46 protein-coding genes (1 of these 46 running past the window's edge) are annotated in these 57671 nt (G+C 48.7%); 25 read left to right on the top strand and 21 right to left on the bottom strand.

Annotated elements, in window-relative coordinates; all coding sequences use genetic code 11:
• The 5 genes from Q4A89_RS02105 to Q4A89_RS02085 all read left to right on the top strand — a co-directional run.
• A protein-coding gene (locus Q4A89_RS02105) for a hypothetical protein (RefSeq protein WP_303183381.1) crosses the window boundary here: on the top strand, positions 1 to 629 show its 3' portion. 574 nt of this gene lie to the left of the window's left edge; only the last 629 of its 1203 coding nucleotides appear in the window; its start codon lies beyond the left edge, outside the window; its stop codon occupies positions 627 to 629.
• Positions 577 to 1434, top strand: a complete 858-nt coding sequence (locus Q4A89_RS02100) for a glycosyltransferase family 2 protein (RefSeq protein ID WP_368389489.1) — start codon at positions 577 to 579, stop codon at positions 1432 to 1434. Before Q4A89_RS02105 ends, Q4A89_RS02100 begins: the two co-directional genes overlap by 53 nt.
• An 80-nt stretch (positions 1435 to 1514) precedes the next feature.
• Positions 1515 to 2711, top strand: a complete 1197-nt coding sequence (locus Q4A89_RS02095; protein WP_303183379.1) for a glycosyltransferase — start codon at positions 1515 to 1517, stop codon at positions 2709 to 2711.
• Positions 2712 to 3188 carry an acyltransferase gene (locus tag Q4A89_RS02090; RefSeq protein WP_368389488.1) on the top strand — a complete coding sequence of 159 codons (477 nt, stop codon included), beginning with the start codon at positions 2712 to 2714 and terminating at the stop codon, positions 3186 to 3188.
• Complete coding sequence (locus Q4A89_RS02085) at positions 3164 to 4507, top strand: glycosyltransferase (protein ID WP_303183378.1); 1344 nt, start codon at positions 3164 to 3166, stop codon at positions 4505 to 4507. The genes Q4A89_RS02090 and Q4A89_RS02085 overlap by 25 nt, the downstream gene beginning before the upstream one ends.
• Here Q4A89_RS02085 and Q4A89_RS02080 read toward each other — a convergent pair.
• Complete coding sequence (locus tag Q4A89_RS02080) at positions 4502 to 5635, bottom strand: DUF1972 domain-containing protein (protein ID WP_303183377.1); 1134 nt, start codon at positions 5633 to 5635, stop codon at positions 4502 to 4504. The genes Q4A89_RS02085 and Q4A89_RS02080 overlap by 6 nt on opposite strands.
• A gap of 16 nt (positions 5636 to 5651) precedes the next feature.
• Positions 5652 to 6125 carry a 23S rRNA (pseudouridine(1915)-N(3))-methyltransferase RlmH gene (gene rlmH / locus Q4A89_RS02075; RefSeq protein WP_303183375.1) on the bottom strand — a complete coding sequence of 158 codons (474 nt, stop codon included), beginning with the start codon at positions 6123 to 6125 and terminating at the stop codon, positions 5652 to 5654.
• A gap of 195 nt (positions 6126 to 6320) precedes the next feature.
• Here rlmH and Q4A89_RS02070 point away from each other — a divergent pair, with 195 nt between their 5' ends.
• The 3 genes from Q4A89_RS02070 to Q4A89_RS02060 are packed head-to-tail and all read left to right on the top strand — an operon-like array spanning position 6321 to position 10297.
• Positions 6321 to 6692 (top strand): DUF4783 domain-containing protein, encoded by a 372-nt coding sequence (locus tag Q4A89_RS02070; RefSeq protein WP_303183373.1) that lies wholly within the window; start codon positions 6321 to 6323, stop codon positions 6690 to 6692.
• A 39-nt stretch (positions 6693 to 6731) separates the two neighbouring features.
• A complete protein-coding gene (nadC, locus tag Q4A89_RS02065) occupies positions 6732 to 7580 on the top strand; it encodes a carboxylating nicotinate-nucleotide diphosphorylase (RefSeq protein WP_303183371.1) in 849 nt (282 codons plus the stop codon).
• A gap of 23 nt (positions 7581 to 7603) precedes the next feature.
• Complete coding sequence (locus Q4A89_RS02060; protein WP_303183369.1) at positions 7604 to 10297, top strand: DUF5686 and carboxypeptidase regulatory-like domain-containing protein; 2694 nt, start codon at positions 7604 to 7606, stop codon at positions 10295 to 10297.
• Between the two features lie 8 nt (positions 10298 to 10305).
• On the opposite strand, the gene Q4A89_RS02055 is transcribed toward Q4A89_RS02060, so the two are convergent.
• The 5 genes from Q4A89_RS02055 to Q4A89_RS02035 all read right to left on the bottom strand — a co-directional run bounded on the left by Q4A89_RS02055 (position 10306) and on the right by Q4A89_RS02035 (position 13669).
• Complete coding sequence (locus tag Q4A89_RS02055) at positions 10306 to 10878, bottom strand: acyltransferase (protein WP_303183368.1); 573 nt, start codon at positions 10876 to 10878, stop codon at positions 10306 to 10308.
• 23 nt (positions 10879 to 10901) lie between these two features.
• Positions 10902 to 11606, bottom strand: coding sequence for an SAM-dependent methyltransferase (locus Q4A89_RS02050; protein WP_303183391.1), 705 nt, complete (start codon positions 11604 to 11606; stop codon positions 10902 to 10904).
• A gap of 189 nt (positions 11607 to 11795) precedes the next feature.
• Positions 11796 to 12494, bottom strand: coding sequence for a 16S rRNA (uracil(1498)-N(3))-methyltransferase (locus Q4A89_RS02045; RefSeq protein ID WP_303183367.1), 699 nt, complete (start codon positions 12492 to 12494; stop codon positions 11796 to 11798).
• A 31-nt stretch (positions 12495 to 12525) separates the two neighbouring features.
• The gene (locus Q4A89_RS02040; protein WP_303183366.1) at positions 12526 to 13149 is read right to left on the bottom strand and encodes a bifunctional nuclease family protein; all 624 of its coding nucleotides are present in this window, start codon (positions 13147 to 13149) and stop codon (positions 12526 to 12528) included.
• The gene (locus Q4A89_RS02035) at positions 13142 to 13669 is read right to left on the bottom strand and encodes a thioredoxin family protein (RefSeq protein WP_303183365.1); all 528 of its coding nucleotides are present in this window, start codon (positions 13667 to 13669) and stop codon (positions 13142 to 13144) included. The genes Q4A89_RS02040 and Q4A89_RS02035 overlap by 8 nt, the downstream gene beginning before the upstream one ends.
• 117 nt (positions 13670 to 13786) lie before the next feature.
• Here Q4A89_RS02035 and Q4A89_RS02030 point away from each other — a divergent pair, with 117 nt between their 5' ends.
• Both Q4A89_RS02030 and Q4A89_RS02025 read left to right on the top strand, forming a co-directional pair.
• Complete coding sequence (locus tag Q4A89_RS02030) at positions 13787 to 15025, top strand: DUF1080 domain-containing protein (protein ID WP_303183389.1); 1239 nt, start codon at positions 13787 to 13789, stop codon at positions 15023 to 15025.
• Between the two features lie 29 nt (positions 15026 to 15054).
• Positions 15055 to 15915 (top strand): sugar phosphate isomerase/epimerase, encoded by an 861-nt coding sequence (locus Q4A89_RS02025; protein ID WP_303183364.1) that lies wholly within the window; start codon positions 15055 to 15057, stop codon positions 15913 to 15915.
• A gap of 186 nt (positions 15916 to 16101) precedes the next feature.
• Here Q4A89_RS02025 and Q4A89_RS02020 read toward each other — a convergent pair whose 3' ends face one another.
• The 9 genes from Q4A89_RS02020 to Q4A89_RS01980 form a co-directional block, all read right to left on the bottom strand.
• Positions 16102 to 17283, bottom strand: a complete 1182-nt coding sequence (locus Q4A89_RS02020; RefSeq protein WP_303183362.1) for a TolC family protein — start codon at positions 17281 to 17283, stop codon at positions 16102 to 16104.
• The gene (locus tag Q4A89_RS02015) at positions 17280 to 20363 is read right to left on the bottom strand and encodes an efflux RND transporter permease subunit (RefSeq protein WP_303183361.1); all 3084 of its coding nucleotides are present in this window, start codon (positions 20361 to 20363) and stop codon (positions 17280 to 17282) included. The genes Q4A89_RS02020 and Q4A89_RS02015 overlap by 4 nt, the downstream gene beginning before the upstream one ends.
• A gap of 13 nt (positions 20364 to 20376) precedes the next feature.
• A complete protein-coding gene (locus Q4A89_RS02010; protein WP_303183360.1) occupies positions 20377 to 21597 on the bottom strand; it encodes an efflux RND transporter periplasmic adaptor subunit in 1221 nt (406 codons plus the stop codon).
• 76 nt (positions 21598 to 21673) lie between these two features.
• Complete coding sequence (locus tag Q4A89_RS02005; protein WP_303183359.1) at positions 21674 to 22117, bottom strand: DUF6769 family protein; 444 nt, start codon at positions 22115 to 22117, stop codon at positions 21674 to 21676.
• A gap of 38 nt (positions 22118 to 22155) precedes the next feature.
• Entirely contained in the window at positions 22156 to 22887 is a 732-nt protein-coding gene (locus Q4A89_RS02000) for an HAD family hydrolase (RefSeq protein WP_303183357.1), read from the bottom strand.
• On the bottom strand, positions 22884 to 23804 hold the full coding sequence (locus Q4A89_RS01995; RefSeq protein ID WP_303183356.1) for a CDP-alcohol phosphatidyltransferase family protein: 921 nt from the start codon (positions 23802 to 23804) through the stop codon (positions 22884 to 22886). The genes Q4A89_RS02000 and Q4A89_RS01995 overlap by 4 nt, the downstream gene beginning before the upstream one ends.
• Positions 23804 to 24661, bottom strand: a complete 858-nt coding sequence (locus tag Q4A89_RS01990) for a hypothetical protein (protein ID WP_303183355.1) — start codon at positions 24659 to 24661, stop codon at positions 23804 to 23806. Before Q4A89_RS01990 ends, Q4A89_RS01995 begins: the two co-directional genes overlap by 1 nt.
• Positions 24662 to 24695: 34 nt before the next feature.
• Positions 24696 to 25391, bottom strand: a complete 696-nt coding sequence (locus Q4A89_RS01985) for a sugar phosphate nucleotidyltransferase (RefSeq protein WP_303183354.1) — start codon at positions 25389 to 25391, stop codon at positions 24696 to 24698.
• A 56-nt stretch (positions 25392 to 25447) separates the two neighbouring features.
• Positions 25448 to 27112 carry a putative transporter gene (locus Q4A89_RS01980; protein WP_303183352.1) on the bottom strand — a complete coding sequence of 555 codons (1665 nt, stop codon included), beginning with the start codon at positions 27110 to 27112 and terminating at the stop codon, positions 25448 to 25450.
• A gap of 237 nt (positions 27113 to 27349) precedes the next feature.
• Here Q4A89_RS01980 and Q4A89_RS01975 point away from each other — a divergent pair, with 237 nt between their 5' ends.
• From Q4A89_RS01975 to nifJ, 7 genes are all read left to right on the top strand, one after another.
• Complete coding sequence (locus tag Q4A89_RS01975) at positions 27350 to 29839, top strand: DUF5686 and carboxypeptidase-like regulatory domain-containing protein (protein ID WP_303183351.1); 2490 nt, start codon at positions 27350 to 27352, stop codon at positions 29837 to 29839.
• Positions 29840 to 29930: 91 nt separating this feature from the next.
• The gene (locus tag Q4A89_RS01970; RefSeq protein WP_303183350.1) at positions 29931 to 30512 is read left to right on the top strand and encodes a hypothetical protein; all 582 of its coding nucleotides are present in this window, start codon (positions 29931 to 29933) and stop codon (positions 30510 to 30512) included.
• A gap of 35 nt (positions 30513 to 30547) precedes the next feature.
• On the top strand, positions 30548 to 32011 hold the full coding sequence (locus Q4A89_RS01965) for a flotillin family protein (RefSeq protein WP_303183349.1): 1464 nt from the start codon (positions 30548 to 30550) through the stop codon (positions 32009 to 32011).
• Positions 32012 to 32516: 505 nt separating this feature from the next.
• Positions 32517 to 33536, top strand: coding sequence for a branched-chain amino acid aminotransferase (locus Q4A89_RS01960; protein ID WP_303183347.1), 1020 nt, complete (start codon positions 32517 to 32519; stop codon positions 33534 to 33536).
• Between the two features lie 83 nt (positions 33537 to 33619).
• Complete coding sequence (locus tag Q4A89_RS01955; RefSeq protein ID WP_303183345.1) at positions 33620 to 34123, top strand: hypothetical protein; 504 nt, start codon at positions 33620 to 33622, stop codon at positions 34121 to 34123.
• Positions 34124 to 34296: 173 nt separating this feature from the next.
• Positions 34297 to 35475, top strand: a complete 1179-nt coding sequence (locus tag Q4A89_RS01950; RefSeq protein ID WP_303183343.1) for an ATP-binding protein — start codon at positions 34297 to 34299, stop codon at positions 35473 to 35475.
• A gap of 39 nt (positions 35476 to 35514) precedes the next feature.
• The gene (nifJ, locus tag Q4A89_RS01945) at positions 35515 to 39057 is read left to right on the top strand and encodes a pyruvate:ferredoxin (flavodoxin) oxidoreductase (protein ID WP_303183340.1); all 3543 of its coding nucleotides are present in this window, start codon (positions 35515 to 35517) and stop codon (positions 39055 to 39057) included.
• A 1128-nt stretch (positions 39058 to 40185) separates the two neighbouring features.
• Here nifJ and secDF read toward each other — a convergent pair.
• Both secDF and Q4A89_RS01935 read right to left on the bottom strand, forming a co-directional pair.
• Positions 40186 to 43218: a protein translocase subunit SecDF gene (secDF, locus tag Q4A89_RS01940; protein ID WP_303183338.1), complete on the bottom strand. Its 3033-nt coding sequence runs from the start codon at positions 43216 to 43218 to the stop codon at positions 40186 to 40188.
• Between the two features lie 301 nt (positions 43219 to 43519).
• The gene (locus Q4A89_RS01935) at positions 43520 to 44395 is read right to left on the bottom strand and encodes an NAD kinase (RefSeq protein ID WP_303183336.1); all 876 of its coding nucleotides are present in this window, start codon (positions 44393 to 44395) and stop codon (positions 43520 to 43522) included.
• A gap of 112 nt (positions 44396 to 44507) precedes the next feature.
• Between Q4A89_RS01935 and Q4A89_RS01930 the strand changes: the two genes are divergently transcribed.
• From Q4A89_RS01930 to Q4A89_RS01910, 5 genes are all read left to right on the top strand, one after another.
• Complete coding sequence (locus tag Q4A89_RS01930; RefSeq protein WP_303183334.1) at positions 44508 to 45227, top strand: pyridoxine 5'-phosphate synthase; 720 nt, start codon at positions 44508 to 44510, stop codon at positions 45225 to 45227.
• Between the two features lie 95 nt (positions 45228 to 45322).
• Complete coding sequence (locus Q4A89_RS01925; RefSeq protein ID WP_303183388.1) at positions 45323 to 45979, top strand: MotA/TolQ/ExbB proton channel family protein; 657 nt, start codon at positions 45323 to 45325, stop codon at positions 45977 to 45979.
• A gap of 5 nt (positions 45980 to 45984) precedes the next feature.
• Positions 45985 to 46404 (top strand): biopolymer transporter ExbD, encoded by a 420-nt coding sequence (locus tag Q4A89_RS01920; RefSeq protein ID WP_303183332.1) that lies wholly within the window; start codon positions 45985 to 45987, stop codon positions 46402 to 46404.
• Complete coding sequence (locus tag Q4A89_RS01915) at positions 46401 to 47237, top strand: energy transducer TonB (RefSeq protein WP_303183330.1); 837 nt, start codon at positions 46401 to 46403, stop codon at positions 47235 to 47237. Before Q4A89_RS01920 ends, Q4A89_RS01915 begins: the two co-directional genes overlap by 4 nt.
• A 35-nt stretch (positions 47238 to 47272) precedes the next feature.
• Positions 47273 to 47812: a DJ-1 family glyoxalase III gene (locus tag Q4A89_RS01910; RefSeq protein ID WP_303183386.1), complete on the top strand. Its 540-nt coding sequence runs from the start codon at positions 47273 to 47275 to the stop codon at positions 47810 to 47812.
• Between the two features lie 45 nt (positions 47813 to 47857).
• On the opposite strand, the gene Q4A89_RS01905 is transcribed toward Q4A89_RS01910, so the two are convergent.
• A complete protein-coding gene (locus Q4A89_RS01905; protein ID WP_303183328.1) occupies positions 47858 to 49081 on the bottom strand; it encodes a serpin family protein in 1224 nt (407 codons plus the stop codon).
• Positions 49082 to 49173: 92 nt separating this feature from the next.
• Here Q4A89_RS01905 and Q4A89_RS01900 point away from each other — a divergent pair, with 92 nt between their 5' ends.
• Both Q4A89_RS01900 and Q4A89_RS01895 read left to right on the top strand, forming a co-directional pair.
• Positions 49174 to 49332, top strand: a complete 159-nt coding sequence (locus Q4A89_RS01900; RefSeq protein ID WP_303183326.1) for a hypothetical protein — start codon at positions 49174 to 49176, stop codon at positions 49330 to 49332.
• Between the two features lie 13 nt (positions 49333 to 49345).
• Positions 49346 to 51766, top strand: coding sequence for an alpha-L-arabinofuranosidase C-terminal domain-containing protein (locus Q4A89_RS01895; protein ID WP_303183323.1), 2421 nt, complete (start codon positions 49346 to 49348; stop codon positions 51764 to 51766).
• A gap of 134 nt (positions 51767 to 51900) precedes the next feature.
• Here the strand turns inward: Q4A89_RS01895 and Q4A89_RS01890 are convergent, their stop codons facing one another.
• Positions 51901 to 53352, bottom strand: coding sequence for a RagB/SusD family nutrient uptake outer membrane protein (locus tag Q4A89_RS01890; RefSeq protein WP_303183321.1), 1452 nt, complete (start codon positions 53350 to 53352; stop codon positions 51901 to 51903).
• 20 nt (positions 53353 to 53372) lie between these two features.
• Complete coding sequence (locus Q4A89_RS01885; protein WP_303183320.1) at positions 53373 to 56414, bottom strand: TonB-dependent receptor; 3042 nt, start codon at positions 56412 to 56414, stop codon at positions 53373 to 53375.
• A 477-nt stretch (positions 56415 to 56891) separates the two neighbouring features.
• On the opposite strand from Q4A89_RS01885, the gene Q4A89_RS01880 reads away from it, so the two are divergent.
• Positions 56892 to 57626: a DUF4469 domain-containing protein gene (locus Q4A89_RS01880; RefSeq protein ID WP_303183318.1), complete on the top strand. Its 735-nt coding sequence runs from the start codon at positions 56892 to 56894 to the stop codon at positions 57624 to 57626.
• The last annotated feature ends 45 nt before the right edge of the window (positions 57627 to 57671 follow it).

The raw sequence follows: 57671 nt of genomic DNA, 5'->3' as shown, positions 1-57671 counted from the left end.
ATCGGAAACATTATATTTTACTTTATCTCTCATTTTTCGGATTTATCTTATCGGTCTTCTTTTTATCGAATCCCCAAAGTCGTTTTGCCGAGGCTTTATTGAAGGCACCCGAAGAGATAACAATCCAGCCGGCAGAAAATGTAATTGAAATCAATGAAAACTACAGGGGGCATGAAGCTTACATGACGATGAGAACAATCAGAAAAGGATGTTTCGAAGAGAGACTGGTAGGACAAGGCTTTGGGGCCACGGTGGATATGGGCTCCTATACCCCGCTGAATATACGCCATATACCCATTATGCACAACGGTTATCCGTATATTCTTCTAAAAACCGGATGGATAGGTATGGTTGTCTATATTCTTTTCGGCTTGTTACTTCTTCGTTTATCTCTGAAAGGAAAAGGTAGATATTTATCACAAGATGACGGCACGTTCTCTTTCTGGAAATCATTTCCGATCATTTCTGCTTTAGGTTTATACCTTACGAACATTTCGATTACGGGTATATTTAATCCTGAAAGCGTCATTTTGTGGATTTCCTGCGGACTATCTCTGCAGTATAAATTAGATTTTGATGGACGTATCCGTAATCATCGTAAATTACAACACGAGACAGATGACGTGTGACTGTCTGAATTCCATACGGATGCAGACAAAAGACGTCAACTATGAAGTGATCGTGGTAGATAATGCGTCGACTGATGATAGTGTATCTTATATAAAATCTTATTTTGAGTGGGTTAGAGTAATCGTTTCCGATCAAAATCTGGGTTTCGGGAAGGCCAATAACAGGGGAGCATTGGAAGCTCGGGGAAAATATCTCTTTTTCCTTAATTCAGATACTCTTCTGTTAAATAACGCAATTCATTCCTTTTTTAGTTATATGGAACGCGATAAGGAGGCCGGAGCGATTGGGGGAATATTGTTGAATGAACAAGGGCAAGTTTCTTTCTCATACAATCGATTTCCATCTCCTCAAACAGAACTGAAATATGTATTAAATAAAATGTTCCGCCGTCCGACTATTCCTCTTCCTTCGTCTCAACCTGTTTCAGTCGATTTTATTTCCGGAGCTGATTTGTTTCTTTCCAGAGCCACATTTGAACGATTGAACGGATTTGATCCGGTATTTTTTATGTACTACGAAGAGGTTGATTTGCAGAAACGAATGGATTCGTTTGGATGGAAACGAATTATATTGCCCGAGGTGCGCATTATTCATTTGGAAGGAGGAAGTTTTGCCTCAAAAAAGCTTACTTTTAGTCGCTTTCTGATCGCTCAAAAAAGTTTTAACCATTACATTACCAAGCATTACAGAGGAGGAGCTAAACTCGGCTTCAGAATTGTGATGGGGGGACTTCGGCTCACGCTCTTTTTCAATCGTTGGACCTGGAAAGAGAAATGTGTTGCATATTTACACGTCTGGAAATGAGACATGTTTTAGTTTTAGCTTATGCCATCTCGCCGATAAGAGGGTCTGAATATTCAGTGGCGTGGAATTATATAACACATATGAGCCAATATCATCAACTCACGGTGCTGTATGGTACTTCCGGAGATCATCTTGGAGATAGAGGGGAGTTAGAGACCTATATACAGGAAAACCCTTTGCCCAATACTCGGTTTATCTTTGTCGAAGCCACAAAATCGACAAACCGGATCAATTATCTCAATAAAAAAGGGATTTTCGTATACACCTTTTATTTTGCATATAGACAATGGCATAAATCTGTATATAAGAAGGCGCAAGAAATATTAAAAGAAGGACGGATCGATCTCATTCATTATGTAAGCCCTATTGGTTATCGGGAACCCGGTTATTTATGGAAGATAAAGCTCCCTTATATTTGGGGGCCTATCGGAGGAACCAATGATATACCTTTGCGGTTATGGGGAAGCGTAAGTTCTATTTCAGGAAAAACCAAGCTTCTGTTTCGTACTTTGGCCAATCAGTTGCAATTGCATTTCTCGCCACGCGTTAAAAAGGCTTTGAAACGATGCGATGTACTCTTGACGGCCACGATGGCCAATCAACAAAGGATAGGGAAGGTTCATCACGTAGAAAGTTACTGGCTGCCTGAAAATGGAATTGTGGGAAAAATTCATCACGCTAATCCTACCAAATTCAACAGTGCCAAATTGCACGTTATCTGGATTGGTCGGATTGATGCCAATAAAGCATTAATTCTCTTGTTAAAAGCCTTGATTCGCCTGCCTTCCGACAGTCCTCTGATGGTACATATCGTAGGCGACGGTTGCTTGAAAAAGAAGATGGAAAAATTTGCCTCAAAAAAGCAGATTCAGCATGTTCTAAAATGGCACGGACAGATTGATCGGGAGAAAGTCTTTGATTTGTTTAATATGTCACACTTACATGTTATTACCAGCTTGTCGGAAGGAAATCCTACGACAATATGGGAGGCTATGTCGTACGGTGTTCCTACGATGTCATTAGACCATTGCGGAATGCATGATGTTATTTGTGAAAAGTGTGGCATTCGAATCCCCACAAACTCTTCCAAACAGATTGTTTCGGATATCAGCCGGTATATGATGTTTTTCATGGAGCATCCTGAACAGCTCAAGGCATTGGCTGAAGGAGTGACCCGGTGTGCGCAAAATTTCAGATGGGATAAGCGGATTCAAACATTCAATACGTTATATGATGATATGATGCTTACGTATGAATATATTAAGCATTCTAAATAAATGAGGCTTTCTTATGATGGCTGTCTTTTATATTTAGTCCAATATGTACTTTTCTTTATGGACGATTTCTGTTCTTGTTCAGAAAGAGTAATTGTTATCTATCACTCGAGCAAAATCAAATGCAGAAAGCGTTTTTTCTTTGGCGTAAACATGAGGATTAACATTAACAGGAATTGTTACATCGATGTCTTATTCAGGAATTATGTTGGCTTGCACGCAGAGAACCATGTATTTTCAGATAGAGAAGTTCCTATCAGAACGCAAGGAGTAACGCATCCGGGAATTTCTATCGGTCGGAATTGTTGGATTGGCGTGAAAGTCGCTATATTATACGGTGTTTCTATCGGGGATGGGTGTGTAATTGCTGCCGGGGCAGTCGTTACAGCCCAATTTCCGGCGAATTGTATCATTGGAGTTGTACCTGCTAAAATCATAAAATATAGAGAGCCTACATGCGTATCCTGCACTACACCTTAGGCTTATTTCCTTATCGCACTGGAGGGTTGACTCGCTACACCACCGATCTGATGCAAGCCCAGAGCGAAAACCCGAAAGATCAGATTTGCTTACTGTATCCGGGCGATATCAGCCTTATCCACACGAAAAGGCACATCGTAAGGCGCCGTTCTTATGGTAAGGTCAAGGTCTATGAAATCAAGAATCCTTCGATTGTTCCTTTGTTACATGGGGTTAAATCGCCGGCAAGCATTACCCAAAATACCAATACATTGTCTGATGAAAAATTAGCATGGTTTTACGCACAAACACAACCTGAGATTTTTCATCTTCACACGTTGATGGGGTTACCTTATGAGTTACTTCTTTTTCTGAAAAGAAAAGGGGTTAAAATCGTATTATCAACACACGATTATTTCGGCTTATGTCCGAAAGTAAATTTCGTAGATCATTCCGGCAAGGTGTGTACCCGTCATTCTCCTTCTCTTTGCGCGACGTGCAACCAGGATGCTCCGAGCAATCTCTTCTTGCGTATCCGAAATCTGAAAGGGCTAGCCTATATTAAAAAATATCTTTCTTACAGTCAAATCACAGCAATAAAAAGAGAAGCTTCCGTACGCACACAAAGGGGTATGCTTAAAACGGAAGATTATTCTGAAATGTTTGATTATTATCAATATATATATGAATTGATTGATTTGTTTCATTTCAATAGCACGGTTTCTCAAAACGTTTATCATTCTTATCTGCCCGAAATTCGAAACTTTGCCATCGTTCCAATCTCTCATGCTACAATCATTGACCGGAAAGTAATCAAATCTTTTAGTCGTTCCCTCATTCGATTGGGCTTTATTGGGAATTTGTCCCCTTACAAAGGCTTTCCCCTACTGAAAGAGGTATGTACGGCATTACAGAAAAAAAATATCCATAATTGGAGATTAAGTGCTTGGGGAAGCCGTATAGGTATCGATACCGATTGTGAGCGTATTGTCTATTGCGGGGCATACAAGCAAGAACAATTGGCAGAGATTTTCTCCGAGATGGATATGTTGATCGTACCGTCTTTATGTTATGAAACGTTTGGATTAGTCGTATTGGAAGCTCTCTCATTCGGTGTTCCGGTGATGGTTTCGGCAACCGTGGGTGCGAAAGATATCGTTAAGGTATATGACGAAAGGTTCATTTTTCACACTCCCGATGAATTAAGCTGTAAACTCAAATGGATTTTAAGCGATGAGTCGATTCTGTCAGCGTATAATAAAACAATCGTATCTAAGGAAAACAATCTCTCTTTAGATGAGCATATCCATAGAATGAGAGCCTTATACCGTTCTTTATAAGCCGTTTTCTGATAGTAGCTGTAAGAAGTAAGCTTCGTAATCGTTGACCAATTTCTCCCACGAATAGCCATTTTGAGCCACCTGAAAGTTGTTGGCGATAATCGTACCCTTTGTCGCAGGGTTTAATGTTGACATACCGTTCAAAATTCGAGTAACATCTCGCTCGTGATGAAAAAAGAGCGCGTTTTCTTCCAGCGTCGAGCGATTAAATGCATTGTCATGTGCTGCGATTAAACATCTCGAAGCCATAGCCTCCAATAACGACGGATTCGTTCCGCCAACACTATGTCCATGAAAATAAACATAAGAGAATCGCCGTAATGCACATAGTTTCTCAAAATCATATATGCCGTTTACAAAACGGATCCCTTCTGTTTGACGATACTTATTGAACAGATACTTGCCGTGAGACGTCTTGATCCTGCCCACAATGATTAACGGCTTATTTCTCATTTCACTGTCAAGATACCCTTTGATCACCATCTCAATATTGTTTTCCGGCTCCATACGCGCGATAACCAGAAAATAATTCCCTGCGGTCAAATTGAATTCATGAAGGAATTCTTCGCGAGGTTTCGTGTGAACACACGCGCCATACGCTAGAAATTTACTTTCTTTCCCGTATTTCGCTAAATGGTAGTTGTGGATGGCTTTGTTATCTGTAACAATATGAGGGCTATATCGGACAGCCATTTTCTCTTCCCAGCGTAAGAAACAACGCACCCATCGATTAAATTTCGGCCGTAGGTATTCCAAACCATCCATGTTCGTAATAAGGATGGGAGATTTTATTTTTTTTACATTGAACCAGATATAAGAAGGGACAACGCTTGTGTACCCAAGCTCGTATAAGATATCAAACTTATCTTTGCCTTTCAAGACATCTTTCAAACAGACATAATCGTAGAAGAAGCTTCCGAAAGAACTGCCTATTACGTGTTCGGGGCTATATAGATGCTTTATCCGCACGCCTTTATAAACAGACTCCTTATAATCATGAAAGTGCGGAGAATATACTGTCACCTCATGACCTTTTTCTACCAATCCCACAGATAAATATTCGGCGAACTGTTCGAACCCTCCATAGTTATTCGGGATTCCACGAGTTCCTAAAATTGCAATTTTCATTTTTTTCTACCGTTCTCTACGGATGATGATACGGCTCACCGCGGAGAATCGTCATTGCTCGATAAAGTTGTTCAACAAATATCGGACGAATCATTTGATGCGAGAATGTCATCTTACTGAGCGATAAACGCTCGGATGCCCTTTCATACACCTCGTCACTGAAACCATACGGTCCACCGATGACAAAAACAAGACGCCTCGATACGATTTGTATTTTCTTTTCTAAGTAAGCTGCAAACTGCATCGATGTGTATTCTTTCCCTTGTTCGTCCAACAACACGCACCAGTCACCTGCTTGCAATGCTTTCCGTATTAAAACACCTTCCTGCATTTTTTGTTCAGACTTCGTCAGATTTTTTGTGTTTTTTATGTCCGGGATCACTTGCATTTCAAATGGGATATAATGTTGCAAGCGCCGCTGATACTCTGCCAAAGCATCTTTCCAATAGGTCGCATCCGTTTTACCGACTGTTAGAAGTACAATATTCATATGTTTCTAATTTGACAGAGTAAAGATAAGATATATTTTTTTTGTAGAGCGATAAAAAAAAACAATTGGTTGAAACCTCCTGATAAAAAGCAGTCTAAATTTCTTTTGGGGGCGTTTTTTTTATTTTTAACGCCTGACTTTGAAAATACTACATATCTTTGTCATTAAGATTATTAAAGTAAGGAGGAAACAGCAATGAGAAAATTGATTTTTATATTCGTGTGGGCTCTCTCTGTTTTGAGTATGCAAGCTGTCGACATTACGCTGGTATCTAATGCGTTTAAGAATGGTGATGCCATAATGTTAGCGAATAATATGAACTCGGAAGTAGATATTGCGGTCCCTAATGTTTCGCAAAAAGGTAGCGGGGCTGATGCGACGGCTGTTCTTACTCAGTTTTTTCAATCCAATAAACCGTCCGGATTTACCGTGGCGCATCATGCCGATAAAAGCGATTGCGGCTTTATTGTCGGGAAGTTGCAGACATCGACGAAAGAATTTCGTGTAAATATTACGTATATAGTGAAAGAGGGTAAACTGCTCATTCAATCGATACGTATCGAATGAGTGCGGAAGATGGTATCCCTTCATGACAGAATCATTCAAATGAAAAGTGTAGACCAATTGATTGACGAACTGATTACGCTCGCCTTCGCCGAAGACATCGGCGATGGCGACCATACGACCTTGTGTTGCATCCCATCGACTGAGATGGGTAAGAGCCAGTTAATTATCAAAGAAGCCGGTGTGCTGGCCGGTGTAGGCATGGCGCAACGTATCTTCAGGCATTTCGATCCCGATATGCGAATAGATATTTCTATTCGCGATGGTGCCGAGGTGAACAAAGGAGATATTGTGTTTACAGTCGAAGGCAAGGTGCAGTCTCTTCTGCAAACGGAACGACTGGTGTTGAACGTAATGCAACGCATGAGCGGCATCGCAACGACGACGCGCCGTTACGTGAAAGCCCTCGAAGGCACGAAGACGAGGGTGCTGGATACACGTAAAACGACTCCGGGCATGCGTATGCTTGAGAAAGAGGCTGTACGCATCGGCGGGGGAGTCAATCATCGCATCGGGCTGTTCGATATGATTCTGCTGAAAGATAATCATGTCGATTTCGCCGGAGGGATCGAGCAGGCCATTACACGGGCACAGAACTATCTGAAAGAAAAAGGAAAACAACTCAAGATCGAGATCGAAGTCCGAAACTTCAAAGAACTGGACGAAGTGATGAAAGTCGGGGGAGTAGATCGTATCATGCTCGATAACTTCAGTCCGTCGGATACCCGCGAGGCCGTACAGCGTATTGACGGGCGTTATGAGACGGAATCATCGGGTGGAATTACATTCGATACGCTACGCGATTATGCCGAATGCGGAGTAGACTATATCTCGGTAGGAGCTCTGACTCATTCGATCAAAAGTCTTGACATGAGTCTTAAGGCCGTGTAAAGAACGAATGGCCGGCATGTGATATGCGAAAATATCTGCTTCTCTTGTTCTGCTGGGGACTATGTCTTTCGGCGGTTCTTTCACAAGCACAAAGCTTAAAGGGAACGATTACCGATGGTGAAGGGCGACCTGTCTCGTACGCAACGGTTTATATCCGTGAGGTTGCATTAGGCATTGTTGCCAATGAGCAAGGCGAATTTGTGTCGCATCTCGAGCAAGGGCATTATGTCGGGGAATTTTCGGCTCTCGGATACGAAAAACAAGTTCTTCCGTTTACGATTTCCGACACCGAAACGACCCTGCGAATAACGTTGCAGCAGAAAGCGTATTCGTTGGGGGAAGTGGTTGTCGATGGGAGAGGAGAGGATCCGGCATACGCGATTATGCGTAAGGCAATTGCACATGCTCCTTTTTATCGTTTTCAGGTTAAAGCCTATCAGGCGGATGTTTATATCAAAGGAACCCTCAAAACGGGCAAACTGCCGTCATTGGGTTCTGTCCTTATCGGAGATCAGAAGACGAAAATAAAGAACCTTTCGAACAAGCTCTTTCTGATGGAGTCGCAGAATGAGGTAAAGTTCAAAGCGCCGAGTACCTACGACCAGAAGGTCGTCGCATTGTCTTCGTCTATTCCTGCCGAGTTCGACGATGAGAAAATGGCGATGAATGTCGTGACCAGCAACGTGTACGATCCTGAACTGTTCGGCGTAACTTCGCCATTAGCTCCCGGAGCTTTCACGTACTACAAATTCGTGTTGGAGGGCGTCACGACCGAAGGGAGCCGGGTGATCAACAAGATCAGGGTTTTACCGAAGAAGAACAATACACAGCTGGTGAACGGATGGCTTTATATTCTGGACGGTACCTGGAATCTGCAACATATCGATTTCACCGTTAGTCGGATGGGGGTGAGTTTTCGTAATCATGTGTCGTTTCATGAAGTCAAACCCGATGTGTGGTTGCCCACAGCCTATGATATGAGCATGAAGATCAGTATGCTCGGCATAAAGGTCGAAGGGAAATATTATTCTTCGGTTCAATACCGGCAGGTCGATGTGAACGAGAAACAAGCGCAGGCTGCCCGGGCAATGCTCCCGGTACAGTCGGTATTGCCCGTAGAGAAGCAAGCGACGAAGAAACAGCTGAAAGCCCGTAAAAAACTCGAAGAGTTGGCCGCCAAGGAAGAATTGACGACCCGCGACGCTTACCGGATGGCGCAATTGATGCAGGACGCTGCCGAAACACCCGAAATCAAAGAAAAAAGAAAAAGTCTGCAACTACAATCGTGGGATTCAACGGTTCGCATTACACGCGATTCGCTGATCTTGCTACGCGACACCAATTATTGGAAGAAAATACGTACGCAGCCGTTGCAGACAGACGAAATCCTCAGCTACCGATGGAAGGACAGCCTGAAAAACGAAATCCGGAAAGAGAGCCAAAGCGATTCGCTGAAAGGACGAACGTTCGGGAAATGGATGTCGGGATTGTTGATGGGTGAAAAAATCAAGTTGGGCAAGCAGGCAAGAATGGGATACGGAGGTTTGCTGCGGGCAGTACCGGAATACAATTTTGTCGACGGCTTTTGGATCGGACAGCGCCTTGCTCTCGAGGTAGACTTTACGCGAAAAAAGCCGAAGGGCGCTCCGGGCGAAGTCGTCATCTCTTCTTCTTCAAATGATCTCCCTCTCCATAGATCAATCACCTTCTCACCGGAGATTTATTATACAACCGCTCGTAAAGCGCTTGTTTGGCAAGTGAACACGGCGTTCCGTTACGATCCCATACGGCATGGAGAACTTGAACTCTCGGGCGGAGATATCACAGAGGATTATGCGGGTAAAAACGGTACGAACCGATTGATTAACTCCTTTGCGTCGTTGTTGTTCGCCGCCAATACGGCGAAGCTGTATCGCATGCGGTTTGCGGGCGTTACGCATCGTATCGATGTGGCGAACGGATTGCAGTTGTCGGCAACCATGCATTACGAACGGCGATCGACCTTCGAGAACCATACATCCTATCATATCTTCGGAAAGACTCCGAACTCCAATTTCCCTCACGGATATGTTTCCGTTCCGATGCCCGATCATACGGCATGGATTGCCGGTATCCAGTTGCGGTATACGCCGCGCTATTATTATCGGATTCAGGAGGGCCGGAAAATCTACGCGTACTCCAACTATCCGACTTTTACTGTCCACTATCGGCAAGGTATCCCGTTCGGAGGCACACAGAATGCCTCGTTTACGATGCTTTCGGCCGGTGTGATGCAGACCGTCAAACTGAATCTCTTTAATCGATTCTTCTATGGAGTCGAGGCCGGTATGTTTCCGTCAGCAAAGAGACTCTATTTACCCGATTTTAAGCATTTCATCACCCGTGAGCTGTATGTTATCGATCGTCCGATGCAAACGGCTTTCAACTTGATTGATCACTATCGTTATGCGGCCAACGACAAATGGTTGCAGGGGCATCTCATGTACTCTTCCGATTATTTGCTGCTTAAGCATATACGCTTTATGCAAAACTATCTTTTTGATGAAGCGTTACACGTGCATTCACTCTGGATTCCGGGACGAAATTACAGCGAAGCAGGGTATTCCGTCGGCTTTTCGGGGCTTGGGCGGATCGGGATTTTTGCCGGATTTAATAACGGACGTTACGATGCCGTAGGCTTTACCGTCAGCCTCCCTCTGCTGCAATGGGTGAAGTAGGACGGGGGTTAAGCTTCTCGCCTAACGTTTCCGTCGGTTAACCGATAAGTCTGATGACTTTCGGGACAGACGGCCAGCCCCTCGGCATCGAAGTGAAGACGATGACCGTATTCGCTCACCCAGCCCGTCTGACGTGCCGGATTACCTACCACCAGCGCATACGGCGGTACATCTTTCGTCACCACCGCGCCTGCCCCGATCAGCGCATACGCGCCGATGACACATCCGCATATGACGGTCGCATTCGCCCCGATGGACGCTCCTTTTTCTACCCGTGTCGGCCGGAATTCATGCTTGCGCGAGACAGCACTACGCGGATTAACGACATTCGTAAACACACAGCTCGGCCCCAGAAAAACGTCGTCTTCACACGTCACGCCGGTATAGACCGAGACGTTGTTCTGCACCTTGACCCCATTGCCCAGACATACTCCCGGCGAGATGACGACGTTTTGCCCGATCGTGCAATCACGTCCGATCGTGCAACCGGTCATAATGTGCGAAAAATGCCAGATCTTCGTTCCCTGTCCGATGCTGCATCCCGCATCGATAACGGTTGTTTCATGTGCCTGATATTCCATGTTTTGAGAGTGAGAAAAGTTGCTTACTTATAGAGCGCAAAAACGGTCGGTTTTTTGTTCAGGTCGGGCGTGTTTTTGCCCCATTCTTTTACGGGCTTCGTGCGTATCATTTCGTCTTCGCACGAGAGGTTCGAGGCCACGCACAGTCGGGTCGACGGCCTGCATGTGCGCACCAACTCATCCAGCAGCTTGCCGTTTCGGTAAGGCGTTTCGATAAAGAGTTGCGTCTGGTCTTCGGAATAGATGCGCGCTTCCAACGCTTTGATCCGCGCTGTGCGTTGCGCCGCATCGATGGGCAGATAGCCGTGAAAGGCGAAGCTCTGTCCGTTGAATCCGGAGCCCATGATTGTCAGCAGAATAGAAGAAGGCCCAACGAGGGGAACGACCTTATATCCTTTGCGCTGTGCGATGGCTACGATATCAGCCCCGGGATCGGCCACGGCCGGGCAGCCCGCTTCGGAGATCATCCCGACCGATTCGCCCGAGGCCAGTGGTGTCAGATACCCCGCGATCATATGGGGCGACGTGTGCTTGTTCAGCTCGTAGAAATGCAATTCGTCGATCACCAGCGACGGTTCCGTTTTCTTCAGAAACCGGCGCGCCGTGCGTATGTTCTCCACCACAAAATGGCGGATACCAAGAATCACCTCGCGATTATACGCCGGCAACACCTTGTGATGTTCCGTTTCACCCAGCGTGACGGGGATCAGATAAAGAGCCGCTTTCATGTTTCGCTCAACCATTCTTTACGAAGCACAAAAGTACATGAAAAAAACGGATTCAGGTATCGTGAACTTCCTCAAAAAGCAGGGCAGAACACAGTGAATCTTCCCAAAAGATATCTTTCGCATCTTTGTAAAACCTTGTTGCATTTAATACTTGAATTTACGGTGTTTATCGGCTCGGCAGATTACCTCTTACTGATTCAGGACATGGAGGGTATGGCAGGCGGTGAAGGCGGCTGTCTCGGTGCGCAGGCGGCTTTTTCCCAGCGAAATACCTGTGAAGCCGTGCGCTTCGGCCAGCTCGACTTCTTCCTTGCTGAAATCTCCTTCGGGGCCGATCAGTATCACCGCATCTTCGCCCGGACGGTATACCGAACGAATCAAGGGCAAATCCGGAGTGTGGCAATGTGCAATCATTTTCCGTCCTTCAAACGGGCGGGCGACGAAATCGTTGAAGTCACTCATGCCGATAAGCTGAGGCAGGCGTGCTTTCTGTGATTGCTTCATGGCCGAAATTAGGATTTTTTCCAGCCGCTCGGTCTTTACTTCTCGACGCTCCGAGAAACGGCAGTTGAGGCATGTCACGGTATCGATGCCTACTTCGGTCGCTTTTTCGAGAAACCATTCCATGCGGTCGATATTCTTCGTCGGCGCTACGGCCAGATGGATTCGGAACGGCCATAACGACGCCTGCGGTAGGTGTTCTACAACCGTTACCCGGCAATGTTTCGGATGGAGTTCGGCAATCACAGCCCGGTAAAACGATCCTTTGCCGTCGGTCAGCATCAAGGTATCGTCTACTGTCAGACGCAGTACCTTTGTGCAATGCCTCGATTCTTCTTCGGGTAAGAGCGGATTTGTTACAATGTCGGGAGCGTAGAAAAGCTGCATGCGTGAGATACCTGTATATATAAGGTGTCGTTTATTGTATATCGCCGAACTGATCGCGACGGTTCAGCTCGTCCCGGTAAATCTTGGCTGATTCGTAATTTTCTTCGCCGATAGCCTTTTGCATTCGCTCTTCGAGCTCGCCGCGTTGAAGCATATTGAGCCATTCGCGCAGTTTTTCCGGATCGTGAATCTCTTCGGGATTCAGGTCTTTCGATAATACCGGTGTTTCGTTTTCGACCGCTCCCTCATCAATCACCACACCGCATTGCTGCATGATCGATTCGAGCGTGTATATCGGGCAGTTTACCCGCAAGGCGATCGCTACGGCATCCGACGTGCGCGAGTCGATACGCACCTCGTTCGTTCCGTCCGAGAAGATAAGCTCCGAATAGAACACTCCTTCCTCGAATTTATAAATGAATACTTCCGAAAGAAAGAGTTTAAACGACTGTATCAGGCCGACGAACAAGTCGTGCGTCAGGGGGCGGGGAGGGGTTAGCTCTTCCAACGCGATCGCGATCGACTGCGCCTCCGAAACACCGACGATGACGGGCAGACGGCGCGGCCCGCTCTCCGACAAAATCAACGCATAAGCCCCTGATTGGACCTGACTGTTCGTCAGTCCCTGCACCATTAATCTGATTTTCTTATCCATTGTTCGATTCCTCCTTTATTCCTCTTACTTTACTTATTTCTTTCTCGATGGCTTCGAGTGTTGTTTCGTGCAGACGAATATATTTCTCTTTATCCAGCAAATAAAGCGCCGGTAGCGACCGGAACAGATAGTTGCTTTGGGGAATGATCGACAACTGTTCATCATATCCGTTGATCCACTGCTCCGGCAGGTGCGAAGCATGGCTTTTCCAAAGCTCCCGGTCATTGTCCGGATAGATGGCCAGCACCTGCAACTTCCTCTCGGTAAAGAGACGATTCAGGATTTCCGATCCGGCGATTTGTTCGGTGAGTAAGCGGCAATCTTCGCAGGTCGGCTCGTAAAAATAGAGCAAGATCCATTCCGATGTGAGCGCGTATAGCGAATCCTTCTGTCCTGCACCCAAGGTATAGGTGAAATTGCCTGCTTTGACCGGAGGGGCGCATGTTTGATGTTCGGCTTTCGCTCCGCAGAAAGCGGAGAAGAACAAGACGACGCTCAGCATAATCCGTTTACGATTCATTCTTTTTGATTTCACCGGACAAAGATAATCATTTTACAAAGAATGACTATCTTTGTGGAGTTTTTTGAAAATTTTAAAATTGTTTTTATGATGAAGTGCATGAACTATTTATGTGTGATGGTTTTATTCGGAGCATTCACAGCATGTTCCGAGAAACCGCAAAATGTGTTGACCGAGGAAGAAAAAGCCGCGGGATGGCAGTTGTTGTTCGACGGTCAGACGCTTGACGGCTGGCGTGATTACAACGGCCAGACCCTGACCGGTCCGTGGGAGGTGGTCGACGGGGTTATTCAGGCCGATGGCGGCGGCAGCGATGAAAACGGATACATGGTGTATGATCGTATCTACGAAAATTTCGAGTTGCAATGGGATTGGAAAATCTCGAAGGGCGGTAACAGCGGATTGCTGTATCACGTGGTGGAACGTCCGCAGTACAAGGTGCCGTATGTGACCGGTCCCGAATATCAGTTGATCGACGACAAAGGGTTTGCCGAACCGTTGGAGGACTGGCAGCGTTGCGGTGTGGATTATGCGATGTATCTGCCCGATTTCGCGACGATGAACGTACGTCCAGCCGGCGAATGGAATACCTCGAAAATCGTCTTCGACAACGGACATGTAGAGTACTATATGAACGGACAGAAAACGATCGAATTCGAAGCATGGTCGGACGATTGGTTCGAACGTAAGAACAGCGGCAAGTGGGAGAATGCGCCCGAATACGGTCTGGCACGCAAAGGGCTGATCTGCTTGCAGGATCACGGTTATCCGGCTTGGTTCCGCAACATCAAAATCCGTGAATTACCGCGCAAGACGGAGGAAGAAGAATTATTCAACGGCAAAGACCTGACGGGCTGGGATGCGTACGGAACGGAGCAATGGTATGTACAGGACAGCTTGCTCGTTTGCGAGAGCGGTCCCGATAAGCAATACGGTTATCTGGCCACACGCAAATATTATAACGATTTCGAGTTGACGGCCGACTTCAAGCAGGAAGCCGATGGCAACTCGGGTATCTTCATCCGTTCGTTCGTAGAAGAAGGAGCGAAAGTGAACGGCTGGCAGGTGGAAGTGGCTCCGAAAGGATTCGATACGGGCGGTATCTACGAATCGTACGGACGTGGATGGCTGATCCAGATTCCGGACGATCGCGAACATTTCCTCAAAGAAAGAGAGTGGAACACGATGCGTATCCGCGTGGTCGGCAATCAGGTAACCACTTGGTTGAACGGCGAACAGATGGTCGACATTCAGGACGAGAAAATCGGTGCCGGTCAAGGCCGTATCGCTCTGCAAATACATGACGGAGGAGGCATTAAGGTGCTTTGGCGTAACATCCGGGTGAAAACATTGTAATCATTCCCTTACGATTAACGATCCGGAAGATGAAAAGAACGATATGGCTGGGAGCGGTCGTTACACTTCTATGCAGCTTTTTACCGACCGTTTGTCCGGCACAGAGCAAGGCAGAGAAAAACGGTTGGCGGTTGTCTGTGCAATCGTATACGTTCCATAAGTTTACGCTCGTAGAAGCGCTCGACAAAGTAGCGGAACTGGGGGTTCACCACATCGAAGTCTTTCCCGGTCATAAACTGGGCGGACGATGGGGCGATCGGGTGTTCGGCTACGACCTCGACGCACAAACGCGCGAAGAACTGAAAGCGCTTGCCGCCTCGAAGCAGATTCGTTTCGTGGGTACGGGGGTCTACATGACCGACGATGCCTCGACATGGGAGAAGATGTTCCGACTGGCCAAGGATATGGAGATGGAATTTATCTCGTGCGAACCGGCAACGAAAGATTGGGACCTGGTAGAAGGTCTGGCCAAACAGTACGATTTGAAAGTGTCTGTCCATAATCATCCGCAGCCGTCGGACTATTGGACACCCGAAAACGTGTTGAAACAGATCTCGACGCGTGATGCGCGCATCGGTTCCTGTGCCGATGTCGGTCATTGGCGTCGCGAAGGGCTTGATCCGGTCGAGTGCTTGAAAATGTTGCAGGGACGTGTGCGGTCGCTACATTTCAAAGATGTCGCACCGAAAAAGGATGGTGTGGCCTGGCAGGATGATATGATCTGGGGCACCGGCAGTCTGGATATGAAAGGTATGCTCGAAGAGTTGAAACGTCAGCAGTTTGAAGGTGTCTTCTCGATCGAGTACGAAGCCAACTGGGAGAATTCGGTGCCGGATATCCGGAAGTGTATCGAATATTTCCATCAGACGGTCGAAGAACTGTTTCCCTGAGTTTTTTTCTTTCGGATTCACAAACAGAAGGCGATTTGTCATAACGCAATGTTTTGACAAACCGCCTTTTCTTATCCACCCGTTCGATACGTGCTTATGAGGGCGTCGCATACGTGTTTATCGATCCGGTCGATATGAATGACACTTCTTCTCCTTCTCCGAGTATTGTGCTCTACTTTGCTGTTATCAAAGCTTATAGCTGTAAATCGCGGCCAGCACTTTGTGGTATTCGTTTTGCAATTGCAGATGGTAGTCGGTGCTCTGATAGAGCGTACCGATACTGACAAAATACTCGATCATGGAGATTTGTCCCGCTTGCAAGGCTTTATTCAGCAGGGTCACGTTGTCCTGACTCTTGAGCACGGTATCGAATTCGTCCATCGAAGCGCGCAGCGCCTGCAACCGGTCATAGAGCTGCATGAGGCGATTCTCGGCTTGTACCGTAGCGCTTTCGCGTTGCAACGCTATAGCATGACTCTGACGGTGCGCTTTCTTTACCTGATGGCGGTTTGAAAAGAGCGGAATGCTCATTCCCACGACGAAGCCGTTGTATCGATCGCCGCCGGTAGCCGTGTTCAGCCGATAGCCCAGCTCCAGTCCGGGCAGCCCCTGAGCGCGGCTTACGCCGATCTGCCGCTGCGCTTCGGCCTGCCGGTATTGCAACGCCTGTAATGTGGCATCGGAGGCCAGCGCCTCGTCACGCAGCGCGTCCCACGAGAGGGGGGCGGCAGGCGAGGGGTAAACCGTATCGGTGAATGTGATGGGGCGCCCGCCGTTCAACGTGGCCAATTCGCGCAGCTTGCCTTCGCGTTCCGTCTCGTTCAGCCGTTCTTCCGTCTTTACGTTTAAGAGTTCGAGCTTGATTTTATTCGTCTCCAATATATTGGCATTACCTTTCTTCAGACGCTCGTCGTACAGTTCGGCCAGCCGCTCGGCGTCGCGTCGTCGCTCGCGAAGGAGCTGTCGCCGCCGGTTAAGCCACACTAAATCGAGGCAGACCTCTTTGGCATTGAGCAATACCTGACGACGCTCACCGGTGTATTGCGACGCAAAGAGTTGTTGGCGAACGGCCGTCAGTTTGCTGCGTTGTCGGTAAACTGTCGGGAACTCGAACGACTGCGACGCGACGAGCTCGCCCTGTACGCCCATCTCCGTACGATTGCCGTATTGATGCGAATAACTCACCGAAGGATCGGGCAGGTTGTTCTCGCTTTTCGATTCGAGCAACTGCACCTCGTAATATTGGCGGGCAGTCTGCAACTCGCGGTTATTCGTTTCTACCTGACGCAGTACGTCGTCCATCGTCGTCTGCGCCTGTGCCGCAGCTGTTAGCAGCACGGCGATTCCTGTCATCATATATTTTTTCATACGTCTTGCTTTTTATGAATTAACAGATACATAATCGGGATGATAAAGCCGTTCAACAGCGTAGAAGTCAGTAATCCGCCCAGAATCACGACGGCCATGGGGCTTTGAATTTCATTGCCCGGCAGATCGCCTCCCAAGGCCAGCGGAACGAGCGCCAGCGCCGAGGTAAGCGCCGTCATCAGAATGGGGTTGAGCCGGTCTGATGAGCCTTTTCGTACACTTTCAAGCAGTGGCAGACCGCTACGTTTCAAGTCGTTGTAACGGTCGATCAGCAACATGCCGTTACGTGTGGCAATGCCGAACAGCGAAATGAAGCCGATGATGGCGGGGATGCTGATGATTCGGTCGGCAAAGAAGATGGCAAAGATGCCGCCGATCAGCGCCAACGGAAGATTCAGCAGCACGACGGCCGACTGCTTCATGCTCCTGAACTGGTTGTAAAGCAGCAGGAAGATCACGAAAACAGACAGTATGGAGGCGATGAGTAGCGTGCGCGATGCGGCCTGCTCGCTCTCGAACTGTCCGCCGTATTCGATGTGATACCCTTCGGGAAGCACGATCTGCTCATCGATCCGCTCGCGTATCCGGTGGACGATACCCCGCAGGTCACCTCCCGACACATTGGCCGAAACGACAATTTTGCGGCTGACGTTCTCGCGGCTGATCGTATTCGGCCCGCCGGACGAAACAATGTCGGCCACGTAGCTCAGCGGTATTTTCCGCCCGTCGGCATCGATAATCAGGTCGCTGATCCGGCCGATGCCGCTCCGGCTGTCGTCATGGACTCTTACGGTCAGATCGAAGGAACGATTGCCTTCATACACCTGCGAAACGACCTCGCCACCGAGCATGACCGATACATACTCTCCGAACTCGGAAGGGGTGATACCGTATTTGGCGAGCATCTCGCGTTTCGGCTCGATTTTGATCTGGGGACGTTCGATCTGCTGTTCTACGTTCAGGTCGGCAATCCCCTCGATATCGGCGATACTCGTCTTAATCCGGTTGCCGAGCGCGAACATACGGTTCAGGTCCGTGCCGAACAGCTTGATGGCAATATTGGCTTGGGTGCCCGATAACATCGCGTCGATACGGTGCGAGATGGGTTGCCCGATCTCAATATTTACGCCCGAAAGTGTTTTCAGTTTCTCGCGCACTTCTTTAGCGACCTCTTCTTTCGACCGTCCGGAAAGCTCGAACGGCGCTTCGATTTCAGAAACATTGACCCCCAACGCATGTTCGTCCAATTCGGCGCGTCCGGTCTTACGTGCCACCGTTCGTATCTCCGGAATCGAGAGCAGTAATTCTTCCGCCCGGCGGCCTACCTTGTCCGATTCTTCGAGCGAGATGCCCGGCAGCGTGCTTACGTTAATCGTAAACGAACCTTCGTTGAACGACGGCAGAAAACTGTTTCCCAACATGAAAAAGGCGACAAGCGCCACGAGCGCGATCCCGCCCGTAATGCCGAGCGAAGCCTTCCGATGGGCCAGCGTTCGGTCTAAGGCGCGTTCGTAAGCGGCCTTGAGATGACGCACCACGAACGGCTCTCTGTTTTTCTTTGTCTGACGGTCTGCCGTGAGCAGAAAACTGCATAACACAGGCGTCAGCGTCAGCGCTACGAGCGTAGAGGCAAACAGCGCCACAATAAAGGCAACGCCCAACGGCGCCAACATCCGTCCTTCCATACCCGACAGGAAGAATAACGGCACGAAGCTGACTACAATAATAAAGGTAGAGTTCAGGATCGGCATGCGCACTTCCTGCGAGGCGTCGAAGACAACGGCAATCACTCCGCGCCGCTCGGCCTCCGGCTTCATTCGGTTCTCACGCAGACGTTTGTAAACGTTTTCGACGTCGACGATCGCATCGTCGACGAGTGAGCCGATCGCAATGGCCATCCCTCCGATGCTCATCGTGTTAATCGTCAGTCCCATCAGTCGCAGAACGACGATGGCAACGAGCAGCGACAGGGGAATGGTGACGAGCGAGATCAGCGTCGTCCGTGCGTTCATCAGGAAGATAAAGAGGATGATCACGACGAAAACAGCTCCTTCGATCAGCGACCGCTGAATGTTGCCGATCGAACTTTCGATAAACCGCGACTGCCGGAAGATGTCGGTCGCTACCTGTATATCGCGAGGCATCGTTTTTTGCAATTCGGCGATGGAGGCGTCGAGTTTCCGCGTCAGATCGAGCGTGCTCGTATGCGGCTGTTTCGTAACCGTCAGCAATACGGCCGGCTTGGCGCGGTGCGACGCTACGCCGAGTTTCGGCATCTTCGCGCCGATACGTACGTCGGCCACATCGCCCAGCAAGAGCGGCACCTCGCCCACGCGTTTCAATACGGCTTTCGACAAGGCATCGACGTCGTTGGTGGAGATCACGCCACGGATGATGTACTCGTTTCCGTATTCGTATAATACCCCGCCCGAGGCATTTTGATTCATGTCGCGAACGACCTTCATCACCTCGTCCAGCCCGATTCCGTAATGTTTCATCTTTTCGGGATTCAGCAACACCTGATATTCCCTGATGTCGCCTCCCAATACGGCCACCTGTGCTACTCCGCCCGTCGACAACAGGCGCGGACGAATCGTCCAGTCGGCGATCGTTCGCAGTTCCTCCATCGAGGTCGTATCGGCCGTCAGACCGATAATCATCATCTCGCCGAGAATAGACGATTGCGGGCCCAGCGTCGGTCTTCCGGCGTTCGAAGGCAACGATTCGCCGATCATGGCCAGCTTTTCCGATACGATCTGGCGCGCACGGTAGATATCCGTGCCCCAGTTAAACTCGACCCATACGACCGAGAAGCCGGTTGTCGATGATGAACGTACGCGGCGCACATCCGTCGCTCCGTTAACCGCCGTCTCTACAGGAAAAGTGACTAACCGCTCTACTTCTTCGGGTGCCATTCCTTTCGCTTCGGTCATCACGACTACGGTCGGCGCATTCAGGTCGGGGAAGACGTCCACATCCATGTGCATGGCCGTATACGTGCCGGCAAAGAGTAATAATACGGCCGCGGCAAGCACGATCAGCCGATTATTCAATGAAAATCGTATAATATGATTCAGCATATCCGTCCGGTTTTTAATGACTGTGACTATGACCTTCCGGAATCACGCTGGCATTGGCCGCCAGCTTCAGCTGGTAAACGCCCTGCGTCACGACACGGTCTCCCGCATGTATCCCCGAAAGAATCTGCACGCGTTCGCCATCGTTAGCTCCGAGCGTCACTTCTCTTTTCAGATAGCCCTCTTCGTCGAGTTGAACGTAAACGAAGTGAAGTCCTTGCTCCTCGGTTACAGCCTTTATCGGCAAGGTAATGACATCGGGACGCGGGGAGGAAAGCAGATACACTTCGGCGTAAGCGCCGGGCATGATATCGCCGATGTTGTCGAACTCGAAAGTGACGGGGACATAGAACGAGGCTTGTCCCGCCGATTTCCCGAACGACAGCAGCCGCCCTTTCAGTTCGCTCAGTTTGTATATCCGGTCACTGTAGGATACCTTGAAATTCGCACTGCCGATGTGCTGTAAGTCTCTGAAATATTTTTCGGGAACCTCGGCACGCAATTGTAACCGCCGGTTCTGTGAAACGGTGGCGACAGGCTGACCGACTGCCACAAACTCTCCCTGATTGACAAACCGGTTTTTGAGGTATCCGCCGATGGGCGTCGTGAGTCTTACGCCGTGTGCTCCCGCTTTGCCGGCAAACGCCTGATAGGATGTCTTCGCCGTTTCGTAACGGAGGCGGGTCTGCTCGAATTCCTGTGTCGAGATGATTTGATCTTTGACCAGCTCTTCGGCACGCCGAAACTCTTTCTCAGCGGTTTCATACGTAATCCGGGCCTGCGCCACCGGATCGCCGTTGGCAATATCTTTGGCCGAGATCGATGCGATTGCTTCGCCCGCCCGTACCGCCACACCCTCGACTACAGAGCCGGCAAAAGAAAGGATACCGTTCGATGTCGCGGCAATCGTCACCTCGTCGCCTTGTGCCGACAAGATTTGTCCGCCGGCTTTGATCACCTGACAAAACTGACTGGGCGCTACGGTGCTGACTTCCAAACCTACGGCCTTCGCCTGTTCGGCTGTGAAAATAATCTCGTTATCCACTGCTTCATGGGGCTCTTCTTCACAGTCGTGATCATGCTCGTCTCTGTCATGATCATGGTCATGTGTATGGTCATGATGTGAATGTTCATCATGAGCGTGTGGATGTTCGTCTTTTTGTGTGGATGAGCCCCCACACCCGGCCAATATGCAGGCGCAAACCGCCCACAATAAAATAAAGGTTCGATGTTTCATAATTGACTTTTTTTAATGAATGAAGAATCGCTGAGTGCAGTACGTCTGCAATCAGCCTGAAATGATTTTCGGTTCATTAAAAAAGAGGCGGAGCGCGCAGTCCCGAAGCACGTATAATCCACGTATCGTGGAGTGCTTCGATGTAATAGAAGGAAGGATGTTTTCGGGAGAAAAACAGACCGGCTTGTTCCAATTCGGCCGGATAGAGATAATTCAGTAATACGAAGATGGGAATGAGTATAGGCGTCACAGCCGTTTGGTTGTCATGATTCTGTGTCAGGGTGACGGACACGGTCGCTCCGCAATCATCGCATGTCTGTAAAGGATGGTGATGAGGAGGATCGTTCGGAGAAGTTTCGCCGCACGTATGACAACAGGCATGTTGGGCTCCATCTCCCCAAAAAGACATAAAGCAAACTTTCCCACCATCGTGATGATGATGGGGGGCCGTCGCCGAAAACAGGAAGAATACGCTGCTTATCCATACGACCCATTGCATGATATGTCGTTTATGCTTCATCCGATGGCCTTCTTCCGGAGGACAAAGGTAAACGTTTTTTAAGATGATGACAAATTAAAAACCGTTTTCAGCTCCGAAAAGTCCGAAATCACAACGTCGGCCGTCTCGTTGCCGGCATATGCTTGCCAACCGATGTTTTTGAGCCAGACCGTACGGCAATCGATGGCGGTGGCAGGAACGATATCCTTATCGTATGAGTCGCCGATCACCGCGATATGAGCAGCCGGTATGTTCAGGGCATTGACTCCCAATTGGAATATCTCCGGATCGGGTTTGCGAACACCCACTACCGCCGACTCGATAACGAGCGGGAAATACGCGTCGAGACGGAAATCTTTCAAGACCGTCCGAAGGTTCCCGTAAAAATTGGAGACCATGGCCAGCGGATAGCTGTCGGCCAGCGCCTCGATAACAGGGCGCGCCGCAGCCGTCGACTGCGCAGCGAACGTATAGCAACGCCCGGCCAGACTCCGTTTTAATTCGCGTGAGGCTTCCTTGTCCGACAAATGCCGATTCTCACGAAGCCACTCGATCTGCAAATCGGTCTTAATACGCATCATATCGGCAAACGTATGCTCCGGTTTCACCAAAGGAAGTTGCCCCATCGTCCGCTCGGCATATACGTAAGCCTGCCGGAAAACGTCTTTCGTGACGGGGACAGTTTCCGCCTGATAAGCTTGCCAGATCACTTCCGCCCAATGCAGCCCGTTACTGTCGATCGTACCGCCGTAGTCGAACACAATCCCTTGAATAGCTTTTATATTGATCATTGTTGTTGGTTCTTTAATGAGTGAGTAAAGTCGGTGCAAATACGTTCATGCTTCGTCACCATGTAAACGAGCATGACATTGAGCACCGTCAGTTCGAAGACGAAATAAAGCCATGGCTGATCGATCAAGAGGCTTACGAATAACGCGATAACACGGGTGTTGAACGAAAGCATATTCGTATATTTCATCAACGGTAGACTTTTCGTACGGAAAGCTTTGCGAAACCATTCCGGCGCTTCGCCGTGATAATCGTTCCGGATCACGTCCATCATCTCCTGAAATCGAGGTGTCCATTGTTCTTGTCCGCGTGTGTAACGCAGGTAAAACATCTCGAAGAGTTTGTAGATAAAATCGTGCTTCCATGTCATCTTCTCGAAATTAGCCTTTACAACCGGCGAGTGGGACAGCTCGCTGCCGGCTTTTCCTTTCAGAAAAAGGAGATGGATGTTCCGGTAGTAATCGGCCATGGCAGCTTGTTTGCCGTGAAAGAATCCCGTAATGATGGCTATGAGCCAGATCCATCCGCCCCAGACGGGCATGAGTCGCAAACAAATGGCGACGTAGATAACGAAGAACCAGACATCGCCGCAGAAGCCGTCGAGAATCCGTCCCAACGGTGATTTTTGTCCGGTCATGCGCGCCAGCTGACCGTCGGCGCTGTCGTACATATTGGCCCAGATAAGGAGTAACATCCCGATCACGTTGATTGTCAGTGAAGGGTAGTAAAAACAGATACCGGCGGTAATCCCGATAAAGATTCCCGCCACGGTAACGACATTCGGCGATATGCCCATCCGCTCGAACAGCAAGGCCCATCGATAACCCAGCGGACGATAAAAATGTATATCGATAAACTCTTCCGTATCCAGCGACTTAAGCGTGGATTCCAAATCCTTTTTCGGTGTGTTGCGTGCCATTATGGTTTCATGAAACGGTAAATACATTCGGCGATATGCGGAGCCGCTTCGTCACGGCAAGGCGCAAAGCTCGGCCAGTCGTTGAAGTCGATCAGCCGTACCGTGCCGTCTTCCGATACGATGCAGTCGCCGCCATAAATATGGACGTTTAGCACTTCGGCAGCCTGATTGCACAGTTTCTTCAAATATTCCCGATCAAAGGGAAAGCCTTTGGCGGCACCGTTGATTTGTTCAAGTCCGAACTTTCCGTGATGCATCTCGAACGGATAAAACCAATAGAAGAAATCGGTTCCGTACACACCGTAAAATTTGACCAGATCGCCAATCAGATGTTCGTTGATGACGGCCGACTCGATCCCTCGCACGGCAAACTCATGAAAAATACCTTTGGCCTCTTCGCCATGACGGACGTAGGTCACGTCTTCCCGATGGATGGCGTGGAAATCTCCGCGTTTGATCCAGCAATGATGAAAGCCGGCCTCCTCGAGCGCCTCCGTCGGATCGTCTTCCGTTTGAAGTATCAGGCTTTTCGGATGGGCTATCCCGGCAGAGAGTAAAAGACGCGTCATTTTTTCACGGGTACAGTTTTCGATGCCGTAGCCCGAATTGATGACGCGGCAGCCTTCGTCTTCCATACGTTGTAGTTTACGTACGGTCTGTCGTTCACGCGCCATGTTAAAAACCATATCGGCTTCGATGTCCCGAACCAGCAAGTCTGATTCGATGTATTCGTTTACTGTGCATCCCATACGACGCAGATGAAGGGCCGTCAATGAAAAAATGGCGGCGTCATTTCCTATATGATTCGGGGAAAAACGGTTCCCCCGACGAATACCGGCTACTTTATGCGTATTCATATTGATTGATCATTAATAATCTGACAGGTATGTATCAGGTTAAAAACGTTTCTGCCTTAGCCAAATCACGGATATGATCGACGTCGATAATTTTATCGAACGGATAGGCTTTCAGATGCAAGCCTTCGCTCACCAACAGGCGTTGATAGTTGCGCATCCGTGAGATTCCTTGTGTCATCGCCTGCTCCAACACCGGGAGTGCTGTTTTTTTCAGGCAATAGATACCTCCCGAAACATAACGACACGTCTCGTCTGCCGTATCGAGGAAAGCTTGGATTCTCCCGTCATCGTCTGTCTTTACGTAAAGCGGCTTCTCATCGTCCACGAAGCTTGTAACGGCCATCAAGCCGTCCAAAGTCGATGCTTGCTCGAATGCGCGAATATATCGTGTAAATTCATCTTCCTGAAAAATCGTATCGACAGTAGTCAGACAAAACCGATCGCCGGTCAAAAAGCGGCTTAACGCGTGAAAGCTATGCATCGAACTGGGTGTGGATTGTACCGACAAATGAAACGGTACCGGCAGCGAAAGAGCTTTCAGATGCGTCTGCACTTCCGTCATCTCTTCATTCACGATGATACTGATCGACGTGGCATGATGCCTCAAAAAAATATGAATCAGCCGGTCAATCAAGGGGACTCCGTGTAAACGGATCAAGGGTTTGGGCGTTTTCATTCCTTCCTGAACGAGGCGGGAACCTTCACCGGCAGCGATAATTGCATAATCCATGAGTGCGTTTATTTTTTTGATGGGCAAAGGTATCGCTTTTCCTTCAGATAACGAAACTATCCCAGTAAGCACATCAGTAGCACCTGCACAATAATGACCCGGGTGAACATACCTAACGGATAAACAGTCGCATAAGCGATCGAAGGATTATCTCCGGGTATCGTTTCATTGACGTAGCTTAATGCCATCGGATTAGCCATACTTCCGCACAACATGCCCGAAACCGTTCCGAAATCGATCTTCATGACTTTCAAAGCGATCACCCCAACAACAAGGGTGGGGATAAGGGTCAGTCCTGCTCCGATCGCGATCCACAAAAGCCCTTCGGGACGAAACACCGTTTCGAAGAAATGCGTGCCCGCATCCAGCCCCAGACATGCTAGATACATGGAAAGACCGATCGCACGAAGCATCAGATTGGCGCTGCGCGTTGTATACGTAATCATGTGTATGCGAGGTCCGAATGTGCCCAGTAAAATGCCGACAACAACCGGCCCTGCGGCTAAACCTAATTTTACTGGTGTCGCGATGCCCGGAAAAGAGAAGGGTATGGACCCTAAAGCCAATCCCAGAACAAGGCCGATAAAAATCACGACCAGGTTAGGCTCTTCCAAATCTTGGACGGCATTCCCCAATACTTGCTCTACGTTGCGGATCGCCGCAGCTTCGCCCACGACTGTTAACCGGTCTCCTAACTGAAGCACCAATTCGGGAGTGGCAAGCAATTCCACACCCGAACGAAACACACGGCTGATATTGATCCCATAATGGTTGCGTAGACGAAGAGAACCTAATTTTTTGCCGTTCAATGCCGCACGAGTCACAACAATACGTTTCGAAACCAACTCCGTATCAATGGCATTCCAGTCGATATCTTCCTTATTCCAGTCCGTATTTTCCTGTTGCCCGAACAGGAACGTTAAGGCTTGCACATCTTTTTCCGATGTGATAACCAATAACCTGTCGTTCTTTTTCAAGATCTTCTCCGATGTCGGAATACTTACATGTCCGTCTCTCCATAAACGCGAGATGATAAATTTCAGATCGCTCATCCGGACGATATCCTGAACGCTTTTTTCAAAGACTGCCGGATTATGCACCTGAAACGCGGCGACATATACTTTTTTTAAATCTTCTTTTTCGGCCTTGTTCAGTAATTCCTGACGAACGAGCACTTTCCGAATAAGTAAGACCGCGAAAATCACCCCGACCACCCCTAAAGGATAAGCTACGGCGCAGCCTAAGGCAGGGATGTTGCTATCCAGGCCGATCTGCTTCAAGGTCTGCTGTGCCGCTCCTAAGGCCGGAGTGTTTGTGGTGGCTCCGCAAAAAATACCGACCATATCCGGTAACGATACTTCGGTCAGATACGAAAGCAGAACGGTCAACCCGGTCCCGATCAGGATAAGCGCCATCGATAGCATGTTAAGTGTAATCCCTTCTTTTCGAAACGAATTGAAAAAGCCCGGCCCGACCTGTAAACCGAGAGAATAGATGAAGATGACTAATCCGAAACTTTCAGCATAAGCCAACATCTTATCATCTACGGAAAGCCCGATATGACCGGCTAAAATACCTGTAAAAAAAACGAATGTAACCCCCAAAGATATTCCGCCTATATGTACTTTGCCCAATGCTAACCCTATCGCGACGATAAGCGAAAGCACGACCACCGCTTGCAAGGCGGAGTGTTCTACAAATAAACCATTCAACCAATCCATCTTTACCGATTAAAAGAAGGCACAAAGATAAAACAGTTATGGCGAGAAAGCGGAGTCTGAGATACAAAAAATGTAGAATGAACAGAATATAGGTAAAATAGACTTTTGTTTTTAAAAGAAAAAGGCGACTTTTGCATGAATCATATCATTTAGAACGGTAAGATGAAACTAAGAAGCCTGTTATGTACCTTTTTGTTATGCTTGTTTTTGGGGGCAGGAGAAGGATTTGCGCAATATATGATCCATGTAGAAGGATATATCAAAGATTCATTAACTCATGAAGCTATGCCTGCCGTATCGGTAATGCTGAAAGGAACGACGATCGGCACGGTCACGGACAACAGAGGCCATTTTTCCTTACAGGCCACCTCTCCCGGAAATGTATTGCGTGTTTCGTTTCTGGGCTATGAGGAGGTTGAACTTCCGCTGAAAACAAGTGCTAAAAATAATGTGACGATCTGGTTGAAGCCTACATCTTACGAACTGTTCGATATTGTCGTTAAACCCGGGAAAGAGAAATATTCCAGAAAAAAGAATCCGGCGGTAGAACTTGTTGAGAAGGTGATCGATCGGCGCACAAGCAATGATCCTTGCCAACATGATTACTATCATTATAGTACGTACGATCAGAAGATATTGGCCAAAAATGACTTTAACGAAGAGGAGGCACGTAAGAAAAAACGCTACAAACAGATCGATTTTATTTTCAACTACATCGATACGTCCAGGGTATCGGGCAAACCGATTCTACCGCTTTACAACGAAGAGTTGATTGAGAAAGTATATTATCGGAAGTCACCGACTGCGGAACGTAAAGTCGTACAGGGGGTGAAACGTGCCGGACTGATCGAAATCTTTTCGGAAGACGGGGTTAAACAGTTTATTGAAGAGGTCTTTCGGGAAGTGGATATTTTTCAGGATAATATTCCGTTGTTCCTGAATCGTTTCGTCAGTCCGCTTGCTTCGTTTGGCCCGCTTTACTATAAGTATTACTTGTCCGATACGGTGCTGGTGGACGGTGAGCCGTGTGTCGATCTGGCCTTCGTGCCGTTCAATTCGGAGTCGTTCGGTTTTACGGGACACCTTTATATTACGCTCGATTCGGCTTATTTTGTAAAACGGGTAAAGCTGAATGTGCCGCGGCACATTAACCTGAACTTTGTGGATTTTATGCGGATCGAACAAGAATTTATGCGTACGGACGATGGCACACGGCTGATGACGAAAAACGATATTACCGTCGAATTTAAACTGAGCGCTAAAAGTAAAGGCACATATGCACGCCGCATTTGTCTTTACCGCGATCATTCGTTCGAGCCTCCCGAAGATATGACCGTTTTTCGGGAGAACAATCCGGTGATGGAGACGGAAAATGCCCGAAAACGTTCGGATGAATATTGGCAGGGACATCGGGAGAACGAGAAAGAGATTACGCAGACCTCGGTCGAGAAGATGATGGCGCAACTGCGCGCCGTGCCTGCTTTCTTCTGGACGGAGAAGGTCGTGGGCGCTCTGATTAACGGGTATGTGCAGCCTTGGGAAACGAACAGCCCCGTCGAATTTGGACCGGTGAACACCTTTATCAGCGGGAATGCGCTCGAAGGCGCACGATACCGCTTCGGCGGAACGACTACGACGAATCTTAGCCGACGTTTCTTTGTGGATGGTTATCTGGCTTACGGTGCCGGCGACAAAAAGTTCAAAGGGGATTTGCTGGTTGAATATTCGTTTAACAATAAACAAAGTTTTCGCAAGGAATATCCGTTTCATTATGTGCGTGCCGAATATCGCTACGATATCAATCAGATCGGGCAGCATTACCTCTATACGAACGCGGACAATGTGTTTATGATGCTTAAGCGACGCAAAAACAACCTGATCACCTATATGCAGAAGGCTGAGCTTAGCTATTATCATGAGCATTATAACGGACTCGGGTACGGCATTACGGCTCGTCACCTGACAGAGTGGGCGTCACGTTATGTCCCGTTTACTCAAATTCGTCCTGACGGCGTCACGTCTTTTCCGGTCGATCATTACCGATCGGCACAGTTGGAGGTGAAGTTGCGTTGGGCGCCGAACGAGAAATTCTATCAGTCGCGTAACTATCGCTATCCCATTACGCTCGATGCACCGATCATCACGCTCAGTCATACTTTTGCCCGAAAAGGCATCTTGGGTACCGATCATCATTATAACCGTACCGAGATCGGTGTCCGAAAGCGCTTCTGGATGTCGCCGTTCGGATATGTCGATCTTTACGCGCAAGCCGGCAAAGTGTGGGATAAAGTTCCTTATCCGTTGCTCATCATCCCGAATGCGAACTTATCGTACAGCATCGAACCGGAGACATACGCCTTGATGGACCCGATGGAGTTTATTAATGACCGTTATGCGTCGTGGGAAGTCACGTATTTTATGAACGGAGCTTTGCTGAATCGTCTGCCGCTCATCAAACGCTTGCAACTGCGTGAGGTTTTTGCTTTTCGCGGATGGTATGGCGATCTGAGCGACAAGAACAATCCATGGAAGCCGGGCAATGAAGGACTTTACGTTTTTCCGGAAAACAGCTATTTGATGGAGAAGCGTCCTTATATGGAAATCAGTTGCGGGCTTGACAATATTTTCAAGTTGATTCGGCTCGATTATGTCTGGCGACTTTCTTATCGGGATCATCCGCATACGTCCAATAGTGGGCTAAGGATGAAAATGCAATTTTCTTTCTGAATGTTTTTATTGGATTGCTTGGCGATTTTAAGATTTGTATTTACATTTGTCAGAAAAAAAGTACAAACAACCTAAAGAACACAACAGAATTATGGAAACATGGTGGGGATCGCTCGATCCATTTATGCAAACACTCTGGGGCATCGCAATTTTTGCCTCATTGGTCTTTATTATTCAAAGTGTCATGACGTTCGTCGGCATGGACTCGAATACCGATTTCGAAGCCGACTTTGAGGGGGATATGTCTGTCGATGGCGGAGGGGAATCAACCCCGTTTCAGCTTTTTACGTTTCGTAACTTGATTAACTTTCTGTTGGGATTCAGCTGGACGGCGATTGCCGTGCGTGCTTCTACGGAAAGTACGGCGACGATTTTGATCGCTTCGGTGATTGTGGGGGTATTGCTTGTGGCTGCCGTCATGTTCCTGTTTAAATGGATGAGCGGCATGCAGCAATCAGGCACGATCGATATGAGCGAAGCTGTTGGATGTAAAGGTTCCGTTTATTTGACGGTTCCGCCGCACCGGAGCGGCGAAGGAAAAGTACAAATCACCGTTCGTGGCGCCATCCGCGAATACGATGCGCTGACCGACGGCGAGCGGCTGATGAACGAAACGCCGATTCGGGTCATACAGGTGTTGAACGGCCATACGGTCTTGGTCGAAAGACTTTGAGATAGCTAAGTTATTACTCTAATCATTTATACATTATGCCAAGTTTATATTTAATTGTAGCCATCGTAGCCGTCTTGTTTGTGACGTTCGCTTCGATTCTTTCGCGTTATAAACGCTGTCCTTCGGACAAAATATTAGTTGTGTACGGAAAAACGGGTAGAAATAAGGAAGGGGGAGTCAGTTCCGCTCGCTGTATTCACGGAGGAGCCGCCTTTATATGGCCTGTGTTCCAAAACTATGCGTTTCTCGATTTGACTCCGATTTCTATCGAGTGCAACCTGACGAATGCACTGAGTAAGCAAAACATCCGTGTAGACGTGCCTTGCCGCTTTACCGTCGGTATTTCGACCGAGCCGGAAAGCATGACGAATGCGGCCGAACGTCTGCTGGGACAAAATACACACAATATCCAGAATATTGCGACCGATATTCTTTTCGGACAGCTTCGTCTGGTCATCGCCACGATGGATATCGAGGAGATCAATGCCGACCGTGACAAGTTTCTGGCCAACGTCAGTGCCAACGTCGAGGCCGAGCTTCGCAAGATTGGGTTGAAGTTGATTAACGTGAATGTGACCGATATTCGTGACGAATCAGGCTATATCGAAGCGCTCGGAAAAGAAGCTGCTGCCAAGGCAATCAACGAAGCCAAGAAAAGTGTGGCCGAGCAGAACCGTTTCGGAGAAATCGGTAAAGCCGAAGCCGACCGTGACAAAGACATCCGAATCGCAGAGACCCTGCGTGATACGCGTATCCGTACGTCCGAAGCCAATGCATTGGCCGTCGAAGGAGAGAACAACGCGAAGATTGCCATTGCGAACTCCGATGCTACGCGTCGCGAGAAAGAGGCTGAAGCCGCACGCCGAGCCGTAGCAGCCGAAAAGGTGCAGACTGCAAAAGCGTTGCAGGAAGCTTATCAGTCGGAACGCGAAGCCGAGTTGACGCGTGCCGAACGTGAAAAGGCTACGCAGACGGCGAACGTGGTTGTTCCGGCAGAGATCGAGAAAGAAAAAGCGATCATCGATGCCGAAGCTGAGGCCGAGAAGCTGCGTCGCAAAGCACGAGGTGAGGCCGATGCCATCTTTGCGAAGATGGATGCCGAAGCACGTGGTATTTACGAGGTGCTTACGAAGCAGGCCGAAGGGTACGATCGTCTTGTGCGTGCTGCCGGAAGCGATCCGGATAAGGCGGTTCTGATGCTGATCACCGACAAATTGCCCGAGCTTGTCAAAACACAGGTGGAAGCCGTCAAGAATATTAAGATTGACAAGATTACCGTTTGGGATGGCAATAATGCAGACGGCAAAGGAATGACCTCGACCGCCAACTTTATTTCCGGGCTGATGAAATCCGTTCCCCCGCTGAACGATCTGTTTAACATGGCCGGAATGAATCTTCCGTCGTATCTCAAAGGACAGGACGACAAGACGACGATTCCGCTGAAGCCTGTGGAATCCGAGCCTGCTCCCGAAAGAAAAGAACCGCCCACGAAAAGGTAAAGTGTGAGAAGAAAAAGTCTTTTATCCCCCCGCAGGGCAACCGCATCAAATTCCGAGGAACTGTCCCGACCGACATCCGGCCGGGCACCTTCGGGCAAGATGCCGGCCGAGCCGGAAAAGACCGTGCTTTCACGAACCTTAACATGCTTGAAAAGTAACCCTTGGTCATGGTGTCAAACAAAAAGGACAGCCTGTCGGTCCAAACAATGAAATCCGACAGGCATCGGTTTCCCAACCGATAGGCATAAAAAAAAATCCGATAAGCATCGGTTGCCAATCCGATAGGCATCGGATCCGGAATTTGATGCGGTTGCCCTGTATCCCCCCGAATGTTGTTTGTAGCGTTCGGAGGGATTTTTATATTTATGAGAACAAAAGACAAGGCGCACGGCCGTTAAACGCAGGTTTATGGTAAAACTTTTGTGGGTCTGCGTGGAAATTGAGAAATTATCATGTACATTTGCAGTTCAATTTTTATTTTATGTAAATTTTAAACTCTAACAAAATGGAAAATATCAATTGGTCGGAAATTCCGTTCGGATACATGAAGACGGATTATAACGTAAGATGCTGCTATCGTGATGGCAAGTGGGGCGAGATTGAAATATCTTCGTCCGAAATGATTAATATCCACATGGCCGCTACGTGTTTGCACTATGGTCAGGAAGCATTCGAAGGACTGAAGGCTTTCCGGGGTAAAGACGGTAAAATTCGTGTGTTCCGTATGGACGAGAACGCCAAACGGTTACAATCGTCAAGTCGTGCAATCCTGATGCCGGAATTGCCAGTAGAGAAATTTGAAGAGGCTGTGCGCAAGGTCGTCTTGTTGAACCAACGTTTCATACCTCCCTACGAAAGCGGATCGTCGCTCTATCTGCGTCCGCTGTTGATCGGAACCGGAGCGCAGGTGGGCGTTAAACCGGCTGTCGAATATTTGTTCCTCATTTTTGTCACACCCGTAGGTCCTTACTTTAAGAATGGCTTCCAACCGTCGAAGGTATGCATCATGCGCGGATACGATCGTGCAGCACCTCATGGCACGGGCATGGTGAAGGTCGGCGGGAATTATGCTGCCAGTCTTTTGGCCGGTGAAAAGGCGCGGAAGGGCGGATACGCGGCCGTACTTTACCTCGATCCGAAAGAGAAAAAGTACATCGACGAATGCGGACCTGCCAACTTTTTCGGCATCCGCGGCAATACGTACATCACACCTGCGTCCGAATCTATTCTTCCCTCGATTACGAACAAGAGCCTGATGCAGCTTGCCGAGCAGATGGGCATGACGGTAGAGCGTCGTCCGGTGCCTTTTGAAGAAATCGCGACATTCGACGAAGCGGCCGAATGCGGAACGGCAGCCGTAATTGCCCCGATTTCTCAGATCGACGACCTGGATGAGGAGAAGCAGTACATCATTGCAAAAGATGGAAAAGTAGGGCCTGTTTGTACCCGTTTGTATCATAAGTTGCGTGCCATTCAATACGGTGACGAACCCGACGAATACGGCTGGGTGAAGGTGATTGAATAAAAAAAGTAAAAAAATAACAGAAACATGCAACATTTCGCTCCCGTTTTGCGTCATATGTATAGAATGTTAAAAAACGGAGTACAATGAAATCGAAGAGAATGTTTCTGTATATAGGGGTATTGGCAGCCCTTGCTTTCGCATGGGGGTGTAATGAAGAAGATATGGAAAGTACGGCTGCCGGTACTTCGCTGAAGGTCTACAATATTTACAATTCGGGTTGTTTATCGAATATCAGATCGGAAGAAGCGGAGGCCGCTTTTTCCGATCTGTATGAAACGCTTCGTCTGAAAGCCGTTGAGGGGGGCCGGTTGCAGATCGCTCACGATAGCGTGATTTATAATTGTGCGGCGAAGCTGGAAGTTCGTGTCACCCAGAATGGTGATCAACTTTGGGTGAAGGAGAAAGATGTTTCGAAAAGTAGCGTGCGATGTCTCTGTCCGTATAATCTGAAATATGAAATACCGTTGAGGCACGGAACCTATACGATACGAATCAATGATGGTACCACTTACATGTTTACTCATCATGCGACTACCGATACGGTTATTTTTCTGAGTCTTTCCATGAAAAATGATTTATCTTTCTGATATATGATTTGATATAATCGAAAAAATATCGCTCTTTCTTTTGATCATATCATGTGATCTTTGACCTTCTACGAAAACTGCCAGAAGCAAATGGCAGTTTTTGTGGTTTTTTGCCAACTCGACATTACAATTTCAAATATCTTCGTATCTTTGCCTTCGATTTTTAACAAGGCATGGAGGCTTTTTACCGAACACATCAATATCTATTGGCACATCTCGGCTCGACCGTTCGGCGTGGACTGATGGATGAAATCGACTGGAGCCAACGGTTAATTGGCATCAAAGGCTCGCGTGGAATAGGGAAAACAACGTTTCTGCTGCTGTATGCCAATGAGTTTTTCGGTCCGGAAAATAAGGAATGTCTGTATATCAATCTGAATCATTTCTTTTTTACGGAGCGTACATTGATTGACTTTGCCGGCGAATTTCGTTCGCAGGGAGGAAAGGTATTGCTTATCGATCAGGTATTCAAATATCCCGAATGGTCTCGTGAGTTGAGATATTGCCACGACCATTTCACCGATTTACGGATTGTGTTTACTGGTTCGTCCGTCATGCGTCTCAAAGACGAAAACCCCGATCTGGCAGGGAAAGTTTCGTCGTATTATCTGCGAGGCTTCTCGTTTCGCGAATATCTGAATTTAATGGCCGGTACGGACTTTCCAGTCTATTCGTTCGACGAGGTAATGAAAAATCACGTAGCTATAGCTCGTGAGGTATGTACATCGATCAAGCCTCGTGCTTATTTTCACGATTATCTGCATCACGGTTTTTATCCGTTCTTTCTCGAAAAGCGCAACTATTCGGAAAATCTGCTTAAAACGATGAATATGACGCTCGAAGTCGACGTTTTATACATCAAACAGATCGAGCAGCGCTACTTGACGAAGTTGCGCAAATTGCTCTATTTGCTTTCGCTTCATATGCCTTGTACGCCGAACGTGAGCCAGTTGAGTAAGTTGATTGAGACATCACGGGCAACGGTAATGAACTATATTAAATATCTGCAGGATGCACGGATGATTAATCTGCTTTATGCACCGGGGGAGGAATATCCTAAAAAACCTGTGCGGGCGTATATGTACAATCCCAATCTGATGTACGTGATGAATCAGCAGATACCTGATGATACGGCAGTAAACGAAACCTTCTTTTGTAATCAACTGATTAAAGACAACACCCTAAGCGAGAGTAACCAAAACGCTCGTTTTTTAGTGAATGGGGATTATCATTTTCAGATTGTTCCCGACACGAAAGGAAAATTTAATCCGGATATGTACTATGCCGTCGATAAAATGGAAACAGGAGGAGAAAACCTGATCCCTTTATGGCTGTTCGGATTTTTATATTGAGATAAATAGAATTTAGATGTATATTAATTTGAGAAATTTATGGCAAGAGAAAAGAAATTTTTGACATGTGACGGAAATCAGGCCGCGGCGCATATTTCATATATGTTTTCGGAAGTGGCTGCGATTTATCCGATCACCCCTTCTTCGACCATGGCGGAATACGTAGATGAGTGGTCTGCCTCGGGACGGAAGAATATTTTCGGCGAACCGGTTCTGGTGCAGGAAATGCAATCGGAAGGCGGTGCTGCAGGTGCAGTGCACGGCTCTTTACAGGCCGGTGCTCTGACAACCACTTATACGGCTTCACAAGGTCTGTTGTTGATGATACCGAATATGTATAAGATTGCGGGCGAATTATTGCCTTGCGTATTTCATGTATCAGCACGTACCATCGCATCCCACGCGCTTTCTATTTTCGGGGATCATCAGGACGTGATGGCTGCCCGTCAGACCGGGTTTGCCATGCTGGCCGAAGGCTCCGTACAGGAAGTGATGGACTTGGCAGGCGTAGCCCATCTCGCGACGATTAAGTCGCGTGTTCCTTTCGTTAACTTCTTCGACGGCTTCCGTACGTCGCACGAAATTCAGAAGATCGAAATGCTTGAAGCGCAAGATCTGGCTCCGCTGATCGATCAGCAGGCGCTGGCCGACTTCCGTGCCCGTGCACTGAGCCCGATGAAGCCCGTGGCACGCGGTATGGCCGAAAACCCCGACCATTTCTTCCAGCATCGTGAGTCGTCTAATTCGTTCTATGATGCTGTGCCGGCGATCGTAGAGGAATACATGAACGAGATCAACAAAATTACCGGACGTCATTACGGATTGTTCAATTATTATGGTGCTGAAGATGCAGATCGCGTAATCATCGCCATGGGGTCGGTAACGGAAGCTGCGCGCGAAGCGATCGACTATCTGATGGCTAACGGCGAAAAAGTCGGTTTGGTATCCGTGCATCTGTATCGTCCGTTCTCGGCCAAGCATTTTCTGGCTGCCGTTCCTAAAACGGCCAAACGCATTGCCGTGCTCGACCGTACGAAAGAGCCGGGAGCGAACGGCGAACCGTTGTATCTCGATGTAAAGGATTGTTTCTACGGACAGGAAAATGCTCCGGTGATTGTCGGAGGACGCTACGGATTAAGTTCGAAAGATACAACTCCGGCACAGATTCTCGCTGTGTACGAAAATCTGGCGTTGCCAATGCCGAAGAATCACTTTACCATTGGTATCGTAGACGACGTGACGTTTACGTCGCTTCCGCAGAAAGAAGAAATCGCGTTGGGCGGAGACGGAATGTTCGAAGCCAAGTTTTACGGATTGGGAGCCGACGGGACCGTGGGCGCCAACAAGAACTCGATCAAAATCATCGGTGACAATACCGATAAATACTGTCAGGCGTATTTCTCGTACGACTCGAAGAAGTCGGGAGGATTCACCTGCTCACATTTGCGTTTTGGCGATCATCCCATTCGTTCGACGTATCTGGTAAATACGCCCAACTTCGTGGCTTGCCATGTTCAGGTTTATCTGAATATGTACGATGTGACGCGCGGTTTGCAGAAGAACGGTTCGTTCCTGCTGAACACCATCTGGGAAGATGATGCACTCGCAAAACATCTCCCGAACAAGGTGAAAAGATATTTTGCGAAGAATAATATTTCGGTATACTACATTAATGCTACGCAGATTGCGAGAGAAATCGGGCTGGGTAACCGTACGAATACGATCCTCCAATCGGCCTTCTTCCGTATTACGAAAGTGATTCCGGTGGAACAGGCTGTTGATGAGATGAAGAAATTCATCGTTAAGTCATACGGCCACAAGGGCGAAGATGTGGTGAACAAGAACTATGCAGCTGTCGATCGCGGAGGTGAATACCGTCAGCTTGCCGTAGACCCGGCTTGGGCTAACCTTCCTGATGATGAAAAGGAGAAAAATAACGACCCGGCATTCATCAACGAAGTTGTTCGTCCGATCAATGCGCAGGACGGCGATTTGTTGCCCGTATCTGTTTTCAAAGGACGCGAAGACGGAACATGGGATCAAGGTACGGCTTATTACGAGAAGCGCGGTGTGGCGCCTTTTGTGCCCGAGTGGAATTCGGAAAACTGTATTCAGTGTAACAAATGTGCGTATGTTTGTCCGCATGCCTCCATACGTCCGTTCGTACTCGACGAGGAAGAACAGAAAGGCGCAAATTTTGAGCAGCTGAAAGCTGTCGGTAAAATGTTTGACGGAATGACCTTCCGCATACAGGTCGATGTACTCGACTGTCTGGGTTGCGGCAACTGTGCCGATGTATGTCCGGGCAAGAAAGGCGAAAAAGCATTGACGATGAAACCCATCGAGAGCCAGTTGCCACAGGCGGAAAACTGGACGTATTGTGCGGACAAGGTAAAGAGCAAACAGCATTTGGTAGATATTAAGGCCAATGTAAAGAACTCGCAGTTTGCTACGCCTCTCTTCGAGTTTTCGGGTGCATGCGCCGGTTGCGGTGAAACACCGTATGTGAAATTGATTACGCAGCTCTTTGGCGATCGTGAGATGGTAGCTAATGCCACGGGATGTTCGTCGATTTATTCCGGTTCCGTACCGTCGACGCCTTATACGACAAATGAGAAGGGACACGGTCCTGCCTGGGCGAACTCGCTGTTCGAAGACTTCTGCGAATTCGGTTTGGGTATGGAATTGGCCAACGAACAGATGCGTGGACGTATTGTCCGGCTGTTCACTCAGGCTATTGAAAGTGATCATACGCCGGCCGATGCGAAGGGATTGATGCAGGAATGGATCGACCACATGCACGATGCCGACAAGACGAAGGAATTAGCACCGCAGTTGGAAGCCGTGATCAACGGGGGAGCCGAGTCCGGTTGTCCGGTATGTAAAGAACTGCAAGGGCTTTCAAACTATCTGATCAAGCGTAGCCAGTGGATTATCGGTGGCGACGGTGCCTCTTACGATATCGGTTACGGTGGTCTTGACCACGTGATTGCTTCAGGTAAGGACGTGAATATCCTCGTGCTCGACACGGAAGTGTATTCGAATACGGGAGGTCAGTCGTCGAAAGCTACGCCGGTAGGGGCTATTGCGAAGTTTGCCGCTTCCGGAAAGCGTGTGCGTAAGAAAGATCTCGGTCTGATGGCTACGACTTACGGCTTTGTTTATGTAGCTCAGATTGCTATGGGGGCCGATCAGGCGCAGACGCTGAAAGCGATCCGCGAAGCGGAAGCTTATCCCGGTCCTTCGCTGATCATAGCCTATGCTCCGTGTATCAGTCACGGTCTCCGTGCGGGTATGGGTAAGAGTCAGGAAGAAGAGGCGCGAGCTGTGGATTGCGGTTACTGGCACTTGTGGCGCTACAATCCGCAGTTGGAAGAAGAAGGAAAGAATCCGTTCCAGCTCGACAGTAAAGAGCCGAAATGGGAAGATTTCCAAGACTTCCTGAAAGGTGAAGTACGCTTCTCGTCCGTAGCCAAGCAGTATCCGAAAGAAGCTGCCGAGTTGTTTGCCGCAGCCGAAGAAAATGCGAAATGGCGTTATCGCAGCTATCAGCGTATGGCGTCGGAAGACTGGAGCAAGTAAGAAATTTGGTACTGAACGATAGAGAAAGAGGATGTGTCCGTAAAACGAAAAAGTTCGGGCACATCCTTCTTTTCTTTTTATATCCAGCTATAATTCTACTTCTACGGTTGCAGAGCCGTGACCTTCGTCTTTGCCGTGTAATTTCTTGTTTACCCAAATCTCGACACGCAGCAATACAGTCTTATCTTCATCGTAACGAGCATTTAACCAGACTTTTTTGCCTTTTGGATGTTTTACCGTCTACTTGGTTTCCCACTTATCTCTGACGATTAATCCTCGGATATCGTGTTCCGTTCTCGTTACGTCATTGATGATTATTGCCTAGTAAGGAGTGTTGCTGAAAACTTTTTCAACGACGACCGTATATTCATCGTCGTTGTTGGAGCATGAAACAAGTATACAACATGCTGCCATAGTCAATAAAATAAAAAAGATTTTGTCTTCATTGTTTTATATTCTTATTGTACAGATATCGCGAATTGTACGGTCCCTGTATTTTTCCGGTTCGATTTTGAAGCATGCTATTTTAGGAACTAAAACATTTAGTAATTGAACGAGATATTTCTCTTTCTCGTCTTCATTGGCTATACTTTTCAGCTCTATAACTTCCACTTTTCTTTCCGGAGACGTATTGAAATCTTTAAACATGTTCTCGGAGCAGAAACCCTGTGGAGGAGAGACAGCTCTTGCAATACATCCGACATAAGGAAATGTTCTTTTTCGGTAAAAAGGTTTTGTATTCTTGATTTAATTTTTTTATATGAGAAATTTTTATATTCTTGGTGAAAAGAAAAAGATGTTTTATTTCGATTGATCCCTAAAAATAGGAATTTCTTTCAGGTGAAGGGACGAAGGTGATATGCTTTGTTATTCAATTATTAGCATCGGATAAATAATTGGAAAGTCTGAAAAAACATCTTCGAGGTCAGTATATGCGTTGTCTGAATAGTCCATTTCCTTCGTTTCCAAATCTTTTTTGCATGGCAATAGGAGTAGTTGTCCGATAAAAATTAGGGGGGCAGTTAGAAATGAATTTACAAGGGAAAATAATTGGGGAAAAATACAAAAGAGGCAGAGCCTCATCGTTGATGATGAGAAGCTGCCTCTTTCAAGCTATGTAAAACAGAATTACGCGGTAGCTACTGCCGAAGCATGCTCTGTCGTTTTAAATTTACGTTTCTGAATTTCATATGCGATTGGCGTGGCTACGAACAGCGTCGAATAGGTTCCGACGATTACCCCCAACAGGATAGCAAATGTAAAACTCTGAATCGTAGAACCACCCAGCAGGAAGATGATCAAGACAACGATAAAGGTCGAGAGTGACGTACTGAAGGTACGTGCAAGCGTTGAGTTCAATGCATCGTTGATCACCTGATAACGGTCGCGTTTGGGATACGTTTGAATCGTTTCGCGGATACGGTCGAAGACAACCACCGTATCGTTGATCGAGTATCCGATCACGGTTAGAATGGCTGCAATAAACGTCTGGTCTACCTCCATCGAGAATGGCATGATCTTCCACAGCAACGTGTAGAGTGCTATGATACACAATGTCGTTACTGCTACGGATACGAATACGCCGACTGAGAAGGCTACGTCGCGGAACCGAACGAGGATATACAGCGCCATACAGAACATGGCAAAAATTACGGCCATGAATGCACTGTTCTTAATGTCATCAGCCATGCTCGGTCCTACCTTCTGCGAACTCTGAATATGGTCAGAGGTAAACTGTTCGAACGTCGTACCTTGCGGCAAGAACGATTGCAGACCCGCATACAGTTTGGCCGTAATATCATCGTCTACATCCGTGGCGTTGTCGTCAATTCGATAGTTTGTCGATACACGTACCTGGTTCTGTGAACCAATGGTAATGACACCGACTGACCCACCTTGCAATTGCGGTTCGAGTGCCGAACGGATTTCGTCCGTTCGCACATCTTTGTCGAAGCGAATCACATAGTTACGTCCTCCCGTAAAGTCGATACCGTTATTCAAGCCTACGGTGAACATCGAAACCGTACCGAGGATAATGATGCTCAGCGGAATCAGATAACCGATTTTACGCTTTCCGAGGAAGTTCACTTTCGGATTAGTCAGAATATTTTTTGACAGCGAAGTCGTGAAGGTCAGATTCTTGATCTTATCTTTCGCCAATAACGCTTCGTATACGAGACGGGTCAGGAAGACAGCCGTGAGGAATGATGCGATCAGACCGATAATCAAGGTCGTGGCGAATCCGCGGATTGGGCCTGTTCCGAACACGAATAATACGATACCTGTGATGACAGTTGTCAGGTTCGCATCGAAAATTGCCGAGAAAGCGTTTGAGTAACCGTCAGCAATGGCTTTAGCCAGTTGTTTGCCGCTACGCAGTTCTTCTTTTGTGCGTTCGTAAATCAACACGTTGGCATCGACGGCCATACCCAGTGTAAGCACCATACCGGCGATACCCGGCAGCGTCAATACAGCTTGGAACGATGCGAGAATACCCATGGTGAAGAAAATGTTCAGCACCAATGCACCGTTGGCAATCATACCCGGTACAAGACCGTAGATGGCGCACATGTATATCATCAAAATAATCAGAGCCAGCACGAACGAGATAACTCCCGCCTGAATAGCTTCATGACCGAGCGAAGGCCCTACGATATCTTCCTGTACGATATTCACCGAAGCAGCCATCTTACCTGATTTCAGTACGTTGGCCAAGTCTTTTCCTTCATCCTGCGTAAAGTCGCCCGTAATCTGCGATTGTCCGCCGGTAATTTCCGTCTGAACGGTCGGGGCAGAATAAACCATTCCATCCAGCACGATCGCGATGCTTCGTTTAATATTTTCTTTCGTCAGACGCGCCCATTCACGTGCTCCTTCGGCATTCATCGTCATGCTCACCTGATACTGCGAACGTCCGATCTGCTGTTGTGCGAAGTCGGCCACGGCATTCGTCACGACGTCGCCACTCATGGCCGGCGTGCCGTCGCGGTTTGTTACTTTCAGCGCATACAACTGGTAGAACTGGTCGTTCTCATCCATTGCTTTGACGCCCCAACGGAAGATAACGTTGTTCGGCAACACGGCTTTGACCTGTGACATATTCAGATATTCTGAAATCTTATCCATATCTGTTTTTCTCGCATAGCCTACTACCGGTCCGGGGATCAGGTAACGTCCGGTTGGGTCTACGTTCAGTTGCAACAAAGCAAACAGCGGATGTTGTTTGGCATATTCTTCGAGCGACATGTTGGCTTCGGGCGTTTGCTGCTCCTCACTTCCCAACTGTGCGATCAGCGAGTCGGTGGCTTGTGAGGCCGTCGTGTCGGCTGGCGCCGCCGATTCGGGAGTCGTCACGGATGCAGCAGTCGTGTCGGCTGGCGCCGCCGATACCGGTGTCAGAATGCGTGCCAGTACTTGGTCGGCTGCCATCAGTTGCTGATTGATCTCCGTCAGGTTATACGTTTCCCAGAATTCGAGGTTGGCACTTCCCTGCAAAAGTTTGCGCACACGTGCCGGCTCTTTTACACCCGGCAATTCGACCAAAATACGTCCGGCAGTTTCGAGACGCTGGATATTGGGCGAAACAACCCCAAAGCGGTCTATACGCGTACGTAATACATTAAAGGAGTTGTCGATGGCGCTTTGCAGCTCTTCTTTAAGTACGGAAACAACATGAGCGTCAGAACTTTGCGGGTTAATTTTTTCTTTCAATTCAAACGTGCTGAAAAGCGCTGACAAATGTGCACCCGGATCCAGCTTCTTATACTCTTCGGCGAACAGATCGACAAAGTTTTTCTGGCTGGTTGCCTGACGGGCATAGGCAGCTTCCAACGCTTTGTTGAAATTGGCATCCTGATTGTTGTTGGCCAGCGAACGGATGACATCCGGTACGTTGAGCTCCAATACAACGTTCATTCCACCTTTCAGGTCAAGTCCTAAGGTTACTTCCATCTCCCGGCACTGTTTCAACGTATAAGCGCCAAACCAAACTTTTTTGTTGGCTAACGAGTCTAGATAAAAACTCTCCTTCGACGAGCTTCCGTTTGCATACTCAGCCGCCTCTTTATAATATTTTCTCGTCACAAATGAGAAAGAGAGATAATAGAGGCAAACCAGCGTGAGCAATATCGCAAAAACTCTCACAAATCCTTTGTTTTGCATTTGAAATTCTTGATTTATATGTTATTTGTTCTTATTCCTCTTTTTTTAGGGTGCAAATATAGCGTTTTTTCATTAGTTAATGACAAAAACGGAATTAATTCTTGTTTTATGCGAAGGGAAACGAGGATTGAAATTGGGGGCAAAATTTAGGAACTTCTATAAAAAAGAAATGGTTGTCTCACGACAACCACAATCTTCATTGTTAACCTTAAATCTAATACCATGAAAAACACGATGCAAAGATAAGGCGTTTTATGCTATCCAACATAATTCTTCGGCAGAAAAACGCATTGTGTTAGCTTTATTTAACTCTTTTGTCGGCTCCCCACATCAATTTATCACGTAAAGTTTGATAAAAAGTCTGGTTGTACCGGTTTATAATATGTATCGAAAAATCCGCTTTGGAAACGGAAAGTCTTACATCTGTGGGGCAGCTTTGCGAACGCCCGTCGAGGGAGATCAGAAAGGAATTGGTCCGACTTTCGATGTTTAACGAAATTTTATACGATCCGGGCACCACGAGCGGGCGGACATTTAGGCTGTGCGGTGCCACAGGACTCAATACGATGTTATCGCTCTGCGGCAAAATGATGGGACCGTTGACACTCATCGAATAAGCTGTAGAGCCGGTGGGTGTTGCAATGACTAACCCGTCGGCCTGATAGGAGGTCAGGTATTCGTCGTTCAGGCTTGTGTGGATCGTGATCATCGAAGAGGTCTCACGTTTCAAAATGGCCACTTCGTTAAGGGCGCAGTTGTAGCCTTCAAACGTATGCTTGTCCATATCCAGACGGAGCAGCATCCGTTCTTCTATATTATAATGTTTATGATAAAGTTCGTCGAGTGTTTCCTCAATCTGGTCTGCCCCGATATCGGCCAGAAAACCTAATCGTCCCGTATTGATGCCTAAAATCGGGATGTTCTGCCTGTTGATCTGCTCAGCCGTGCGAAGAAATGTCCCATCGCCTCCTACACTTAATGCGATATCCAGATCGAACGGGGGGGCTTGAAGGACGCCGTTAATCGTGGGGCATACTTCGGGAAACTCGGCCAGGAATGCGTCGAAATCGTGTGAAACATAAACTCTCGCGTTCAATACGGCTAACTTTTTGAATAATCTGCGAATCAACGGCAATTTATCCGTGTGATGTCCACTACCGAATAATCCAACTTTCATTTTATAAATCTTTTACACCGAATTTCTTTAATAATTCCCCAATTCATCCTACATTTGCATGTATATTTGTCGACAAATATAAGGAAAGTGAACGAAATAAGACATATCTTGCATGGTAAATTTAAGTGTGAACATCAATAAGACGGCTACTCTGCGTAATGCGCGAGGTGGAAATATGCCCGATGTGGAACAGATCGCCAAAGACTGTGAATCATTCGGTGCTCAGGGTATCACTGTTCATCCCCGTCCCGACGGCCGGCATATCCGGTACAGCGACGTTTATGCCATTAAGCCGAATATTCGTACCGAACTGAATATCGAAGGATATCCCAGTGCGTCATTTATTGACCTGGTGTTGGATGTGAAGCCGACACAAGTTACCCTGGTACCCGATGCTCCCGATGCCTTAACCTCCAATGCGGGATGGAACGTACGGGAGCATTTCGAATTGTTGAGCGAGTTAACAGAGGTATTCAAGCGAAACCGCATCCGCACATCTATATTTGTCGAAACGGATTTGCCGAACCTCGAATGGGCAGCTCAAACGGGGGCGGACCGTATCGAATTGTATACTGAACCGTATGCACAGCGATATGACACGGACAGGGAGGCTGCCGTAGCCCCATTTGTTGAAGCAGCCAAGTATGCGCATGAGCTTGATCTCGGTATCAATGCCGGCCATGATCTGAACTTGCAGAATCTATCTTTCTTCGTGTCGCGCGTGCCGTGGCTCGAAGAAGTGTCCATCGGCCATGCTTTGATCTGTGACGCGCTCTATTACGGTTTGAAAGAAACGATCTGCCTCTATAAAAACTGCCTGAAGCAGGCATAGAAAAAAGAACAAAAACAAAACATAAAACAGAAAAACGTATGAACATCTTAGCAGTATTAGCACAAGTGACACCTACTCCGGCCGACACAGCCCCGATGGAACTGACGACGGGCACCGTCCCGACGGAAGCGCAATTGAATATTATTGATTTGGCACTGAAAGGCGGATGGGTGATGGGCGTTCTCCTCGTCCTCTCTTTAGTCGCAATTTATTTCTTTATTCAAAGAGTCTTGGTGATCCGTCAGGCGGCCAAGAGTGACGAAACGTTTATGAACCGGATTCGGGATTATGTATATGAAGGAAAAGTCGATTCGGCGCTCAACTTGTGCCGTACCACCCATACGCCGTCAGCCCGTATGATCGAAAAAGGAATTATCCGTTTGGGGCGTCCCACGAACGATGTGCTCGCGGCGATCGAGAATGCCGGAAATATCGAAATTGCCAAGTTGGAGAAAGGTTTTCCCGTGCTTGCAACGACAGCAGCCGGTGCTCCGATGATCGGTTTTTTAGGTACGGTGACCGGGATGGTACATGCTTTTTACGATATGGCCAATGCCGGGACGAATGTCGATGTATCGTTGCTCTCGGGTGGAATCTATGAAGCGCTGGTTACAACGGTAGGCGGTCTGGTGGTAGGCATCATCGCTCTCTTTGCGTACAACTATTTGGTATCACGTGTAGATAATGTCGTCAATCAGTTAGAGGCCAGTACGATGGAGTTTATGGACTTACTGAACGAACCGGCAAGCTGAGTATCATGGCGTTGAAACGAAAAACAAAAATCAATGCGGCGTTCAGTATGGCTTCGATGACGGATGTCATCTTTCTGTTACTGATCTTTTTTATGGTTACGTCGACGGTGGTAGTACCGAACGCGATCAAACTGACTTTGCCTCAAGCTCAGAAGCAGACGGCTGCGAAACCGCTTACACGGGTTACCATCGATGCGGCCGGGAAATACTATGTTGCGGCCGGGAAGCAGCGCGAGCGGATGGTCACATTCGACGAAATCACGCCTTTTCTTCAGGAGCAGTACGCTCAGGAGCCTGATATGTTTGTGGCATTATATGCCGATGAAACCGTTCCTTATAAAGAAATCGTGAAGGTGCTGGATATTGCGAACGAAAATAAATTCAAAGTCGTATTGGCCACCCGTCCTCCATCTCATAGGCCATGAAGTTTGAAAAGAACGATATCATAGCGCTGATCGGCTCGATTATCTTTCATTTGGCGCTCTTCCTTTTCCTCTATTTTACGGTACTTAAAACGATTGTTCCGGAGGAAGATGGCGGTGTTATGGTGAATTTCGGCAATATCGACCTCGCAGCTGGACGGTTTGAGCCGCGCGGTGAACCTGCTTCGTCCGATATGACAGCCGCTCCTCCACCACAACCTGCTCCTCCTACGCCAGCCGAAGAAATGATCACGCAGGACATGGAAGAATCCGTCTCACTCACCAATAAGAAGAAGGAGGAAGAACGGAAAAAGAAGGAAATGAAAGAACAGGACGAGGCTCGTAGAAAGGACGCGGAGCAGCGCAAGGCCGAAGCAGAACGCAAGAAACAGGCTGATGAACAGCGGCGTAAGGAACAGGCAATCCGTGACCGTGTAGCCGGTGCTTTCGGGTCAACCGGAGGCAGCGAGAACAGTAATCAGGGCGATGCGGCCAGCGGCAGCGGCAATCAGGGAAGCCCGTTCGGCAACTCCGACAGCGGAGCGAACGAAGGAGTGGGCGGTATCGGTTCATTCAACTTGAACGGACGTTCCATTGGTGCGGGAGGCTTGCCCAGACCGGCCTATACCATTCAGGAAGAGGGGCGGATCGTGATCAATATCACCGTCGACCCGCGGGGCAACGTGATCATGGCCGAGATCGGTAAAGGTACGAACATCGACCATGCCACAATGCGAAAGAGTGCGCTCGAAGCTGCGCGGAAGGCGAAGTTTAACAGTATTCAGGGCACGAATAATCAGAGCGGGACGATTACGTACCGCTATTCATTAAGATAAAACACATGTAATAACCATTCAAAAACTTATAAATGATGAAAAAGGCTTATGTATTTTTAGCAACCGGCTTTGAAGAAGTCGAAGCCATCGGTACGGTCGATGTACTGCGCCGTGGAGGAATGCACGTTGTAACGGTTTCGATGACCGGAAACTTGACGGTTAAGGGAGGCCATGATATCCCTGTCGTTGCCGATGCGCTATTTGAAGATCTCAGCTATGCTGATGCCGATGTGCTCGTGTTGCCCGGCGGAGGGCCGATGCTCAACGATTACGAGGCATTGAAGAAGGAAATCGTCCGTCATCACGAGGCCGGCAAGCCGTTGGCTGCTATTTGTGCAGCTCCGCTTGTTTTCGGCGGGCTGGGACTGCTTGAAGGGAAGCGTGCGACGTGTTATCCGGGGTTTGAAGAGTATCTGAAGGGAGCAACCGTAGTGAACGCGCCGACAGTCACCGATGGCTCAATCATTACGGGTCGGGGACCGGGGCTGGTTTTCGATTTCGGATTGGCTATTTTGGAGCATCTTGAAGGGCTCGAGTCGGCTGAACAAGTCGCCAAAGATTTATTATTGAAATAAAAAAGCCGCTTCACGCGGCTTTTTTATGTATGACAGGTGAGCGTTTTATTCTTTGACTTCTCCGATCTCTCCGATAAACAGAATGACGCCGGTGCTCTTTTCGCGTATGGCAAAAACAAACGGCCGATCAATATGGAAAGGAACGGGGGAAGGACCGACGGATGTATTTTTTGTCTCTACAACGGTTACGGCCGCTGCTTCCGTACCTTCTTCGTCGACTTGCACAAATGTTTTATGGATCACGCGCGAAATGAATATTGGGATATCGGTGATACCGGAAAAATCGGCGGATGTTGTAAACGGTACGTTCATTCCCATCTCCGGCAGAATCTTTTTCTCGAGCTGGTATTTACATTCCGTCTTGAAGCGCGGCATACGCAGAGATATTTGCGTTGGGTGAATGCCTTTTGTAATCACATCCCAATGCTTGTTGTCGAGCTGTTCGATCACGTCGCGCGTCGTTTTGCCTTCGTTCGGCAGCATCACGATCATGCTGAACGCCTTGTTGCCGTAGTCCATCTCAAGGTACCGGCACCGTTCGTCGGTCGTGTAGCCAAGAGTGCTTGTCTGCGCCATCATGCTGACTTCCTGTGTGGTACCGTCCGCTTTACGGAAAGAAGCACGTTGGGTATCGCTCTTTTTAAACCGGGTCATCCAGATGCCTTTGAAATAAACGGCATTGATCAGATACATAAAAGCGTTTTCCGGAATGTTGTCCAGCACCTCGGTGATTTTGTTGTTCGTTTTTTTCGCACACCAGCCGTTAATGGCCGGAAGAGTGGCGGGCGATGAAAAATCGACGGCTCTCACCTCCGCGTCGTAGTACGTGCGATTAGCCTGAATAAACGGCTCTTTAACCGATGCTTCCTGTTTGTACCAGATCGAATTGGCCATCCCGATCGTGGTCGAAGGGTCTACTTTGAGGAGTGCTTCCCGTAGCGAACGACTGTATTCGTTGATGTCCTCCATCGTATAACCGGTTTCGCGCAGTGCGGTTTTCATCTCATCGGCCGTGGTGCCGGCGGCGCCGTTCAGCGTCATGTTCAGCGCCATGCTTACGCTCAGCGGCGAGATAAAAACATTCGCTTCGGTCGTGTGCTTGCGCGTCGTTCGTAGCAGATCGAAGGCGAAGGCGTTGTCTTTTTCTACCTTCTCTGCCTTTTTCAAGACGATGGGCTGGGCCTCGGTCAGAGGCTTGGGTGTTTCATGATCGGAAGTACAGGCGCCCATTAAAGCCATGATCCCGATACCAATCCATTGTGTTTTCATCTCAATCGATTTTTTTGTAAAACGTTTTTTAAAATGATCTCTATACCTTGACGTGTAAAAGGGCAAAAACGTTGCAATGTCGGTTCAAAAAAATGATGACGTGGTTCGTTTGGACAGATAAGAACAGCTTTGCAGCAGAGCAACGTCCGAAATCACAAACTTTTTATGTAGTTTTGCGCAACTTATACGGAAAAGCGTTTGGCATCATTTGTTTGCGCGAAGATATGATGCGTCTGAACGTATTATTTTGAGCAGGATAATGATATGAAATTACGAGATATAGCGGTGATGGGAGTGTGGTTGCTGACGGCTTGCCGGCCGGAAAGGCCGGTGACTTCGTCAGTCATGATCGATTTGGAAAAACCTTCGCAGCCGGTGCAGGAAGCGCTGTATGGTGTGACGTTGGAGGAGATGAATCACGCTGTTGAGGGGGGAATTTATGCGGAGATGATCCGTAACCGCAGTTTGGAGGATGGGGCTGTGCCTTACGGCTGTTCGTACGATGCGTCGCGGAACGTGATCGTCACGCCCGCCGGTTGGCGGATTCCTTTCGTTTCGCCCTGCGCCCTTCCGGGATGGCGAGCGCTTTCGTCCAATACTTCGCTGATGATCGATACGCGTGATCCGTTGAATGAAGAGAACCGCCGTTCGCTGTTTGTGCAAATCGCCTCTTCGGGAGGGTCGGGAGGCGTTGTGGCAGAAGGTTTTCACGGTATTTCGATCGTTGGGGGCGAGCGGTACGACTTGTCTTTCTATCTACGCGGCAGATATGGGCGGAAGATCTCGGTTGCGCTGCGCGACACATTGGCCGGCCGGTTGTTGAGCCAACCTTATGTCGTCGACATGCCGGAAGCGTGGATGCGCTTTCGCCATACCTTTACGGCGACGGACAGCGCACCGAATGCGACGCTGGTATTTGAAGCCGACAGCGGTGTATCGTTCCACCTCGACGTGGTTTCGTTATTTCCCCAAAAGACGTGGAAAGAGCGTCCGAACGGTCTGCGTGCCGATCTGATGGAGGCCGTGGCGGAGCTTTCGCCGGCGTTTGTCCGGTTCCCCGGAGGAGCTTTCGCCGAGAGCTACACGCCTGTCATGATTCCTGATTGGGAGGGGACTGTCGGCCCCATCGAGTCGCGTAAGCCTCTTTGGAGCATCTGGGGCTACGGCACGACGAACGGTGTCGGATTGTATGAGTATCTTCAACTGTGTGAAGACCTCAACGCCCGACCGGTCTATGTAATGAACGCCGGGGTGCTGAACCAGCGCTATCGTTCCCTTTACGAAGATATGAGGAATATGGGGCTGTTGGCGCTCCGCGCGGCAGGGGCCGTGGCGTATGCGAACGGACCGGCCACTGACCCGCAAGGAGGAGCACGCCGTGCCGCTCATGGACATGCCGCGCCCTTCGGATTATCGGCGGTGTCGTTCGGCGACGCGAATCACGGAGAGGAATATGTCCGTCGCTATCGTTTTCTGAGGCGCGCTCTCAGGGATACGTTTCCGCAGATGGCCGTCATGGCCGGTGACTCGGCGGCGGTTCGAGATTTTCGTGAAGACCGGATCAATATGCGTTATCTGATGAGCGCCGATCATTTGATCGCGAGCAGCTCCTGTCTCGAAACGAAGGTCAGAGGATCGCGTAGAGCGAGCCTGTTCGTGGGGGCTTTCGGCACGGCTTGGGGACGTGAGGGCGGCACCATGCGTGCCGCGGTAGGGGAGGCGGCTTTTCTCGTCGGTGTAGAACGTAATCCGGCGCATATCTGCGGCGTTTCCTATTCACCGTTGTTGGGACATGCCGGTTTCCCTCTGAACGGTACACCGGCCATTCTCTTCGATGCGTCGCGTGTGGTCAAAACACCTTCATACCATGTCTTGCAAATGTTTGCCCGAAACCGCGGAAAAGAAGTGTTGGCAACAGAAGTGAATACGTATCGCAAACCGTTGGTGACTTGCGGCCGGGCATCGGTCGTTTTTTCGGGCGATGAATTTGAGACAAGCGAAATAGCACTGAATGAAGCGGTACAGTCGATCTTCTCGGAAAAAGAGAAGCCGTCCGACGGAGCGAAATATCGGTTATTCGGCGACTCGACGATGTCTAATTATACCTTCTCGGCTCGTATCCGGCCGCTAAAAAACGGGGCAACCATGCGATTGCAAGTACGCGATAACGGTCTGACCGACGAGCGACGCGACGCAATCTCGCTCGTACTGACCGACAGTACCGCGGTGCTGTATCGTTGTGCCGGAACATGGCGGCAACCGCTTACGGAAACTGTTCCCCTCTCGCTCTCGAAGGATGCGTGGAGCATGGTACGGATCGAGTGCCGGGACGAGACGATCCGGTGCCGGATCGGTCAGGTTGAACTGCCGGAAGCGACGGTGCCGCTTATGCCGTCCCTGCTCTCGGTGGCCACGTACGATCCGGAGACGGATACGATCATCCTGAAAGTCGTCAATACGACGATGCATGAAGAATGGACTTCGTTGGATGTGAAAGGCCGGAAAGTAGAAGACGAGGCCGAGCTGCTCCGGCTTTCGGCACGCCCCGACAGCCGTAACACCTTCAAATATCCCGATGCAGTGATGCCCGTGAAACAGACGATACGCTTTCGGACGCAGCGCCCGATACGTTACGGGTTTCCTCCTAATTCGGTAACGATTCTCAGGCTGAAGGTCAAGGAGTGAACAGCCGCAACACTTATAGCCTCGTTTCTTATCAATCCCGGCACAAAGGGCGGAACTTTACAGATAAGAAACGAGGCAAACAGATCGCCAAAACGGCCGACGATAGCCTTCCGTTCTATTGAGACTGAGGAACGTTAGTTACTTCCGTATCCCGGATTCTGCAGCATATTAGGGTTCGTATCCATTTCTTTCTTCGGGATGGGCAGTACGATCATGTAAAAATTCCAGTCATACTCCATGTAGGGTGTATCATGCTTTGTTCTGCTCAGGTTACGATCCTCTACATCTTTACGTTTTACCTTCATTCCGTTACGAATCACGTCGTACATGCGATGTCCCTCACCGACCAGTTCTTTGCGCCGTTCGTTCAGGACGTCTTCGACGGTCAGGCTCTTCCCTTCGACCGTGTTGGCCGGATTGGCGCGTTTGACGATCGCGTCAAGGTATTTCACGGCGGCCTTGTTGTCACCCGTCTTGACGGCCGCTTCGGCTGCATTCAGGTACGTTTCGGAGAGGCGCAGCAGCGGAATATTCGCATCCTGAATCGCCTCATTCTGTTGCGGCTGGTACTTGTTGACGTAGGCATAGTATTTTTTGTCGAAACTCAGCAGTTTCAGACGCACGTCTTTCGGATCTTCCTTGAGCAGGTGATAAAACGAGCACGTGATGCAAATGTCGTCGTAGCCGTCTTTCGAACTGAGGTATCCCATGCTTTCTTTGCCTGGCGTATCCGTCGTCAGGTTCACGATTTCGAACAGCACCTCGCCCGGATTGGCAGCCGATGCGTCATGACTCCATGCTGTCGGGTATGCTTCGTTCGTCCACAAGGCATATCCGTTCTTTTGTGCGCCCTCGATGGCTTCCGCAGCTGTTTTCAACGCCAGAGCGTTCTCGTTCTTGTATAGGTAGACGCGGCTTAAGAGCGTCATGGCCGCCCATTTATTGATTTTCCCTTTGTTGAATTGGCTACCCAGCAGCGCGACGGAGGTCGTCAGGTCGTCGATGACTTTGGCATAGCACTCGGCTACGGTATTGCGCGCGGGCTTACTGTGGATGTCCGGAAGGGTTTCTACGATCGCTACGCCCAACGACGCCCCGTTGTCTTTCGTGTACGGATAGCCGAAGATACGCGTCAGATCGAACAGTGCCATGCCTCGAATGGCTAATGTTTGTCCTTTCAGATCGTTAGCATATGCCTTTTCTTTTTCATTGACGGTGATCTTGTCGATGTTTTGCAGAATCAGATTGCAATTTTGAATGATGAAATAGAGGTACGACCAATGGCTGGAGGGGCCGTTGTCTTTCGTGAAATTGAAACGGTAATAGTTCGCTACGCGCTTCGTAGAGCTGACGGCTTGCATATCATCGCCTGTCGCATCGCCATAGTAAACGAGTCGTCCCGAATAGGCGTCGGAATGTTGCATGGTGCTGTAGATGCCGTTCAGCGTAAATTCGATGTCTTTGAGTGACCGGATGCTGGTTTCGGTATCGATCGAGGTGGAAGGTTCGAGGTCTAACCAGTCGTTACCGCACGACGTTATGGAGAACAGGATGGAAATGATCCATAGGTATTTGAATTGTTTCATGATGTTGAATTTTTATCGAGTTAGAAATGCATGTTGAATCCGAATGTGACCGTCCGTAAAGGGGGAGTACCCCAAATGGCGGTACCTCCGCTGACGGCTTCCGGGTCGTAATAATCGTATGCCGCCCATGTCCAGAGGTTGTTGGCTGAGGCATAGAACCGCAGACGATCGATTTTTAGCTTTTGAGTCCATCCTTTTGGGAGGGTGATACCGAAGGTCAGTGTCTTGAGACGAATAAAGTCCGTGCTGTGCAACCTGCGCGTCGTCGAAATTTTATTCATCGCCACGGCGGGATTTTCGTAGAACAGTTCGTAGTTCGTGACATCGCCCGGACGTTTCCAGCTGTTGCGGTAATACGTCGGGATGTTTGCTTTCAGGTCGTTACCGCCGTGCTCCGTTTTTTGCGCCCACGTGTCGTACGAGTAGCCTCCGAACTGGTAGGAGAACATGAAACTCAGGTCGAACCATTTGTAACGAAGCGTGTTGGAAAGCCCTCCGATCACGTCGGGTTCGGCATGTTTATCCAGTACGATGGCGCGTGCCTGCTCGACCGATTCGGTGATTTCTTTCTTATAGTTTCCATCCTTGTCTTTCTCGTTGGTGTAGAACTGCGGCGCGCCGGTTTCAGGGTTGATACCCGCGAATTCGATGAGGTAGAAGGTACGGTAAGATTTTCCGACTTTGCGGATCTGGTTGCCGCTGATGATCTCCGTCTGCAAACCGTCCAATGTCACGATTTCGTTCCGGTTATGCGAAATGTTGAATGTCGTGTTCCATAAGAAATTCTTCGTCTGCACATTCGTCGAGTTGACCTCTAATTCGATCCCCCGGTTTTTCACTTCACCGATATTCATCAGGTAGCTGTCGAAGCCGCTCGTCATGGAAATCGGTCGATCCATGAGCAAGTTGCGGGTGATTCGGGTATAGTATTCCAAGGTTACATTAAGACGGTTCCACAGGCCGAAGTCTAAACCGAGATTGAGGTTATGGTTTGTTTCCCATTGCAAGTCTTTGTTCATCATTTGAGAACGGACGATGCCGGGCTGTTCGAGGTATCCGTTGGTGAGGCTGCTCAGTCCCATGTACCCGAAATAGTCGGAGGGAAGTGTGCCGTTCACCCCGTACGAGGCGCGGAGCTTGAGGTCGGTTAGCCAGTCTTTGGCCGGCGAGATGAAATCTTCTTCGATGGCGCGCCATGCGGCCGATACCGACCAGAAGCTACCCCAGCGATTGTTCCGGTGGAAGCGTGAACTGCCATCGGTACGGAAACTGCCACCCAGATAATATTTGTTCTTGTAATCGTAGTTCAGGCGGGAAATGTAGGAGACCATCCGGGTGCGGATATCGTTGCCGCTGACCGACTCGGTCTTCATCCCGTTGCTGATCTCGTTCTTGTCGGGCGTGGCGAAATTCGTGGCATAACCGGATAAAAAATCGCGGTATTGATCGTCGATTTCATAGCCTGCCAGCGCATCGACGTGATGGTTTTCGGCCAGGGTTATTTTATAACTGAGCTGATTGGCCCATACCATCTTTTTATATTCGTAGAACTTCTTGATCATGCCTCCGTTTTTATCTTCGCCGTTCGAGGTGCGTGGGTCGTACCATTCCCGTCCTTTCGTATTCACGTAGTCATAGCTGAAAGTCGATTTGAATTTCAGGTCTTTGAGAAGCTCATATTCGCCGTAGACAGTATTGAAGGCACGTGTCACGTATTCGCGCTGGAAGTCGTAAGCTGCCGCCAATGCGGGGTTACGGTCGCCGATACGGATCAGTTCGCGATTCCATGTGTTGTCTTCGTTGTAGACGGGGTCGGAGGGAACGACTGCGTTTCGCGAAGTATAAAAAGGAGAAGAATAGGAGGTACCTTCCGAATACACTTCCTGATTCACGGTGGCAAATAAAATGTTCGCACCGATTTTCAGTTTGTCGGTGGCGTTGTAGTCCACATTCAGACGACCGCTGATACGTTCCAGGCCGGATCGTAGCGAGAGACCTTCCTGCTTCAGGTATGCGAGGGACGAATAGTAATTGAATCGTTCCGTACCTCCGGTGATCGATGTTTCGTACGACTGGTGGTTGCCTTTTTGAAGCAGCACATCGTCCCAGTCCACATATCCGCACCACGGAACCGGGGCATAATCGTCTATTTTCTTGTTGGCATAGGCCTTAGCTTCGGCTTCGCTTTTCCCTTTTTTGATCTGCCCTGCCGCCAGTCCGTCGTAGATGTGCTGCCTCCGTTCTTCTCCACTCATGATCGGGCGGTATTCCATGGCAAAGTCGGACTGTCCCCAGTCGGCTTTGAACTGGATAGACGGTTTGCCGGCCTTGCCGCGCTTGGTGGTGATGAGCACCACCCCGTTGGCTGCGCGTGAACCGTAGAGCGACGCGGCGGCGGCATCCTTGATGATGGTGATGCTTTCGATATCGGAGCTGTTGAGCGTCGACATGATGTCGAGGCCTGCTTTCGAGTCGATCGAGTTGATCGATCCCGCACGCATTGGCACGCCGTCGATTACGTAAAGCGGGGCATTGCTGGCGTTGAACGACCCCATGCCGCGAATGTTGAGCGACGACGAGGCGCCCGGCTGTCCCGATGACGAAGCAAATTGAACGCCTGCGGCATTGCCTTGCAGAAGGTCTTTAAACGTTACGGCGGGAATGTCTTTCATTTTCTCGCCTTTTACGTTCGAAGCCGAGCCGGCATAGGCCGACTTTTTAAACGTACCGTAGCCGGTGACTACGACTTCTTCCATCATCTGCGTGTCTGGTGCCATCTGTACTTTGACCGGTTTTCCGGATACGGCTTCTACCTCTACACGTGCGTAACCCATGTACGAGACCTGCAATGTGACCGGTGAGCGATCGACTTGCAGCGAAAATTGCCCGTCCAGATCGCTCGTCGTGCCTTGCGTCGTACCTTTCACAAGGATGTTGGCTCCGATGATCGGTTCGCCCGTTTCGTCTACTACACTGCCCCTGATCTGTATAAGCGTCTGGGCAGTAACCACTCCTGTGAACAAGAGGCACAGGAAGCCAATAAAAAATCTTTTTCTGTTCATACGTAGATATAGTTATAAGAGTATTGCCTGTTTGGGGACGGTTGTTGTGAACCGTGTGTTATCGTATTTGTCATCGTATTGTTTGTAAAGCTTTTTTAATAATCAAGTCTGCGTATCGACGGTTTCTTTGATGATGTATAAATCATAATTCTTCCGTGGCACAGTACCAACTTACTTTCCGCAAAAATACATTTTTTTTGTCTGCTAAGTCGCTTTTGTGAAAAATATTTCAGAAAAACAAAGTTTTACGTACGAAGATTAAGGGGTAAACAGAAGGGGATAATCCATCTTTTTTACCTTTTCAAATTCCTGATAACAAGTATTTTTACTCAGGAGAACGAATGAAAGCAATATGCTTTGTATTGATACTTAATATAGGATTGTAATTGAAGGCATAAAAATTATTTCCTCCTCGTGAACTTATTGTACCGTTCATTTGTTTATCAATAAAACTGTTTTACCAAAAAATTAACTGTCATGGCAACAACCGAGAAAAACAAAGTAATGGTGGAGTTGTACGACCTTTCCATCACGGACCGGAAAGATGACCGTTTCGGTCGAGTAATAACGAGCAAAACGCTCAATGAAGATGATCTGGTGAAGACGGCCGTCTCACGTCGCACCGATCTGAACCCCACGACGCTCAAAGCCTCGTTGGATATCCTCAAAGACATTGCGATCGAAGAAATCTGCAACGGTGCCTCCGTATCGTTCGGGCTGGGCTATTTCGGTCTGAAGGTCAACGGAGTCTTTGTGGGCGATAATGCGCAGTGGGACAGTACGAAACACAGCCTGTCGGTACGCGTATCGCCGAATGTCGAGCTGCGCTCGGCCGTACGCTCGGCCGGTGTCAACGTACGCGGCATGGCATACTCCGGCACGGTGATCAACAGCTTGCTCGATGTCACTTCGGGCGAAGAGAACGGAAAACTCACACCCGGCGGAGGCGTGAACATCTCCGGCACGAAAATACGTGTCGAGGGCGACAAGCCCGGGGTAGGCCTGAAGTTGGTTAACGTCGGCACGGCGGCCGAGACGGAAATCCCTGCCACGTCGATTCTCGTCAACGATCCGTCGAAGATCACGTTTATCGTACCCGTCGCCCTCGCCCCCGGTGACTACCGTATCGTCCTGACGACGCAGTTTTCGGGGAATAAGCAACTGCTGAAAGAGCCCCGTATCTGTGAGTTCGAGTATATGTTGAATGTATAAATCGAACCGGTATTAGGCTACCGGACGAACCGGGATTAGGCTACC

The organism is Tannerella sp. (assembly GCF_030528505.1).
GTDB lineage: Bacteria > Bacteroidota > Bacteroidia > Bacteroidales > Tannerellaceae > Tannerella.
This window is presented reverse-complemented; position numbering and strand designations above follow the sequence as displayed.

What these genes read in the sequence shown, in the direction of transcription:
- Q4A89_RS02000 (WP_303183357.1), bottom strand. Translation starts at nt 22,887, where the DNA reads ATGATCAATATAAAAGCTATTCAAGGGATTGTGTTCGACTACGGCGGT.
- Q4A89_RS01935 (WP_303183336.1), bottom strand. Translation starts at nt 44,395, where the DNA reads ATGAAAGTTGGATTATTCGGTAGTGGACATCACACGGATAAATTGCCG.
- Q4A89_RS02015 (WP_303183361.1), bottom strand. Translation starts at nt 20,363, where the DNA reads ATGCTGAATCATATTATACGATTTTCATTGAATAATCGGCTGATCGTG.
- Q4A89_RS01950 (WP_303183343.1), top strand. Translation starts at nt 34,297, where the DNA reads ATGGAGGCTTTTTACCGAACACATCAATATCTATTGGCACATCTCGGC.
- Q4A89_RS01980 (WP_303183352.1), bottom strand. Translation starts at nt 27,112, where the DNA reads ATGGATTGGTTGAATGGTTTATTTGTAGAACACTCCGCCTTGCAAGCG.
- Q4A89_RS01925 (WP_303183388.1), top strand. Translation starts at nt 45,323, where the DNA reads ATGGAACTGACGACGGGCACCGTCCCGACGGAAGCGCAATTGAATATT.
- Q4A89_RS01915 (WP_303183330.1), top strand. Translation starts at nt 46,401, where the DNA reads ATGAAGTTTGAAAAGAACGATATCATAGCGCTGATCGGCTCGATTATC.
- Q4A89_RS02090 (WP_368389488.1), top strand. Translation starts at nt 2,712, where the DNA reads ATGAGGCTTTCTTATGATGGCTGTCTTTTATATTTAGTCCAATATGTA.
- Q4A89_RS02070 (WP_303183373.1), top strand. Translation starts at nt 6,321, where the DNA reads ATGAGAAAATTGATTTTTATATTCGTGTGGGCTCTCTCTGTTTTGAGT.
- Q4A89_RS01970 (WP_303183350.1), top strand. Translation starts at nt 29,931, where the DNA reads ATGGAAACATGGTGGGGATCGCTCGATCCATTTATGCAAACACTCTGG.
- Q4A89_RS01930 (WP_303183334.1), top strand. Translation starts at nt 44,508, where the DNA reads ATGGTAAATTTAAGTGTGAACATCAATAAGACGGCTACTCTGCGTAAT.
- Q4A89_RS02010 (WP_303183360.1), bottom strand. Translation starts at nt 21,597, where the DNA reads ATGAAACATCGAACCTTTATTTTATTGTGGGCGGTTTGCGCCTGCATA.
- Q4A89_RS02095 (WP_303183379.1), top strand. Translation starts at nt 1,515, where the DNA reads ATGAGCCAATATCATCAACTCACGGTGCTGTATGGTACTTCCGGAGAT.
- Q4A89_RS02060 (WP_303183369.1), top strand. Translation starts at nt 7,604, where the DNA reads ATGCGAAAATATCTGCTTCTCTTGTTCTGCTGGGGACTATGTCTTTCG.
- Q4A89_RS01890 (WP_303183321.1), bottom strand. Translation starts at nt 53,352, where the DNA reads ATGAAACAATTCAAATACCTATGGATCATTTCCATCCTGTTCTCCATA.
- Q4A89_RS02025 (WP_303183364.1), top strand. Translation starts at nt 15,055, where the DNA reads ATGAAAAGAACGATATGGCTGGGAGCGGTCGTTACACTTCTATGCAGC.
- Q4A89_RS01965 (WP_303183349.1), top strand. Translation starts at nt 30,548, where the DNA reads ATGCCAAGTTTATATTTAATTGTAGCCATCGTAGCCGTCTTGTTTGTG.
- Q4A89_RS02055 (WP_303183368.1), bottom strand. Translation starts at nt 10,878, where the DNA reads ATGGAATATCAGGCACATGAAACAACCGTTATCGATGCGGGATGCAGC.
- secDF (WP_303183338.1), bottom strand. Translation starts at nt 43,218, where the DNA reads ATGCAAAACAAAGGATTTGTGAGAGTTTTTGCGATATTGCTCACGCTG.
- nadC (WP_303183371.1), top strand. Translation starts at nt 6,732, where the DNA reads ATGAAAAGTGTAGACCAATTGATTGACGAACTGATTACGCTCGCCTTC.
- Q4A89_RS01880 (WP_303183318.1), top strand. Translation starts at nt 56,892, where the DNA reads ATGGCAACAACCGAGAAAAACAAAGTAATGGTGGAGTTGTACGACCTT.
- Q4A89_RS02020 (WP_303183362.1), bottom strand. Translation starts at nt 17,283, where the DNA reads ATGAAAAAATATATGATGACAGGAATCGCCGTGCTGCTAACAGCTGCG.
- Q4A89_RS02035 (WP_303183365.1), bottom strand. Translation starts at nt 13,669, where the DNA reads ATGAATCGTAAACGGATTATGCTGAGCGTCGTCTTGTTCTTCTCCGCT.
- Q4A89_RS02050 (WP_303183391.1), bottom strand. Translation starts at nt 11,606, where the DNA reads ATGAAAGCGGCTCTTTATCTGATCCCCGTCACGCTGGGTGAAACGGAA.
- Q4A89_RS01985 (WP_303183354.1), bottom strand. Translation starts at nt 25,391, where the DNA reads ATGGATTATGCAATTATCGCTGCCGGTGAAGGTTCCCGCCTCGTTCAG.
- Q4A89_RS01995 (WP_303183356.1), bottom strand. Translation starts at nt 23,804, where the DNA reads ATGGCACGCAACACACCGAAAAAGGATTTGGAATCCACGCTTAAGTCG.
- Q4A89_RS01955 (WP_303183345.1), top strand. Translation starts at nt 33,620, where the DNA reads ATGAAATCGAAGAGAATGTTTCTGTATATAGGGGTATTGGCAGCCCTT.
- Q4A89_RS02040 (WP_303183366.1), bottom strand. Translation starts at nt 13,149, where the DNA reads ATGGATAAGAAAATCAGATTAATGGTGCAGGGACTGACGAACAGTCAG.
- Q4A89_RS02100 (WP_368389489.1), top strand. Translation starts at nt 577, where the DNA reads ATGGACGTATCCGTAATCATCGTAAATTACAACACGAGACAGATGACG.
- Q4A89_RS01975 (WP_303183351.1), top strand. Translation starts at nt 27,350, where the DNA reads ATGATCCATGTAGAAGGATATATCAAAGATTCATTAACTCATGAAGCT.
- Q4A89_RS02030 (WP_303183389.1), top strand. Translation starts at nt 13,787, where the DNA reads ATGGTTTTATTCGGAGCATTCACAGCATGTTCCGAGAAACCGCAAAAT.
- Q4A89_RS01910 (WP_303183386.1), top strand. Translation starts at nt 47,273, where the DNA reads ATGAAAAAGGCTTATGTATTTTTAGCAACCGGCTTTGAAGAAGTCGAA.
- Q4A89_RS01960 (WP_303183347.1), top strand. Translation starts at nt 32,517, where the DNA reads ATGGAAAATATCAATTGGTCGGAAATTCCGTTCGGATACATGAAGACG.
- Q4A89_RS01990 (WP_303183355.1), bottom strand. Translation starts at nt 24,661, where the DNA reads ATGAATACGCATAAAGTAGCCGGTATTCGTCGGGGGAACCGTTTTTCC.
- Q4A89_RS01920 (WP_303183332.1), top strand. Translation starts at nt 45,985, where the DNA reads ATGGCGTTGAAACGAAAAACAAAAATCAATGCGGCGTTCAGTATGGCT.
- nifJ (WP_303183340.1), top strand. Translation starts at nt 35,515, where the DNA reads ATGGCAAGAGAAAAGAAATTTTTGACATGTGACGGAAATCAGGCCGCG.
- Q4A89_RS01885 (WP_303183320.1), bottom strand. Translation starts at nt 56,414, where the DNA reads ATGAACAGAAAAAGATTTTTTATTGGCTTCCTGTGCCTCTTGTTCACA.
- Q4A89_RS01895 (WP_303183323.1), top strand. Translation starts at nt 49,346, where the DNA reads ATGAAATTACGAGATATAGCGGTGATGGGAGTGTGGTTGCTGACGGCT.
- Q4A89_RS02045 (WP_303183367.1), bottom strand. Translation starts at nt 12,494, where the DNA reads ATGCAGCTTTTCTACGCTCCCGACATTGTAACAAATCCGCTCTTACCC.
- Q4A89_RS01905 (WP_303183328.1), bottom strand. Translation starts at nt 49,081, where the DNA reads ATGAAAACACAATGGATTGGTATCGGGATCATGGCTTTAATGGGCGCC.
- Q4A89_RS02005 (WP_303183359.1), bottom strand. Translation starts at nt 22,117, where the DNA reads ATGAAGCATAAACGACATATCATGCAATGGGTCGTATGGATAAGCAGC.
- Q4A89_RS02080 (WP_303183377.1), bottom strand. Translation starts at nt 5,635, where the DNA reads ATGAAAATTGCAATTTTAGGAACTCGTGGAATCCCGAATAACTATGGA.
- Q4A89_RS01900 (WP_303183326.1), top strand. Translation starts at nt 49,174, where the DNA reads ATGATGACGTGGTTCGTTTGGACAGATAAGAACAGCTTTGCAGCAGAG.
- rlmH (WP_303183375.1), bottom strand. Translation starts at nt 6,125, where the DNA reads ATGAATATTGTACTTCTAACAGTCGGTAAAACGGATGCGACCTATTGG.
- Q4A89_RS02085 (WP_303183378.1), top strand. Translation starts at nt 3,164, where the DNA reads ATGCGTATCCTGCACTACACCTTAGGCTTATTTCCTTATCGCACTGGA.